The following is a 57,671-nucleotide window of genomic DNA, read 5'->3' on the forward strand; positions in this document are numbered from 1 at the left end:
ATCTTGTCTATGGAAACTTTCTATGGATTATCTCTTGCCTTGGGCGATCGCCCCGATTATGATTCATGCATCAGTTGAATATTAACGCCTTGAGAAAGTGTTAGCGCACTCTCCCAAGACTTCCCCAACTGTAGACCAAGTACAATTGGAGCAAAATTATAATGGCACAGGTTTTAGTGCAGGTGTTTATCCCGGTGCAAGGCTATGATGAGACTCAGTTCTACACCTACGTTGATGAGTCTAACTTCCCAGGAATGAATCTCTTTAACGTCGGGGATAAAGTTCGGATTAAGGGGGAATTGTTCACCGAGGAACACCTCCATACGGTTGAGTCGGTAAACTTTGATTTGCCTTCTAGACAATGGGAGTATTACATTAAGTTTGACTCTTGTTTTTAACATCCTAATCCAAGAGTTCAGGCGTGGCTTGAAGATATGAGCGATGACCCTCATTACCGTGTAGAATGATTGTTTCAAGACTGGCTTACTGAAGCCTTTGATACCAATGTACACTCGTATAATGTTGCGACAGAAAAGAGTCTTAGTCGTTCAATAAATATGCCAGTCCCCATTAAGTAAAATAGACTTGATGGGGATTTTAAATTGAGCTTATTCTCAGCAAATATTTATTTATAATAAGTGTTGCAATGTATATTTATTTGTAAAGTAAATACGAGGTGGTAAGGATGGTTTGGATAGAAGAGTACAATTCAGATTGAAGAGGTGATTGACGTATACCGCTATCACTCGGTGAGGGATAAAGTAAATTATTCTATTTATTATTTAATCGCTGTTAGCGATTACTGTGACGAGCATAAATCTAAAGAGGATGAAATTGCTGAAATCAAGAAGGAAATGGCCCACTACAAAGAGAGGTCAATGGATGCTGGAGAGTAAACCTTTTTTGGTTGATTAAATTTTCAGCGGCAGCGCTATAGGAAAGGGAGCCGCTAAGATTTCGGTCACCCTCAAAGCATTACCAGAAGGGGATTTCAAGAATAAAACTTGATTATCTCGGTCACCCTCTAATGCTGATTCTTTCGTAAGCGCCGCCTATTCAGTTTGTTCGCTGGGTATGTCGATAACTCTGTGAGTACAGCTAGGTGAGAACTTGGTCAAAGCCTTGGAATGTATAGATTTCAGGCGACAAATCTTAAAAGTGAGAACAAACACCTGGGTTAGTTGAAGCCTTGTAGTGACTGAGTTTCAGGAAAATTTTTCAAAAAGTGCTGGGTGAGTACATTAATTGATTAAGGATTCAACAAAGGGGTGAGATCTATAGTATATACTTTAGTATATACTATAGATCTCACACTTTATGATTCTCTACTTATCCATAAATAATGCTTATGTGATGGTCATGTGATTCTTATGTGATGGTCATGTGATTAATATATTAATGAAAATCTATGGCAATGCTTCTATGGATAGATTTTATCTATTTCTATGACCTATTTACCTCATACCCCAAAATGGGGTGTTAGGTTGGTTTTGTGTGAGATATTTGTGAGCGCTCCCCTTGGGACTAGGGTGTTGCAGGTTCAAAGTCTAGAAACCAAAGAATATTGATGAATCGGGATGACAGGATTTGAACCTGCGACATCCTGCTCCCAAAGCAGGCGCGCTACCAAGCTGCGCTACATCCCGGATAAACACAATTGCATTATAACCCATAAAAGTGAGGTTTGGCTAGAGTCAGTGCAATGGGAAGATTTATTTTCCAGACCGCATTCATTCAGTCTAAGTTGAAAACCGGGTGTTCTTGCATTGTCTATTGCTATAGTGCCTATGGCCTCCCCTTCTTAGTTTGGATACCAAAACATCCCTTTAATGCCTTCTGGATCTTGGAGAAAACCCAGGCTGCGGTAAAATTCAACCACATGAGGATCAGCAAACAAGGTAATGTTACTAATATCTTCACTGCGGAGTTTCTTAATCGTATGTTTCATCAAGGCTTTGCCCAGACCTTTACCTTGGAAGGTTGGATGAACGACGACATCCCAGAGAGTCGCATTAAAGGCATGATCCGAGGTTGCTCTAGCAAAGCCAATCAAGCGACGATGGTTGCCTCGTAAGTCCCACATCGAAATGACCAGAAAGCTGTGTTCGATCGCTTTTTTGACTTTCCGCAAAGGACGGCGAGACCAACCCACCGCATCACATAGCTCTTCGAGTTCATATAGGTCGATGTTCCGATTTGTGCTAAACACAATACGGGAGATTTTGCCCGAATCGCTCTTAATATCCAGCGTAGCAAAATCTTCCAGTGCTTTCACTGGACTGGTTGTTATCGGAGTATCCGAGCTGCTAAACAAGCTTTTCCAAAAACCCATGCAGGTGTGATTGAAGTAGTCAAAGTTAAATAAACAATATTAGCTTAGTATATCTCCCATAATCTTTTCCTTCTATTATGGCTCAGGGTTTAAAATCCTCTACCTTAGAACTGCTCAAACGCTTTAACCGGGCGTTCCCCCAATTTTATGAACAGTTTGTCAGTTCTGACATCCAACTGCAAAACCTGAAGCTGGCCTATCAACTCTACAAAACCCAGAAAGCTGTGATTGAAGTACGGTCTGAGAATGCCAAAAGCGCTCTCCACTTTGCTTATCGTAATCAGTCCTTCCTCTTGAGTGACATTTTTGGGGTTCTGGCCGCTTATGGATTAACGATTCATAGCCTCAGTCTCTATGGTCAAATTCATGCCCCGATGCTGGTGTTCATCAAGTTGGTGGTCTCTAGAGGAGGAAAGGCACTGCTGGAGAAAACGGCGGAAAATGTCTGTCGAGCCATTCAGGAGGCCTTAGCGGGCCATTTTGAAGTGGAGGAAATGTTGGCAGTCGAGTTTAACCTAGATGCGGGATTAGAACAGGTGGATACGGAGTTTTATGTCGATCCGGTGTTCCATCTACCTGCCTTACTGATTGAAGCGGATAATCAGCCAGGATTGTTTTACAAGGTTATGTATGGTATCTGGCAAGAGGATTTATTGGTGGTTAATGCCAATCTTTTGGTTTGGAGGGGACGCACTCGCCTAATTCTCTACTTGCTTGGGCCCAATGAAAGCTTGATTCCGGAATATCTGGGTCAGAAGATTGCTGAAAGTGTGAAGCAGCGGTTATTGGGCGATCTGAATTAGCTTAGAACCTTAACTAACCAACACCTATTGCCTTTTGCCTCACAAGGACACGGTTCAAGATAGGATAGGAATATGGCAAAAATCGATATCCTTGGCGTTTCCCATACTTATGAATTAACTGCACCTAAACCGGCAAAGCCAACGTTGGTGTTTGTTCATGGCTGGTTGTTGAGTCGGGCCTATTGGCGGCCTTTGGTTGATCAACTGCGATCGCACTATCAATGTTTGGCCTATGATTTGCGTGGCTTTGGTGAATCAGATACTAGACCTCGTTCACCGATATATGAGGGTGAACTAATTTTGGGATATACTCCCAGCGATTATGCAAAGGATTTGGGTATTCTTCTGGATCAATTGGAGATTGAGAAGGCTTGGCTGATGGGCCATTCCCTGGGGGGTACGGTGTGCCTATGGGCGGCTTCTCAGTTGGGCGATCGCATTGAAGGGGTGATTTGCCTCAATTCTGGGGGCGGTATTTACTTAAAAGAGGAGTTTGAGCGATTCCGCTCTGCTGGGGCCCAATTGGTAAAAAGGCGGCCTCGGTGGTTGGCGGATATGCCTTTGCTCGATTGGCTCTTTACTCGCTCTCAGGTATCTCAACCTCTATCGAGAGGTTGGGGAAAACAACGGTTAGTTGATTTTGTCAGCGCCCAATATGAAGCTGCATTAGGCGCTTTGTTAGACTCGACTACAGAGGAGCAAGTTCACCGTTTACCCCAGTTGGTGGTTCATCTGCAACAGCCCGTTTATTTTATTGCCGGAGCTGAGGATAAGGTGATGGAACCTCGCTATGTGAGACATTTAGCCAGTTTTCATCAATTGTTTCGCTCTGGATCTGACAATGTGGTGGAAATTCCCAATTGTGGGCATTTTTCAATGCTGGAAGCAACCGATCAGGTCGTGGAGCAGATTGATCGCTTGATTCAGACTGAGGAAGTTGGCGATCGCATGGCGAGTTAAGGTTGAGGAAGATGGCCTATTTCCCATTCCCTACCGAGTAGCGGTATAGAGGGTTTGGAGTTTAGATAAATCCATCCGCGACTGTACCCCTAAAGTTAAGGGAGAGTGATCGCCGACTTCCCAATGGGCAGCCGCTGCACATGCAATCATTGCCGCATTATCAGTACAATATTTCATCGGTGGAAATAGCACCTCTAGATTATGCTCCTCTCCAGCACTCTTGAGGAGTTGGCGTAATCCCCGATTTGCCGCCACTCCTCCACCAATGGCGATCGTCGATAAATTATAGTCAAGAGCAGCTTTAACTGCCCGTTTCGTCAGTGCTTTAGCGACTGTTTCTTGGAAACTCGCCGCTAGGTCAGCAATGGGTAAATTAGGATCGGAAGCCTTGAGTTGATTCACCAGGCGCATCACCGCCGTTTTTAACCCACTGAAGCTACAGTCATAGGGATGATATCCTCCTTTGGGTAAGGAAATTCTGCCTTCTGGTAGGGAAAAAGCTTGCGGATTACCTGTTTTAGCCAATTGGTCAATAATGGGGCCTCCAGGATAGCCGAGTCCCAACAAACGGGCGACTTTATCAAAGGCTTCTCCAGCCGCATCATCGCGGGTTCTTCCCAGGGTCGTATACTGGCCGCATTCGTGAACCTGGATCACGCTGGTGTGACCTCCAGAAACGAGCAGACAGAGGAAAGGGGGTTTTAAGTCGGGGTTGGTGAGATAGGAGGCGTAGATATGGCCTTCGAGGTGGTGAACGCCAATAAAGGGTTTGTTGTGCAGAAGGGCTAGGGTTTTAGCTGCCGTAAGGCCTACTAATAAGGCTCCGACTAAACCTGGGGCACAAGTGGCGGCGATCGCATCAATTTCTGACCAAGACAGTTCAGCCTCTTCTAGGGCTGCGGCGATCGCCTCATTCACCGTTTCTAGATGACAGCGAGAGGCCACTTCTGGCACAACTCCCCCATACTGGCCATGCTCGGCCATCTGTGAAGCGACAAAATTACTCAGAACGTTACAATTTTTTACAATTGCTACAGAAGTTTCGTCACAACTTGTTTCAATAGCTAGAATCGTTGCCATTGCCTGCTACCTTGTTCTCAGGGAAAAAGCTATTTTGAACCCTCCATAGGAATTTAGGGTTCAGAATAGCCAATTTTAGAGACTTTTTGAAGCTTAATCTTTACTGAGTCTCTCAAGTCCAGTATGATTGGCTTTCATAGAGCCTTTGGTTTCTTTGTAACATAATTTTTGCACTTCGTAACAAAAGGAAACACTTCCATGCGACGATTGCTTGTTCTAGTTTTAATGTGTTGTTTGTGGCTGGGCTTTGTTCCCCCCGCTTCTGCGGATTTAGCAAACTTGGTTCCCTGTAGTGAATCTCCCGCTTTTCTGCAACGGGCTAAAGCAGCTAGAGCCACCACCGATGATCCCCAATCTGGGGCCAAACGATTTGAGCGCTATTCTGAAGCCCTCTGTGGTGACGATGGCCTTCCCCACCTGGTGGTTGATGGTCGTCTCGACCATGCTGGAGACTTCATTATCCCCAGCTTACTCTTTCTTTATATTGCCGGTTGGATTGGTTGGGTAGGTCGTGCTTACCTAATAACTATCCGTGGCGAGAAAAATGCTGAAGAGAAAGAAGTGGTTATCGATGTTCCTCTAGCGATTAAATTAATGATCTCTGGCTTTGCTTGGCCTCTGGTCGCAGCCAAAGACATGATGAGCGGAGAAATGTTCGCCAACGATAACGAAATTACGGTTTCACCCCGTTAAGAATCGAGTTCTAAGTCTGTGTTTTGTTTTGGAGTCTTCACATGGAAGGTTTACTTAAGTATCTGTCCACAGCTCCAGTTTTGATTATGTTATTGCTAACAGTCACGGCTGGAATTTTAATCGAATTTAACCGTTTTTACCCCGACTTACTTTTTCATCCGATGTAAGACAGAGGGCATACTCACCTAGCAATTTGCTGTGTTGGGAAGGAAAAATTGAATTAAATGGTTACGCCTTTGGCATTACTCCAAAGGCGTTTTTTGATTAGCGATAATAGATAGGCAAAAGTCTATGTTTTGTACAAGGTATTGAGTATTCCACACTTATATAGCAGCAAAGGAGATAGAAAACTGCCTCCTGATGGTAAATTCATAATCGACCCAACCCAAGAAAATAGAAGTTTTTAAAGATAGCCAAAATAGCTCACTTGCTAGATTGAGTTTTTTTGTTTACTCTCCCCATTCCCCCACCCAGAGTGCTTTGTGCTGTATTAATTCAGGCAAAGAGGAAAGAAATGACCCACCGGGCCAGTTCCCTGACCGATATCTAAACTCCATTTCAGGGCTGCGGTAACGTAGTTTTTCGCTTGACGGACAGCATCTGAGACCGAATGCCCTGTGGCTAGATTAGCAGCGATCGCCGCCGAAAGGGTACATCCCGTTCCATGGGTATTAGAGGTATCGATACATTCGGTTTCCAGCACTGTGATTTCCCGATCGTCAAGTAGCACATCTACCCCCCGTAATTCTCCAGTCATTCCACCTCCTTTAATCAAAACTGCCTGCACTCCAGACTGCCACTTCAGGGTTTCGGCTGCTTCCTTCATGTTCTCTATAGAGTTGATTTCTACACCGGTTAGCAACTCGGCTTCATAGCGGTTTGGAGTGACCACAGTCGCTTGGGGGATCAGTTCCTGTTGCAAAGTTTCCACAGCTTGATGATCGATCAGCCGGTCCCCACTACGGGAAACCATAACCGGATCGACCACGAGGGGACGTAGATCTAGCGATCGCAGGCTATTGCTCACTACCTGCATAATTTCAGCATTCAGTAACATCCCCGTCTTCACTGCCTGAACCCCAATATCCCCAACCACTGCCTCCAGTTGAGCAACCACTGCTTCTGGAGGCAAAGCATCCACCCGGTTAACTGCTAAGGTATTTTGGGCTGTGACACAGGTGAGAGCTGACGCACCATGGACACAGTGAAACGCCAAAGTGCGTAAATCAGCCTGAATACCTGCACCTCCTCCACTATCCGATCCGGCGATCGTTAGTACAACCGGGATGTTAGAGTTCATCAACTTTCCCTTTTAGTTTCTCGGTGGACGGCGACGTTGGAGGAAATCAGGAATATCCAACCCTTTCGGTTGAGCTTGGGGATTCACAGGAGAGGAATCCGGAGGAGGAGCAGCAGCAGGGGCAGGAGTAGAGGTAAACGAGGATTGATAGACATTGGGATTGGGGCGCTGCTGTTGTACCGTGTTAGACGGCTGGGATTCTCCCGTAAAGCCAGTTGCAATCACCGTAATTCGGATTTCCCCTTGCAGTCTCTCATCAATTACCGCTCCAAAAATAATATTGGCATTGGGATCAACTGCTTCGTAAATCACTTCAGCCGCCGCATTCACCTCAAATAAGGTCAGGTCACTACCGCCCGTAATATTGAGCACCACACCTTTCGCGCCATCAATGGAAGACTCAAGTAAAGGAGAGGAGATAGCGGAGATCGCCGCCTCTCTCGCTCTCGACTTCCCAGAGCCGCCACCAATACCCATCAGCGCCGATCCTGCATCCGCCATCACCGCTCTGACATCCGCAAAATCCACATTCACCAGCCCCGGAACTGTAATAATATCTGCAATTCCTTGTACCCCTTGACGCAGAATATCATCGGCTACCGTAAACGCTTCCTGCATCGGCATTTGTTCCGAAACCACCGACAACAACTTATCATTCGGGATAATAATCAAAGTATCCACCCGACTCTTGAGGGCTTCAATCCCCTGCTCCGCTTGACTCATGCGTCGCCGACCTTCAAACATAAAGGGGCGAGTCACCACACCCACAGTTAGTGCCCCGACCTCTTTGGCTACTTCTGCCACCACAGCCGAAGCACCTGTACCCGTACCGCCTCCCATGCCAGACGTAATAAACACCAAATCCGAGCCTTCTAGAGCCGTCGCCAGTTCATCACGGGATTCTTCCGCGGCCTTTTGTCCGATCGCCGGATTTCCTCCTGCACCCAATCCACGGGTTAACTTTTGACCAATTTGCAGTCGATTCAGGGCGGCTGAACTGACCAACGCTTGAGCATCTGTATTAATTGACCAAAACTCAACCCCTGACACTTCATTAATGACCATGCGGTTGACCGCATTACCGCCGCCCCCCCCGACACCAATCACTTTTATTTTGGCCACACTACTGGGGATAATATTTTGGTGTTGATCCTCATCACTTACCATCTGTTGATGCCCTTTAAAATTAGAAGACGAGACTCCAGCATTCTTAAACGGATTCCCTGAATCGACTGCCGTCGAAGCATTAGATTGACTATCGCGGTTAGAGTTGAGGGGGACATTCCCCAGCATCTGATTGGGAGGTGTCATGGGCAGTTGCTTTACACAATAAATATCAATAAATGTATAGTATCAAGAGGGTTAAGGAATCACATCGCCACTTGGGTAGACATAAACTGCACCCAAGAACTCTGTCCCTCACCCATAACATTTTGCTGATGGGGGTTGTATCCCTTTCGTTGAACCTCAAGCCAGGGTCTTGGCTCATTCAGCATACCATGCGATCATAGCTTGTCATCATTGGTTCAGACGCTCACATTCATGAACTGACCCGGGAAAGGGGGAATCGCTACCAGAAGTTTATCAGAATTCTCCAGAAAAAACGTTAAGTCTTCACCTAAAATTTAGGGTTAAATGGAGTTGATGAAGATTTCATCTCAATTGAGGGAGCGTCTGGATTTCTCAGATCGATATAGTTCATTTGCCGAGGATCGAGCTGTTGAGGGAGCTGTCGCATTTGATCGAGAACTTGCAATTGCTTAGAGAATTGGGGCGTATAGACTCCCAGATGCACTTGTCCTAGTTCCGTGGTGAGGATTAGGTTTTTGGGATCTTCCCAGTTCAGCTCGGTAATTTGAACGGGAGATTCCTTGAGTGCAGTATAAGCTTGGGGCCAGTAGGACTGATAATGGACGAGCGGGCCAATGATTTTTAGGGTAGGAAGGGGAAACGACGTTAACTCGGTGTAGTTCTCCATCGGCATCCAGATTCCTTGTTCATCAATTAAGCCTACAGTTTGGCTTTGTCGAGACTCGATCGCGATCGCCACGGGAAACCGTTCACTGACTTCAATGGTTAATCTGAGGGGAAACAACTGCCGAGTCACTCGTGCTTGAGCAACAGGTCCTTTTGCTTTCAAGGTCTGGGCAATTTTATCCGGTTGGAGTCGAAAGACCAATTGGGGATACTGAATCGGTAAAATCTCTCGTAAGGCTTCCGTGGTTACCAATTCATTGCCCGTAATCACCACTTGTTCCGGCTCGCGGATCGCCCAATTGGGCTGAGTCAGTAACCATCCTCCTCCATAGGCGATCGCCCCAACAGCCACCGTTTGCCAAAGGGTTTGCAGCACCTTCAACCGTTGTCTCTGGCGGAGTTGTTTGCGTCTTTCGATTAATTCCTGTTTAGAAATCGGTTGAATAATGGTCATTGCTTTAATCGGCAATAGGCACGAATGGCAATAGGCAGTATGGACTTAGGGCTTCAGAGATAGTTTATAAACTTCTGGGCCATGGGGATAAGGGGCTGTTCCCCTCGATTGAGAGAACGCTTAAACCTCTTTTGACTGCAACCACTCCTGATTTAAATAATTCCTCCATTCCTTGGCCAATTGTGCATCTGTGAAGGGAATTTTCACAGGTTCTGTGTTCCCTTTAACTTGTAAGGCTAAAAAAACAGTTTTTCCTTGGGGGGGTTCATCCCTAGACGCGACTTCACCATTAACCCAAAGTTGAAGGTCTTGTAGGTCATTCAGAGCTAAAGTTTGGCAGTTGATTAGCCCGGAGGCTGTCGGTTGACCCCAAGTTAATTGGTCTCCTTTTTGTCCCAAGGCTGCATAAATATCATATTTAGAGCGTTCAAATCCTTTAGCCCAGTCTTCATAAACTTGTAATTTTTGATATTCTCGCCACCCAGCCCAGGTTAATCCAATAAATACAGTCAATAAAGGTAACCAGAGTAAACCTCGTTCCATAATCTTTCTCGTTCATCATTGGTTTCAGTTCAAAGGATTTTTGGGCGATTCCTCCGGAAAGCTTCGCTTTCCTGTTGGCGAGAGCCGAAATGCCCACAGGAAAAGAATCATTAAAGATCCGGTAAGATGGGCCCCAAATCCCCAAGGGGATAAGTTATGGTTGTAAGAGCGCTCACCTAACTTCTACTGCTGGAGCTGTTAAGTACCACCCAATTATTGATGGTGTCAGCCATGAAAAAATTTCTACTCCTCTGCTTATTTATTTTTACATTAGGGTTTGCCCTATTCAAGGCTGAAGGATTGGCCACTCAAGGAAACTATCAATCTATTATCCTTGATTTTCGCGAAGAGCGAGCTAACCAAATCCCAGAATGGGTGCAAACCCTCACTCAAGACTATGGTACGGTTCCTCGGCTCAATAGTGAATTTTCTCTCCAGGATCATGTTTATGTGCTGGAGGGCGATCGCCTGTTGTTAGAGCAACTGCAAGAAAGCAATCTTAAGGACTATACCGAAAGTATTGAACCCAACTATATTTATCAAGCGACTGAAATCCCCAACGATCCGGATTATGCTAAACAGTGGAATCTGCGAAGCATCAATATGGAATCCGCTTGGGATGATACGAAAGGCCATGGGATAACGGTGGCCGTGATTGATACCGGAATTACGAAAGTGCCGGATCTCAAGGATACAAAATTTACTCAAGGCTATGATTTTGTAAACGATCGCATCGAAGCCAATGATGATGCCGGTCATGGAACCCATGTAGCGGGAACGATTGCCCAATCGACGAATAATGGATATGGAGTGGCTGGAATCGCCTATGAAGCCAAGTTAATGCCCCTGAAAGTATTAAGTGCCAGTGGTGGTGGGACGGTAGCTGATATTGCCGAAGCGATTAAGTTTGCAGCCGATCATGAGGCGGATGTGATTAACCTCAGTTTGGGGGGAGCAGGTGAAAGTAATTTGCTCAAAGAAGCGATCGATTATGCCTATGACAAAGGTGTAGTTGTCGTCGCAGCGGCCGGAAATTCTAATCAAAATGCCGCCAGTTATCCGGCTCGCTATCCCCATGCGATCGGGGTTTCTGCCCTCGATCCCTCTGGAGTCAAAGCTCCCTATTCTAACTTTGGGGCTGGGGTAGACCTGTCGGCTCCCGGAGGTTCGGAAGCGGGTAAGATTCTGCAAAATACCATCGATCCCCAAACTGGAAAACCGGTTTTTGAAGGTTATCAAGGAACTAGCATGGCTGCGCCCCATGTGGCCGGAGTTGCGGCTTTAATTAAGTCGGTAGGTGTAGAAGACCCCGAAGATGTGCTAAAAATCCTCAAAGAATCCTCTCGCAGTGTAGAAGAAGACCCCCTCAATCATTTTGGTGCAGGTCAATTGGATGCAGGTGCAGCGGTTAAACTAGCTGTAAAAGGTCAAATTACGTTCAAAGACTTCTTCCGTTGGCTGCGCGATAATGGCTATCTGAATCCTCGCTTCTGGATCGATGGTGGTGCGATCGCCTTAATGCCGAAAATTGCCATGGTACTGGGTTCCTATCTCCTTGCTTGGCTCTTACGGAACTATTTCCCCTTTGCTTGGAGTGGTTCGTTAAGCATGGGTTTAGTTGCTGGAAGTACGGGCGTATTTTTCCTCAGAGGATTGTATCTCTTTGATATTCCCCAATGGCCGTTCCGGATGATGGGCAGTTCGATCGCTGAATGGGGCAATGTGATTAGCGGGAGTCCCTTACTTAACCCTATTTTCGCTAGTGTTTTGATTCCCCTAATCTTGGTGATTGGGCTGTTGGGACATCCCTCTGGAAAATGGCTGGCGATCGGGATAAGCTTAGGATTTGCCAGTTTCCTCGCCATCAGCGCCATTACTGACCCGGCAATGCTTTGGCTCGGATCGGGTTGGGTGGCTCAACTGTTCCTAGGGGTAAACGCACTGTTGTGTTTTGCCCTTGCTCGTTTAGCCATGACTGGAGAAGGAAAAACCGCATGAGTTTAACTGTCAATGGGGTGATTGAACATAAACCCATGGGCCCAGGAACTTGGGCCTTAGTCACGGATGGGACGACCTATGAACTCAAGGATGCTCCCGATGAAATCAAACAATCTGGACTTCAGGTTAAGGTTGAAGGCTCAATTCGTGAGGATGTTATGACCTTGGCGATGATTGGGCCGGTGTTAGAAGTTCATTCCTTTGAACTGTTGTAACCGTTGTCCTCCTGTCGGTAAAGATGTCTATTGGCGATCGCCCAAAATGGCGATCTCTTCATACAAAATGATCAAAAGACGCTTCTTTCTCCAACTCATGGCAACCCTATCTGGTTCTATTGCCCTGGGAAAAAATATGACCGGTTGTTCGGCAGTCAGTTCTCCAGTTTCCCCTACTCCTACCCCTTCTATGAGTTCCAATTCTTCTTTTTTCATGCCCGATGAAGGCGAACCTCATTTATGTACTTGGATGGCGTTTAGTGCCAGCCCAGATATCTGGGGACGGGAAGATTTTCGCTATGTCCAGGACGATCTAGCCAGAATTGCCAAAGCGATCGCCCAATACGAGCCGGTGAAAATGTTAGTTCGAGAAGAAGATTATGAGATTGCTTTGGCTAAATGTGGCTCGGATGTGGAGTTAATTATTACTGAATTGGACGACCTCTGGATGAGAGATACGGGACCGGTTTTTGTCGTCGATCAAAAGGGTCAAAAAGCAGGGATTGATTTTAATTTTAATGGTTGGGGCAATAAACAATACCACGATCGCGATGCGCAAGTTGCAGAATTTGTTGCTCAACAAGCCGGAGTTCCCATCATCAACACAGAACTGGTGTTTGAAGGTGGAGGAATTGAAGTTGATGGTCAGGGCAATGCAATCATCACCGAAAGTTGTATTATTAACGATAATCGCAATCCAGGCTGGAGCAAAGAGGATTGCGAAATGGAATTAAAAGCCTTATTGGGACTGCGTAAAATTATATGGCTTCCCGGTATTCGAGGGGCGGATATTACGGATGGGCATACGGATTTTTATGCTCGTTTTGCTCGTCCCGGAGTCGTGATTGCCGGTTACGATCCCAACCCAGACTCTCCCGACCATGAGGTAACCGAACGGCATTTAGAAATCCTGGAATCAGAAACAGATGCGGATGGAAATGAGCTAGAAGTGGTGGTTCTGGAAGCGCCAACAAAAATTAGAGAGGGATACGATTGGGATGACTTTGCGGCCGGATATATTAACTTTTACGTGGTCAATGGTGCGGTGATTATCCCTGAATTTGGCGATCGCCAAGCAGATCGCAAGGCGAAGGAAACGTTGGAAGAGTTGTTCGGCGATCGGGATATCGTACAACTCAACATCGATAATATTGCCGCTGGAGGCGGGGGAATTCACTGCACGACTCAGCAAGAACCTTTGGTTGAAAAAAGCTAATCAAGCCTCGTAAATCAATCGTCCATGAGTTTTAACATAGGTTAAGGATATCTTTGGATTATTGAGGTCTTTTCCACCTGAATCATGCCAGAGGATTAGCATTGATTAGCCAAGAGACTAATTTTCCTATAGACCTTGAAAGCCTTGACTCTTGTCGAGTCTATCGGACAAACAAGGGTGCAGCCTTCTGTGGTGATTCTTTAGAACTTCTGAAGAAGCTACCTGATGAGAGTGTTAATTTGGTAATGACGAGTCCGCCTTTTGCACTTCAAAGAAAGAAAGAATACGGAAATAAAAATCAGAGTGAATATATTGATTGGTTAGCTGATTTTGCGCGATTAGTCTATCAAAAATTGAAAAGCGATGGTAGTTTTGTTCTCGATTTAGGGGGTGCTTATGAAAAGGGGAAGCCAGTTAGGAGCCTCTACAATTTCAGAATCCCTATTTATTTTTGTGATGAGATAGACTTTCTTTTGGCTGAAGATTTTTACTGGTTTAATCCGTCAAAGCTTCCCAGTCCGATTGAGTGGGTTAACAAAAGAAAAATCAGAGCAAAAGATTCAGTGAATACGGTTTGGTGGTTCAGTAAATCGGAATTTCCTAAGTCAGATGTGACCAAAGTTTTGACAGAATATAGTCCAAGAATGAAAAAGCTCTTAGAAGACCCGGAAAAGTTTTACGATCCTAAAAAGCGCCCCTCCGGTCATGATATCAGTACGAGCTTTGGCAAAAATAACGGAGGAGCCATCCCTTCTAATTTGCTGCAAATTCCCAACTCTGAGTCAAACAGTCAGTATCTTAGAGGATGCAAAGCTCTTGGTTTAAAACCTCACCCAGCCAGGTTTCCAGGAAAACTCCCAGAGTTTTTTATTCGTCTGTTAACCGAACCTGGGGATCTGGTGGTTGATATCTTTGCTGGATCGAATACTACCGGATTTGTTGCCGAACAAGAAAATCGTTATTGGATTGCTTTTGAACAAGAGATTGAGTACTTAGCTACATCGTGTTTCAGGTTTATGCAAGAGGATATGGATGAAGGGACATTGAAGGCTTGGCATCAAGACATCGTGCGTGGTCATTGTGTTGACTTTTCATTTGGGAGGCTTTGTGAGACGAATTCTGTAAAGACTCAATGATGGCACTAACAATCGCCTCAAAGCTTGTTCTTTCAATTCTTGCCCTAACATAACCTGAGTTTTGGATAAGAACCGGAAAAAGTCAGTATGAAGCGAGAAACCCGATTTCTAAGATCCACCCACTTCACGGCTGCTGGCTTATCCAAAACTGACATTACAATAGATCCATCATGATTGGATTAAGATTGATCCAATCTGCTATAAATTTAAAATTCGTCAATAATAGGCTGTAGAGCAATTAGGAGATTGGGAATATCACTCTCAGCCGTTCTCCAAACTTCTTCAATATCAATATTATCATATTCATGGATTAAATTATCTCGCATCCCTGCCATCAATGACCAAGGAATTTGTGGATATTTTTGGCGTAGAGATATCGATAACCGTTTAGTTGCTTCACCGATAATTAGCAGTTGAAAAACGATGGCGGATTGAGTCCTATCATCTGCCAAAAAACTTTGTCGATTGAAGCCTTGTTTAAATTGATTAATTTTTGCCGCCGCTCGTTGAATATCGAAAAGCGTTTCTCGGTCTCTATCTGCCATAGCTCTCCTGAGAGTAGACCACTTGGGCAGTGGATAAAATTTCTTGGCGGCGGATGGGGTTGTGGCTGCGTAAAACAGCGCGTTTACTAATTAAATCAACTTTACGATTAAATAGGGCCTCTAATTCTTGTTGCATTTGAATATGGTCAAATAGACTCCAGTCGGCATCAGCAGAAAAGGCAATCAGCAGATCAATGTCGCTATCTCGATGGAAGTCCTCTTCTCGAAGGATAGACCCAAAGAGAGATAGTTCAGTAACAGACCATTGCTGGCAAAAGGTTTGAATTTGCTCTTCTGGCCAATGGACATGTTTACAGATTGGACTGGAGATGGGGTTCATAAGCCACTACAGATGATTGACAGGGAGAATGATGTGTAGCATGGTTTTTGGATTTGATATAAAGATCCCTCGGCGATAGGGTCAAAGCTTGTTCTTTCAATTCTTGCGATAACATAGACCCACTCCTAGGATTTAGCGAATCCAACTTGCACCTTAATCTAACGTCAGTTTTGGTTAAGCAGGCGATCGGGGCGGCGATCACGCCCGCAATGGATCGGGAGGAGCAAAGGGAGTAGGCTAAAAGTGCCAACCAGAAACCCCCTCCATTGCTCCATGCTTAGTCTAGAAGAACTTTTTTGTCATGTCGATGACTTCTGCCAAATGTTTGAACCTCTGTGGAATACCCACCTCCTAAAATCAGGTGTCAGAACCAGAAATCGCCTGTCCGGTCTAGGCTTGAGCGAACGAATGACAATTCTTGTCGCTTTTCATCAAATGGGCTATCGAACCTTCAAAGACTTTTACCAAAAATTGGTTCAACCTTATTGGAAGCCCTATTTTCCTGGGCTGGTGAGCTATTCCCGCGCCAGTACAATTACTCCCTTCATCCCTGTTCCCTTTGTGTGCTTACCTGAAATACTGCTTTGGCTCTCCTACTGGTATCAGTTTTATCGATTCGACTAAGCTGAAAGTCTGTCATAATCGACGGATTTCTCAACATCGTACATTTTTAGAGCAAGCTGCACGAATAAAGCACATCTGTAGACTGGTTCTTTGGCTTCAAGCTACATTTGGTAGTTAACGATCGCGGTGAATTACTCAATATTACCCTGACACCGGGAAATATTGATGACCGAAAACCGGTTCTGCAACTGGTTCAGAACTTGACCGGTAAGATCTTTGGTGACAAAGGCTATATTTCTCAGAAATTGACTCAACAACTTTGGCAAGCCACTGGTTTACAACTGATTACTCCCTTGAAGAGAAAGATGAAGAATCGGCTTGTGCCCTTATGGGATAAGGTTTGGCTCCGTCACAGAAGTATCATTGAGACGATCATCGATCAACTCAAAAATATTTCTCAGATCGAACATACCCGTCATCGCAGTCCTGTTAGCTTTCTCATTAATCTCTTGGCTGGATTAATTGCCTATTGCCATCAACCCAAAAAGCCTTCCCTCAACTTAGAGTCCCTCAAGTCAACGATCGCTTAACCAAAACTGACGTTATTTTACAGCAACTTTCGCACATCGGAGACTTGGCCGGAGATCGCCGCAGCAACAACCATCGCGGGACTCATCAGTAAGGTGCGACCAGACGAAGACCCCTGACGACCTTTAAAGTTGCGGTTTGAGGAAGAGGCGCTCATTTGATCCCCTTGTAGTTTATCGGGGTTCATGGCTAAACACATGGAACATCCGGCGTTGCGCCATTCAAACCCAGCTTCGGTAAAGATTTTATCTAAGCCTTCTGCTTCCGCTTGTTGCTTGACGACTTCCGATCCCGGAACTACAAAGGCTTTGACTTGAGAGGCGACTTGATGACCTTGGGCAAATTTAGCGGCTTCTCGCAGGTCAGTGAGGCGACCATTGGTACAACTACCGATAAAGCAGACATCGATAGGGGTTCCGGCGATCGCCTTTCCGGGTTCGAGTTGCATATATTGATAGGCTTCTTCGGCCAAAGGGCGATCACTATCAGGTAGACTTTCTGGAGTCGGAACCACTTCATCCACACCAATACCTTGACCGGGTGTAATCCCCCAAGTCACCGTAGGGGGAATTTCTTCAGCGTTGAACACCACCACATCATCATACTCAGCATCGGCATCCGAGCGGATACTTTGCCACCATTGCACCGCTTTATCCCAGTTTTCTCCTTGGGGGGCAAACTCCCGTCCTTGCAGATAGTCAAACGTCACTCGATCGGGGTTTACATAGCCACATCGTGCCCCCCCTTCAATCGACATATTGCAGATCGTCATCCGCTCTTCCATCGACATCTGTTCTAGGGTCGTTCCGGCATACTCATAGGCATAGCCTACGCCCCCTTTCACGCCCAATTTGCGGATAATGTGAAGGATCGCATCTTTGGCATAAACCCCCGGACGTAGGCTTCCATTGACTTCAATGCGGCGCACTTTGAGCTTCTCCAGAGCCAAGGTTTGGGAGGCTAGCACATCTCGCACTTGGCTGGTTCCAATCCCAAAGGAGATCGCCCCAAATGCTCCATGAGTTGAGGTATGGCTATCTCCACAGGCGATCGTCATTCCCGGTTGCGTCATCCCTTGTTCGGGGGCGATCACATGCACAATTCCCTGATTACCTGAACCCACATTATAGAAGCGAATCCCATGCTCTTGGACACTGGTTTCTAACGCTTGCATCATCTCTTCTGCCAAAGTATCCGCGAAGGGTCGAGCCTGGTTATCTGTGGGCACGATATGATCGACCGTGGCAACCGTGCGATCAGGAAATAGTACTTGTAAATTTCTCTCCCGCAGCATAGCAAACGCTTGGGGACTGGTCACTTCATGGATCAGATGCAGCCCAATAAACAGTTGAGTTTGTCCAGAAGGAAGTGTACGAACCTTGTGGTTGTTCCAGACTTTATCAAATAGCGTGCCCTTGCTCATAGTCCATCGTAGCGCTAGGCGCTGGTAATTGGTAATGGGTAATGGGTAAACTGTTTTTTACCTTAGTTCACTGGCAGTTTATCATTTGATCCAGGGACTTGTATAGTCATTCACCTTAAGAAAAAGTAACAGCATCTCACTATTATGCGGATCATGTTAAAGTCTAAAATTCATCGGGCGACAGTCACTGAAGCCAATCTTAACTATATCGGCAGTATTACTATCGATCGCACTCTGATGGAGAAAGCCGATTTGCTGCCTGGAGAAAAGGTTTTAGTGGTCGATAATACTAATGGTAATCGTTTAGAAACCTATGTGATTGAAGGAGAAGCAGACTCCGGTGCGATCTGCATCAATGGCGCTGCTGCACATTTGGTTAACCCTGGAGATATGATTACTTTGTTAGCCTTTGAAGTTACCGATGAAATTAAGTCACCGGTTAAAATTTTAGTCGATCAAAATAATAAGTTGGTGGAATTTCTATAGCACTACTGGGGTAATGGGTAATCGGTAATCGGTAATTAGCCATCCCCTATTTTCTAAGAGGATTTGCGAATATTTTGATCGGGATACTCTTGGGGGGGAGTCTTGCGAACCGCTTTCGGGGCTGATCCCTGTGGAATGTCTGGGGTGAGTTTGGGAAAGTTGGGCACTTGTAAAGAGGAATGCTGGAAGGATTTGGCCGTAGGATTTACGTCAAAGGTAACGGGTTTTTGGGGTGGGTTTGGAAGTGAAGTGAGTTCTGAGATAACTTCCGGTGGGTTTTGAGGCTCAAGAGAGGCTGTTTGGGGTGTAAATTGGTCTGGACTAAAGGAAGTGATAGGTTGGCGCTGAGAAACTTGGACTCGCAAGGGTTTGGGTTTTTCTAATAAGAGTGGGGTTCCACGACGTTGGCGACGGTTGAGAGATGCTCGTTTATGGGCGTTGGGATTTTGCAGGCTTTTCCAGAGGACAAAGAGACCTCCCGATCCCAAGGCGATCGCTCCTAACCAGGGCCAGGGTATAGTAGAGTTAACTCCTGGTTCCTCGATCGCTTCTATAGATTCTGCTTCTTCTGTGACTTCTGCGATCGCCTCTTCGGGTTCGATGTCCCCAGGATTAAGTAGAATACTCAAAGCTTCATAACCGATACCAATTACCAGCACGGCTAAAATGCTCCACACCAATAGGGTATGGTTTTGAATCGGTTTCAGAATAAACTGGAGTCGGTTTGACCGTTGCTTTCCAGTAGAGCGATGAATGGATTTACGTGGATGAACCATAAATAGCTTCCCTGACTATACGTTGACCAGACCGACTCGCTTCGTGTCCGAAACTCATCTTACCCAATTTTGCGCAAATAGATCTGATGGGATAGGGAGATGGGTGGGACACGGAGAATCGGGGACACGGGGATAGGGAGACGCGGAGAGACAGGGATAACGTCCTATTGCCTATTCCCCATTGCCTATTCCCTATTTACCTCTCTAGAGCAAATTCAATCAACTGATGCACCAACTCTGAGAAGGGAGTGCCCGTATTAGCCCAGAGTTGGGGGTACATGCTGGTGGAGGTAAATCCAGGCAGGGTGTTGATTTCGTTGATTAGCACTTCTTGGGTAGACTCGATATAGAAAAAGTCTACTCTAGATAATCCGGAGGCATCTACGGCTTGGAAGGCTTGGATAGCCATATTTTGGATGCGATCTCTCACTTCGGAGGGTAAGTCAGCGGGAATGAGCAAATCGGCTTTTCCGGCGGTATATTTGGTTTCGTAGTCGTAGAAGTCGCTCTCAAAGGTGATTTCGCCAATGACGGAGGCTTTAGGATAGTCGTTACCCAGTACGGCACATTCGACTTCTCTAGCGGTAACTCCTGCTTCAATGATAATCCGGCGATCGTAACTAGCAGCGTTATCTAAGGCGGTTTCGAGTTCTTGGCGCGATCGCACTTTGGCAATACCCACCGAAGACCCCAAATTTGCCGGTTTGACAAAACAGGGATACCCAATTTCCGCTTCTATCTCATCGCAGAGTTTCGGAAACACACAAGGATTTGACCAAACTTGAGCGCGAGTCACTGCCTTATATTTAACTTGGGCTAAACCCGCTTGGGCAAACACCATTTTCATAGCAATTTTATCCATACTCACCGCCGATCCGACGATGCCAGAACCCACATAGGGCAATTTCATCAGTTGCAGCAAGCCTTGAATTGAACCATCTTCTCCGTTCGGGCCGTGTAAAATGGGAAACCAAACGTCAATTTCGTTGACTTGCTTGGGAAATTCCCACAAACTTCTTCCTGGCGGGGTATCCGTGGATAAGGGCGTACCAGAGTCTAGGACTTGAGTCGCGGTTTCTTGGGCATACCAATAACCATCTTTACGGATATAGAAGGGAATGACTTGGTAGCGATCTCTATTTTCTCCGGTTTGCAGCGCTGTGGCGATCGCCTTTGCCGAAACAATCGAAACTTCATGCTCCCCGGAACATCCCCCAAACAATAGTCCTATCCGTTTCTGGCTCATATGGTTGCCTCTCCATATCAACAGCGAAGAGTTTATTATATCCCAGAAGCGTTTAACGGCATCAAAGGCATGGCAAAGGTCACATTGCTCTTAATTCAGAAGCTGACAACTGAGTTAATCGTAACTCCTTTATTTCCAAGAGAAATCATCTTTAAAGTCACCTGTGACCCAGCCAATTCTTTCTAAGTCGTGCCACAACCACCTGTAAACCATCCCAGTTACTGGATACCATCCTAACCAACTTTTGGTAAATTTTTCTTTTTTCATTACCCAAATATAAGGATAAATCGGCTCACTGCAATCTCTTAAATGTAAGCTGTTTTTTACTTCTTTCCCAGACAAATAAGGCAAGCGGTAATCTTTCCTTGATAATTCTTGATCGCCCAATTCAAAATCTACACTATTTTTAGAACCTTTAGGCAAAGAAACCCAAGACCAACTAATACTCACTGAACCTCGCTTATGTTTAGAGGGTATAACCACACCTACAATTTGAGCAGGTAGGATTGATGCAAGTTGTAACTCCGGTGCAAGGTAACTGAACCAAGTATCAAGTAACTGTTGATAACTATCAATTGCTTGTCGATAAACATCTCTCACATATTCAAGCAGAATATCAGGAGAGACTATATCAGCTTCAAAGAAAGATCTGAATGTGGATGGGAGATTTAAATGATTTTCATCTTGTGAACGACTTTTGTTTAATTTATCTTCTAATTGACTGATGCAAAATTTAATCATTGGTGAAGCTTTAGAAATTTCTAGTTTATCTAAGCTAGATTCAAGATCATCTATCCGAATTGGTTCAAAATTAGGGTAATGTCTTCCTGTAACATATAAGGCTCTATGCCAAGCTGCCTCGAATGAAAGATAGCTTCCTAAAACAGGAATAGATCTATGCTTGATCACTTGAGAGAGTTTTTCAGTAATAGTTTTAAAACTCCTCTTCCAAACCCAAGAAGGTTTTGCTTCATATGGCATACAGTGAAAAATATTCCATCCTTGATCTAAAAGAGTGCTGATTTCTGAGGAATAACGAGAATCTCTGGTTGCAAAATATTGACTTGCTTCTGGAGGTAGAACAACAACCTTATCACCCATTTGGTCGCCGAAGTAGTAGGCAATTATCATAGAAGTTAGAGTGATGTCATCCGTCCATTTTGCATCAATAATAGCAGTACCTATCCTAGGTACATTACCATCTTTAGTGAAGCTAATTACTAATTGACTGAGAGAACCAATTCCTCTTGACCAACTCTGCATTGCAACTCGAAATAGTTTTCCAACTCTCAGCGCAGAAAGTTCTGGATTTTGTATCCCAAAATCCCAATCTAACATTTTTTGATGCAGTATTTGAGATGCACAAAATGGATTGTGTTCAACAATTTTTGCAAACTCATGAGTTATACTCTCTGGTAACTCAGTATCACGTAGTTCGACAAGTTTCAGTTGAAAAAAATCTCGACTTAACGTATGCACTCCGTAGGTCTCTTCATACTCTCGCTTGAGTAAGCTTAATGTTAGTAACTCTCTTCTATCCTTCTTGAGTTCTTTTTTTCTTCGCTCTTGAGCTGCACCTTCCACCAAAGACCAAGGAATTGGACTAAGAGCGAATAAACCAAGTAAACATGCTAGGGCTTGGGCATGTTCAGATAACTGCTTCCAACTTATTTCAAACGCTGCTTTTACTCCCCGTTCTGCTGTCATTACAGCTTCAACTTCTGCAAGTGACTCATCCTCTAAACTGGCTTCAGTCAACTGCTCTAGCATTTGACTCAGGGATAAATCTTCCTCAACTTCTAAATATCGCCCTACCAATTCCAATCCTAAAGGTAAGTAACCCAACCAACAACATAGATTTTGAGCTATCTGTGGCTCCCTCTGCAAACGTTCGTGCCCTATGAATGACTCCAATAATTGTATTGCCGCTCTGGGCTTTAATAGGTCTAAATCAAAGGGCACAATAGGAGAGCCAAACCGTCGCTGAGTAGTAATCAACACATTGAAAGGCTCTTCGACTGGTGGCGGCAATACCTTCTTAATCGTCTCGTACTCCTGCACATCATCGAAAACCACCAGTACCTTACTGTCCTGTTTACCCTCTTCCTTTGATTCCCATTGCACCAGATCCTCACCACGCCCATTCAACCAGTAGACTCCACCCGGATAAGCACCCTCTTTTAAATAGCGGTATGCATACTGTAATACCAACTCCGTCTTCCCAATTCCCCCCATCCCTGTCACGGAAATAATCTTCATACCCTGTGTTCTCTGGAGCTGCTTGTGTAACTCCTCTATCACCTCATCCCGTCCCACAAACACCTTAGCCCCCGTCCATGGGAGCTTCCGCAGATTCGCTACCGGTAGCGGCTGCGGTTGAGGATAATTATGGATTTCTTGCTTAACATCCTTAATAATAATATCCCTTCCAGCCCTAGCGCCCTCTAATATGCTTTGCTCTGCTTTCTTCTCTTTTTCATCCATGAGTCTAAATAAAAGAGTGACAACCTAAGCCTTTTGACTAGAGTTAGTGAACGTTACATCCTCTTGAGCTTCGATACCCATTCCCATCTGCTGGGACACTTCAGTCGCACTTGAATCAGCTTCCTGTTTCAGTCCTTCAGCCTTGACATTCTTACCCTGAACTCCTTTGAACATTACCTGCTTCACCAGCTTCTGCTGAAACTCAGCAGGCAATTGGGGACGCACTTCTGCATCAAGGACTTGAATCAATTCAGCAATTTCACTATATCCCTTCGCTAAATCTTCCACCTGTTCAGTTAGCACCGGTAACCCAAATACATCTGGATTACTTTCAATCAAGAGTGGTGCATTTTCAGCCGCCTCTAACACTGCTGCCGTTTCCGGAGATTTACCCTTTAAGAGTGCCTTTAGCTCACTCACCTGCTCCCAAATCTTACTCCCCAGTTCTGGAGCCTTTTCACCCAAAGTCTCACCTAGCTTTTCAACCATTTTGGTTACGAGCAGAGTCGCAATAGCTGCCGCAGTTAATGTTTCCATAGCTCAGAGAATTTTATATTCACTTGATTATCCCAGTTTCAGTGTAACTACCCCTAACCCCATCTGCCCACTGTCCAGGTATCCATCGCCCGATCAAAACTTGCTGCTGGGCGAATACGCTAGATCTGCTCAATAGATTATTCGTGCTGTAGTTAGAATATTCACAATCCCATTGTGGGAACTATTGTGGAACAATACGAACCCCAAGTTTTTGAGGTTGAGTTTAGCGATAATGAAGGAAAAGCTTGTGCCATTGAAACTCTCAAGAAACATGAACTCATGGTTCTTTAAAAGTATCTGATAAATCCGGAGAAAATAGCTGTTTGAATAATTACCGATTACCCATTACCCATTCCCAGCGCTATGCGCTAAAAAATAGGGTGAGACGCGCTCACCCTATACCATACAGCATCAATAGGAAAAGAGAAGGAAAACCGTGAATTATTCTTTAGCCGCCATGGATAAGATTAAATCTACCATCCGGTTAGAATAACCCCATTCATTGTCATACCAGGAAACAATCTTGAAGAAGTTAGCATTTAATTCGATACCTGCACCAGCATCAAAAATGCTCGAATGGGGATCGGAGGTGAAGTCTGTCGAAACGACTGGATCGTCTGTGTATTTCAAAACACCTTTCATTTCACCTTCGGCAGCTTTCTTCATCGCTTCGCAAATTTCGGCGTAGCTGGTGGCTTTTTCGGTCTTGAAGGTTAAGTCTACGACTGAAACATCGGGAGTCGGAACCCGAAATGCCATCCCAGTGAGCTTACCTTTGAGTTCGGGTAACACTAGGGTAACCGCTTTAGCCGCTCCAGTAGAAGCGGGGATAATATTTTGGGTGGCACTGCGTCCGCCGCGTAAATCTTTACGACTGGGGCCGTCAACGGTGGGTTGGGTCGCAGTCATAGCGTGAACGGTAGTCATTAGGCCCTCTGCCAAGCCAAAGTTATCATTAATGACTTTAGCAACGGGAGCTAGACAGTTGGTGGTACAACTGGCGTTAGAAACGACTGTATGTTTGGAGGGGTCGTAAGTCTGATGATTTACGCCTACTAATAGGGTGGGGACTTTGTCGGGGTCTTTTTCCTTAGTCGGTGCAGAAATAACCACTCGTTTCGCGCCTGCTTGCAGGTGGGCAGAAGCTTTTTCATAATCGGTAAATAATCCAGTAGCCTCAACCACAAACTGCACACCGATATCGCCCCAAGGCAGTTCAGCCGGGTTTCTGACCGAATAACAAGGGATCTCTTTCCCATTGACCACGATCGCCCCTTCTTTGGCTTCGACTGTTCCCTTAAATGGCCCATGGGTGGAATCGTATTTGAGTAAGTAGGCAATACTTTCTGGAGGAACCAGGTCATTAATGCCACACACTTCAATTTCTGGATGGGCAACTGCCACCCGAAATACTAGCCGCCCAATACGACCAAATCCATTAATACCAACTTTCACTGTCATATTGAGATGACTCCTGTAATCGAAATCGATAGGAAAACAACATTCCGCGATCTACTTTGGCACTTCCTCTTCTGAACCTGGGCTATGGCAAGAATGTTTTAAGCATTGATTAGGGAATAGGGAATAGGCAAGAGGCCATCTTCCCCATCTCCCTATCCCAATCAGATCCTAGATTCTAATCAAGGTTCGGCCCGGCTGCGATAATTTCGGGTTCAGCAGTCTTAAAGCGTTTGAAGTTCTCAATAAACTTCTTGGCTAACTGGGTTGCTTGGCGATCGTAAGCGTCTGGATCGCTCCAGGTATTTTTGGGATTCAGAATCTTCGGATCGACATTGGGAACGCTTTCTGGAACCAAGATCTTAAAGATTGGGTGAGGATTGAACTTCACATCCTTAAGATTCCCATTCAACGCAGCCCAAACCATATAGCGAGTGTCTTGAATATCAAATCGTTGACCTACGCCATAGGGGCCACCCGTCCATCCAGTATTGATCAAATACACTGAGGTGGTCTCTTTATGTTCTTCTAAACGTTTGGCCAGCATTTCCCCATAAACCGTAGCCGACAGGGGTAGGAATGGCTTACCAAAACAAGCGGAGAAGGTGGCTTCGGGTTCGGTAATGCCCCGTTCAGTTCCTGCCAGTTTGCTCGTATAGCCAGACATAAAATGATAAATGGCTTGCTCAGTCGTCAGCTTGGAAATGGGAGGCAATACGCCAAATGCATCCGCAGTTAAAAAGATGACGGCTATAGGATGGCCGCCAATACCGGGAATTACACAGTTGGGAATATAGTTGATGGGGTAAGCACCACGGGTATTTTGGGTTAAGCGCCCATCGTCATAGTCTGGAATACGAGTTTCTTCATCGAGGATAACGTTTTCTAGGAGTGAACCATAGCGCATGGCATCCCAAATTTCTGGTTCTTTTTCTCGTGATAGGCGAATGGTTTTGGCATAGCATCCTCCCTCGAAGTTGAAAATGCCATCAGAAGACCATCCATGTTCATCATCTCCGATCAGGCGACGGCTGGTGTCGGCTGAAAGGGTGGTTTTTCCAGTCCCGGAAAGACCAAAGAAGAGAGCCGTGTTTCCTTCATCATCCATGTTGGCACTACAGTGCATCGGCAGCACATCGCGCTTGGTCATGTAGTAGTTCATGAAGGAGAAGGCGGATTTTTTCATTTCGCCAGAGTAAAACGAACCTCCTACAAGGATTAGTTTTTTCGCGAAACTAACAACGATAAAAGCTTCACTATTAATACCGTCAATACCTGGATCGCCTTGTAAACCAGGAACAGCAATAATCGTGAAGTCGGCGTGATGAGTTTCTAGTTCTTGAGCGGTGGGCCGGATGAACATCTGATGCACGAACATATTTTGATAGGCTAGTTCGTTGATGATTCTCACGCTCATCCGGTAATTGGGATCTGAGCCAATATAACCGTCGAAGATGTAGAGGTCTTTGCCTTGAATGTAAGCGAGAACCCGTCTGTGGAGAAGGTCAAATTTTTCGGGGGATAAACCAACATTGACCTTGTTCCAGTGAACTTCATCGTGAATGAAGGGTTCATCGACGATAAAGCGGTCATTGGGCGATCGCCCCGTATACTTGCCTGTTTCTACACAGAATGCACCGTTGGCAGCCAAAACCCCTTCTTTCCGGGCTAGGGCATGTTCCAATAGTTTGGGAACTGCTAGATTTCGATACACCTGTTGGATATTGCGAAAACCGAGTTCGTCGAGTCCGTAGTAAGGAGGACGTAGATGGGGCGCTCTGCTATTGCTTTCGGATGGGGTAATGGCGATCGGTTTAATCGGAGTTTGAACCATAATCTAATCTCCTTAAATTCATCTGACGTTACTTCTTTGTAAATCTTTGTGAATCCTTGTTTGATTCCTTCGATTTAGAAGATTCGACCTTTACTCTACCGTCAATCCCCAAGAATGTTGCATCAGCTTCCAATAAAAAATATGTCGAAAATTCACTATTTTTATAGTTTTTTGAACTCATACTAAGAAAGCAGCTTCTTAAGTCATAAAAGCCTAACAAAAACTTCTTCAGGGTTTGCTATTTTTAATTTCCTGTAACCTATAGTACAGGGTGCTGTAATCTCGATAATAACAAAATTTTACTTCGATTCCCTTACTGAAAGTCCTGTAACCCATGATCCCCCCGATCCAAATCCATAAGACCACTTCAGCCTCTTCGTTAATTCTAAATCTTAAGAAAAACAAAAGCCCAGAACCACCCAAAAAACAACTCAAACTTACTTAATCAAACGCAACAAGCATTTATCCCTTAAACCATCAATATTTTATTATCTACTCTCTATCATCCATTAGATCAATTAAAAATTAAAAGTTAGAAACTGAAAATTAGGGTAATCGTCTATCCCCGCATCCCCTCATTCACCCACTTCCCTATCCACCTCTTCCTCTTCCTCCCATTCCCCCCACCCCCAAGCTATGATCGAAACAAACTCATGGGATTGACAAGAAAGATCAAAATAATGGGTAAGCTTTGCTATAGTTGGTTCTGTATAAGAGGTATGGGGTGAGGACAACATGGGAATTAATAGTCAACTGCCATCAAACATTCCACAAACAGCACAAGACGACGTACTCCTAGCTTCACAAGCGCTTAACGCGCCCGTTTCTCCCGAAGCTAGGGCAGAGTTCACCAGTCAACGGCCCCTAAGCTTCATCCAGAATGATGGACAAGTGGATGACTCCGTATCCTTCCATGTCCGGGATGGAGACGTGGGCGAAGTTTTCTTTACTCAAGAAGAAATCGTTGTTGCTAATGGTGATGATGTCATTCGAGCTAACTTTGTTGGCTCCAACCCCCATGCCGAGATTAGGGGATGGGAGCAACTCCCTGGTATTGCCAACTTCTTTATCGGCAACGACCCCTCGAAATGGCGCACCAACATCGCAACCTTCGAGGGGGTATGGTACGAAGAAGTCTATGCAGGTGTTGACGTTAAATATTCTGGTGAAAGCGGACAAGTTAAACGGGATATCTACGTTGCCCCCGGTGTAAGCGTTGACACGGTTGTAATCGAATACGAGAACGTCAATGATATTGAAATTCGCGAAGATGGCTCCCTTGCTCTGATTACTGACACCGGAGAGCTAACCGAGAAATCCCCCATCGCCTATCAAATTATTGACGGTCAGCAAATCGATGTCGATGTTGCCTACAAACTTCTCGGCAATAATCAAGTTGGCTTTGAAGTCGGCAGCTATGACTCCAACCATGAATTAGTCCTTGACCCCATCCTGGAATACTCCAACTACTTGGGTGGAAGTTCAGTCGTTTCACTAGATGTCCAACCCTTTAATGATTTCCGGTTAGAAACCCGAACAACAACCCAGACTATTCCAGGGGTTCCCCCCAATCCTCCCACTACCATTACCAACACACAAATCGCTACAGTAACCTTCCAAAATGGAACATTTGTTGCAAATGCAACAAATGTTACCGCTCCTGTCCCTGCGGAAGATGCGGGTTATGCCATTACCGTAGACCAGTTTGGAGCGGCTTACGTTACCGGGGAAACCTTCTCTGTTAACTTTCCTAGAAAGCCATCTGAAGATACTCTTGCCCCCTTTACTCGTCCCCTACCCGACCCTAGGCCTGGAAATGATGTTCGAGAAGCCTTTATCTCCAAAATTAATAGTGATGGCAGCTTAGTTTACTCTACCTATATCGGAGGAGCAGACAAAGACCGGGCAAATGATATTGCTGTAGACCAGGCAGGGAATGCCTATATTGTTGGTGAAACGGAATCTTCAGACTTTCCAGTACAACAAGGGCGTACTACAACACCCTTTCAAGCCTTCGCTGGCGGTTCCCAAGACGCTTTTGTTCTCAAACTCAATCCTACTGGCACCCAGATTGACTATGCTTCTTATCTCGGCGGTAGTGGTTTTGAGCGAGGATCTAGCATTGTTGTAGATCCTAATGGAGCAGCCTATGTTACCGGACAAACTACATCAACTGGCCTGGGAACTGCTGGCGTGTTCCAGCAAAATACTAATGCCACTAATGGTAGTGATGCCTTTATTGCTAAAGTGAACGCGACAGGGAATCAGTTGGTTTACTTTACCTATGTAGGGGGGCCTGGATTTGAAGAAGGCATTGGCATTGATATTGACAGTACAGGTAATGCCTATATTTCGGGAACTACCCAATCTTCAGGTTTAGCAACTTCTGGAGCCTATCAAACCAACCTGGTTGGCTCTAGTGATGTCTTTGTCTCTAAGATTAATGCCGATGCCACCCAACAAGTTTATTTCTCCTACCTTGGTGGTGGCGGCGGAGATGTTGCTGGCGGTATTGTGGTTGACGATGCAGGAGCAGCCTATCTGACAGGTATTACTCCCTCCCCTGACTTCCCTACGGGTCGCAATCTGGAGTCGGGACAAATTCGCAACTTTGCCCAACCCACGTTCCAATCGAACTATCAAGGAGGGCAGTTTGATTCCTTTGTCACCAAGTTTAATGGCGATGGCAGTTCCTTAGACTACTCTACATTCTTAGGCGGCAGTGGTAATGAAGGGGTTGCTTTCTTACCGCTAACTGCGTCGAGTATTGGTATAGACCAGGCAGGACAAGCTTATGTTGTAGGTACAACCACGTCCACAGAAAATAGTGCCAATCCTTTCCCTCTTAGAAATGCAGAACAGCCAAATTTTGCTGGTGGTCGAACAGATGCTTTCTTAACCAAACTCAATCGGGATGGTTCTGGGTTAATTTACTCCTCATTTTATGGAGGAGATGGAGATGATTATGGCTATGGAATTGCAGTAGATTCAGCAGGTGCTGCTTATACCACTGGACAAACGGTTTCTAGTAATCTCAATGCTAACCGTAATCCCCAGTTGCCCCCTCCCGGAACATTTGAAGTCTTAACTCCTGGATATCAAACTGGCGATCCTAGTCCAGCACGGAGTATTGACTTCTTTGCCAATAATGTACCTGGGTCGAGAACTCGAATTGGCACTCTAAATGTGGCTAATGAACCCGATGCGTTTGTTACAAAATTCTCCTTTGAAGGGGTAATTGTTACTGAGTTTGGAGGCAGTATAGACCTGGTAGAAGGTGGAGTAACTGATTTCATTGGCCTAGAACTAGCAACTCCTCCCACTGCTCCTGTTACAATTCTTCTGACTCCTGATAACGAATCTACCATTGCCCCCAATACCGTCACGTTCACGCCACAAAACTGGAATCGTCCCCAAGCGGTACAAGTAATTGCTGTTAATGATGGGGATGTAGAAGGAGCGCACCAGAGTACCATTAGTTTCCAAACCTTTAGTGGTGACCCCAACTATAACAATATCTTCGTTCCCTCAGTGACAGCCAATGTTACCGATAACGACACCCGAGTGTTTGTCGAGGAAAACCAGCAACCGGATAGTACAAGGGGTTTACTCGTGTCTGAAAATGGAGATACTAATACCTACACTATCCGATTAGCTCAACAACCAGCTCCGAATACGACAGTGGAAGTGGTTTCCTCGCCAGATTCCCAACTCACTGTTGGTGCAAATGGCAATGCTTTAGGAAATACCCCCTTTACTCTGACCTTCAGTCCTAGCGATCCCCGAAATCTCTGGAGTAATCCTCAAACCGTGACCGTGGGGGCAGTTGATGACCTGATTCAAGAAGGGAACCACACGGGACAATTGCAACTCTCGGTGACTAGCCCAGATGGACAGTTTAACAACACTAACGCCATCCTGGTGAACGATACCCCCCTCACCCAACAGGGAAATCAGCGCAGTACCCTCACTGCCAATATCTTAGATAACGATCAACCCGATATCTTTGTAACGGTTCCCAGTGGAGAACTAACGACTAGTGAAAATGGTACAGGGTTTAATCTCTCTGCCCGATTAGGCAGTATTCCTACTAGCAATGTGGTTGTCCCGATTACAATTAGTGATGCCACAGAAGGGAGGGCAGTTCCTGCCAGCCTGACATTTACGCCACAAAATGCCACTCAACTGCAAACCGTACAAATTCTTGGGGTTCCTGATGCAATCATTGACGGAAATCAACCCTATGTGGTGACTGTTGCTCCAGCCCAAAGTAGTGACCCTAACTATAGCGGACGGCAACCCACAACCAATGAATTTAATGTTCTTAACCTGGATATTGACACTTTTGGGGTGAATGTTACTCCTGTTACGGGTCTGAGGACATCTGAAGAGGCAACAACGGCGACTTTTGATGTAGTACTCTCTAGTAGTGAAGCACCTCGGGCCAATGTACAGATTGACTTTAGTACCTCTGATACAGGAGAAGGCTTGATTTCTACGGATGGGCAAACCTTTACTGAAAATGCTTCTCTGGTCTTCAATGCCCAAAACTTTAATGTTCGCCAAACCGTAACTATTCGAGGGGTTTCTGATGGGGTGGTTGATGGTAATCAAGCCTATACCATTATCAGCACTCCCACCACTAGCACGGATGAACGCTTTAATAATGTCCCGGTGCAGAATGTGGCGGTGATTAATGAAGATATCGATCGCATTGGCTTGAACTTTAATCCCAGCAGTGGTTCAACTACAATTAGTGAAGATGGCACATCGATTCAATATACTGCTTCTTTACAAAGTCGGCCGAGTGCCAATGTGGTGATTAGCGTTCAACCGGATGTACAAAGCTTGGTAACCCCTCAAGTGCTGACGTTTACGCCAAATAACTTTAATCAGGCGCAAACGGTTAGCATTACTGGCTTTGACGATCGCATTGTGGAAGGAAACCACAGCAGCACAATTAACTTCTCCGTTGAGTCTACCGATGCTGATTATGGTAATTTAACCCTTGACCCAGTGACACTGACCGTTCTGGATAACGATACCAATCGCCCTGGTTTGACTCCTTCTCCAACTCCTGCACCTTCTCCCTCTCCGGGTTTCCCCAGTTTCCCAAATTTCCCCAGTTTCCCAACTTTCCCAGGGTTCCCGACACCCTCTCCTGCTCCAACTCCTCAACCAGCTCCGAGTCCTGCACCTTCTCCTTCACCGGGAACAGGAAGGGCAACTCCCGGTAATGACAATATTGACATGGGCGCGTTAAATATCCGCAGTATTTCTGCCCTGCAAGGCAATGATATTGTGATTGGTAGTCCTGGCAATGATTTCATTAACGGTAATCAGGGTAATGATTCTCTTTTGGGTTCAGCCGGGAATGATTTCCTCTTTGGTGGTCAAGATAATGACACCCTGCGGGGTAGTACCGGTAATGATAACCTGAATGGAGATTTTGGAAATGACTACCTGGAAGGAGGAACAGGTAGAGACTTCCTAAGTGGTGGTGCTGGCAATGATGTGTTTGTTTTATTGACCAGTGGCGCAGTAACTACAGTCTTCCAAGCTGACCGAGTTCGTGACTTCGGTAATGGATTTGACCGGATTGGATTAACCGATGGGCTGAATCAAGGAAATATCCAGTTGTTGCAGACGGGATCGGATACGGCAATTCTGTTTAATGGGTTATATCTGGGTGTTGTGGAACGCACGACTCCGGGGCAGTTAAACAATCGGTTTATTCCGGTTTCGTTGTAAGGGTTAAGTCTCCCTCTCCGCAAACCCCTCTTCCTAGGGAGAGGGGTTGTTTTATTTTCGCCTTGAAAAATAGCAAGGTGAGGGGATGGGAAGGCTCAGACTTTGTTCCCTTGTCCGTTAGACAACTAGCTTACAGCCTTAACGGGTGACCCTTACTTAATTATCCCTGAATCCGGTGAATCTTGATAAAATTAGTCCCACGAATTTTCTGTACGGGAGAGCCACCTAAGACCAAGATTTTATCTCCTGGAGCGGCTAAATCTTTGGCCAATAGTTGCTCATTAATTTGCACAATTAACTCCTCCAAAGAATCTTCTGGATTCTCTAACAACATGGGTTTCACTCCCCAGACTAAGTTTAAGCGATGATAAACGCGATCGCGGGGAGTAAAGGCGACTACAGGCGCTTTAGGACGTTCCGCTGCCGCTAGAGTTGCGGTATAACCGCTCGTCGTAAAACAGGCAATACAGCGCAGATCCAGGATCTTATCAATCGTATTCAGAGCCTCACTTAAGGCATGGGTTTCATCAATTTCTGCTGGTGGATAATTAACAAATTCAGCTTCCTTTTCGGTATCCCGAGCAATTCTGACCAACATTTCCACGGCTTTCACCGGATATGCACCCACCGCAGATTCTCCTGAGAGCATTACCGCATCCGTACCATCCATAATCGCATTGGCTACATCCGAGGCTTCCGCACGAGTCGGCCGAGGATTGCGAATCATGCTATCTAACATTTGGGTGGCGGTAATCACTGGAACTCCCTGTTGATTACACGATTGGATAATCCGCTTTTGCAACTTGGGGACACGCTCTGGACTCATCTCTACACCTAAATCTCCCCGTGCCACCATCAAACCATCACATTGCTGCATAATGGCTTCTAAATTTTCAACGGCTTGGGGTTTTTCAATTTTAGCCATCACCTGAACATGGTCAGCTTCATGTTCATGCAGAAATTCTCTGAGCGTGATAATATCCTCAGCACTACGAACAAAACTCAGGGAAACCCAATCAATTCCTTGATCTAACCCAAAGGTTAAATCCTGTTTATCTTTCTCCGTCATGGAAGGCAAACGCAGACTTAAAGAGGGCAAATTCACCCCTTTGCGATTTTTCAGGATACCCCCTTCCATAACCTTACATTCTACTTGGTTGCCCTGGATGGACATAATCTTGAGTTCTAATAAACCATCATCAAGCAAGACTTGTGCCCCCGATTGAGCTTCTTCGGCTAAAAAGGGATAATCAATGGGGATGGTTTGTTCTTGGCCGTTATATTCAGTTTCGGGAACCAAGGTAACTGATGCTCCTGGAATTAGCTCTAGTTCACCTTCGGGAAATCGTCCCACCCGAATTTTGGGCCCTTGCAAATCTTGCAATAAGGTAACTGGAATATCTAATTCTTCGGAAACTTGTCGCAGTCGCGAGACGACTTTAGCATGATCGTCATAACTTCCATGGGAGAAATTAAGACGAGCAACTCTCATTCCTGCTTGGACTAATTCTCGCAGCACTTCTAGCTTATTGCTGGCAGGGCCGATGGTAGCAACGACTTTGGTTCGAGAGAGACTTGAGTTCATAGAATATTGCTGGCTAAGACCGTCTATTCTCACCTAGGGTAACAGCTTAAGATTAATCTCTCTTCAAGGAAGGTTAAGAGGACAAGAGGCAATAGGCAAGGGGCTAGACACTGTGTTTGACCTAGAATCTGCGATCAAACCGCCAAATGCGTCTCTCTATAGGGGATAGAGAGATCTCCATCTCCAAAAATAACCGAAGAGGGAAATCCTCTCATTCTCCGTGTCCCCACGCCCACCCCGTCCTCGTGTCAGTCTATGGGGGCAAGTATACAGCCTTGGCGAGGGGGGAGTTGGAGCCGGAGATCGCCATTGTCTGACCATTCGATTTCTGCTTGTCCATAAACCAGGGTTTTGGGGATGTGATTTAAGTTTCTGGGAAAGCAGCGTACGGTAATCGCTTCTTCTCCCGCATTGAGGGCGATAATCAGGGTTTGATCGGTTTCTTGACGGGCGAAGATATAAACAAGTCCTTCAGCAAAAATAACGTGATAGGTTCCGATTCGTAGGGCGCGATACTGGTGTCTGAGGGCGATGAGTTTATGATGGTAGCTTAGGATACTTTTATCACGCTCTTCTGGAGAGGGAAAACTGCGCCGACAGTCCGGATCGATCGCTCCTTCTAATCCGATTTCGTCGCCATAATAGATGCTAGGCGCTCCAGGGAAGGTCATGAGCAGGAGAGTGGCTAATTCAACGCTGGGGCGATCGCCTTGAGCGATGGTGACTAAGCGGGCGGTATCATGGGAATCGAGCAGATTGAGTTGCGCTAGTTGAATTTCCCAGTCATAGAGATGCAGTAGGGATTCGATTTTACTGGCATAACTGGCAGCATCAAGGGCAGGATAGGGTTCATAGGCAGAATTACGGACCAGATCGAGATTGACGCGATCGCCAGCAGTAAAGGCGATCGTTGGAGCAGTAAATAAATAGTTCATGACTCCATCAAACTGGGTTCCATCCAGCCATTGCAGGGCATTTGTCCAAATTTCGCCGACAATATAGGCTTCTGGGTTAATGGCTTTGACTCGTTGCCTAAATTCTTGCCAAAAGCCTTCCACGTTAATACAAAAGGGTACATCTAATCGCCAACCATCGACTCCTAAGCGAATCCAATATTCGGCAATTTGCATAATATATTCTCGCACGTCTGGATTCTGGTGATTAAATTCAGGTAAGGCACGATTATTTGCCCAACCGATATAGTTCGCCGGTTTACTGCCATCATAGGCGGATAGGGGCCAATCTTGGATTTTAAACCAGTCTACCCAAGGGGAATGGGGGCCATTTTCTAGGATGTCATTGAAGTGGAAAAAGCCGCGACTGGCATGATTAAAGACTCCATCTAAGACAATTTTAATCTGGCGTTGATGGGCAGCTTCGAGAAGGGCAAAAAAGGCTAGATTTCCCCCTAGCATGGGATCGACTTGATAATAGTCATGGGTATGGTAGCGGTGATTACAAGCGGATTGAAAGATGGGGGTAAAGTAAATGGCTGTAATGCCCAAATCTTGTAAATAATCCAGGGTTTCAATCACACCCCAAAGGTTTCCCCCCTTATAACCTTGCACGGTTGGGGGAGAGTCCCAGGGTTCGAGGGGGAGATGGGGATAAGTTGTGCCTGGGGGTGGGTTGCCTTTGGCGAGGCGATCGGGAAAAATTTGATAGAAAACAGCATGTTTTACCCAGTCTGGTGTCTGAATGTTCATCTGTGCCACAATCTCCCTGACTCATTGTTCGTTATTCATTGTTCATTATTTATTGCCCTAGTGGGGTAGGGAGATAGATTCAGAGTCTGTGTGTAATCCTTGGATTAAGGAATGAGTATCTAGGTTGGTGTCTAGATGTTGCCGAGCTTCTAGCTGCCAAAGGTCAAGTTCTGGCGATCGCCAGGGAGCATGGATAGAACGGGTTTGATGGGAGTCACAGTCTCGGCATTTTTGCCAATACTCGCTGGCTTCAAGGGGTTTGTCTTGGGCTTCGAGGACTTGAGCCAGGAGACAGTGGGGAGCGGCGCGATCGCTATTTAATTCTATAGCTTTGCGTAACCAAGTTTCGGCCTGAGAAAGGTCTTTGTCTTTTTTCAGGAAGTAAGCCCATCCTAGGTTTTTATAGAGCGTAGATAGAACAGCTTGGTTTTTCACTTGGTCAAGGATGGGGATAATGCGTTCAATGGCAGTATCCGGATTATGGCTCAAAATGTCTAGGCGGGAGAGGTTGCTGATGGCAGCATGGGCAGCATGAGTTTGGGCTTGAGCTGCTCGATTATAGTGATGGTAGGCGTTGGGAAAGTCGCTGAGTTTTTCGTAGGCTGAAGCCAGGTTGTAGTGGACTGCGGGAGAGTCGATCTCGAATTTGAGCGCCCATTGCAGGTAGAATACGGTTCCTGGGAAGTCGCCTTGCATATAGGTGTCGTATCCGGTATTTTTGAGGCGATCGCCGATTTGTTTCTTTTGGCTGATGTCACGACTGTCTTGCCAAAGTTGCAGTTTCAGTTCTAGATTCTCGTGAATCGCCTCAATAGGCTGGATCTCTTGCAATACCTCTAGGATACTGTCGTCATTCTCCTGTTGGCTAGGCAATCGAGTTTTCAGCAGTTCGGGCTTATATCGAGCCACCAGGGAAACTAGATCGGAGCGCTTGGAGCGGCGCTGTCCGTTCTGTGACTCAGAATTGGCTAAACCGAATTGATCGACAATGCGCTCGACATGCTTGCGGATAGCAGGTTCGCCAATGCCGAGAGCCTCGGCGATTTGCGCGTCTGCCTCACCGGAGAGAATACCATTGAGGACTTGTTGACGGCGATGGGTTAATTGATTGTAGACTTGTTCAAATTCTTCTTGATTCATTGGGTTCGGGTTAATCAGCGAAGTCACATTCAGTGACGATCCTGGCTAGTCAGGGAAAAGATAGAATCTAGCTTTATTTCCTTTTTACCTTATCCTGTGTTTTGGTCGATCGCCTGTTCCTAACCCACTGCAAAACCTGTATGAAGTCGCACGTCTGGGGGATGAAACCCCAACACAATCTTCTCTTTGGGAATACCGGAGCGCAGTAAATCATCTGCTATGCCATCTTCCAACCCGTCCCGATAAATCCAGATCTTATCAGCGATCGCCTCTAAATGCCAGCATATCTCAATTTAGGGGATCGTCTGCTAACCCATCATATCCAAGCTGAAGTCCTCCTTTAAGAGTTACGCTGTTTTAGTTTTTCTTGAATATCGTGATTAATCAACTTTGCTTTTTCAAAGTCAAATATCATACCCAGGTAATCAAAATTGGTCATTGCCTTGACAATATAGCTTTCTGCTTTCTTGAAATCACCTTTTGCTTTTTCTAATAGAGCAAAAGATGTTTCATAATAAGCAATACGGCGCTTGTCATCATGAGCCTTAACTTCTTCAAATCCCGTCTTTAAAAGACATTCAGCTTCTTCTAAGTGGTTTTCACGAATATAAATATCTGCCAATATCTTATTCGCATAATTTTCATTTCGCCTATGTTTTATTGCTTTAGATAGTGTAATTACAGAATCGCACATCTGTTTAGCCTTGTCATGATTTTGCTGACAAAAATATACTTCCGCCCTTTCACGATCGATATAAATTTTATACATACAGTAATCATCATATTTTGAAAGTTTTGCCTTGTGTTGATCGAATAACTTTTGTTCTTCATCTAACCAGCGATGTGCTTCTTGATATCGCTCTAATCGGGTATATAAACCTGCTAGATGATTAGTTAAGTAATCAAGTGTAGCGTAGTCAGCATAATGGCGTTGCTCCCATGCATCAAGGAGAATCGTTTCAGCTTCAATAAAATTATCACCACCCATCAGTAGCAAAGTTCTTGCTAGATGGGTCATAGCTCGTATTTTAACCGGATGTTCTCCTCTTTCTCTGGATTTGTTAATAATCCATTTTAACCAATACACACGATCTTTCCAATGACCTCGTAGATTTGCATAGTTTTCTAAATAAAACCAGAGTTCTTTAATATATTCATATCGATCAGTATCTTGTGTTTTGTCTTCTTTGCAAAAACGCAGTACATGCAAAAGGTTATCCCATTCCTCTGCTAACTGTCTATAGCCATGGCTAAATCTTTCATCTTTAGATTTACATGAATCAATCCTTGCTGCAAAATTAAGATAAAATCGCATCCATCTACAAATTAATTGCTTTTTAAAATATATATTCTTTTCTAGTTCTGCATAAGCATACTCGCGGGTTAAGGGTAACATAAAAAATCTTCCTTCGAGATCATATATCAGAGAAAAATTGATTAAACTTTCAATGCTTTTTTCTATTTGTGGACGAGGCTTTTCTGTTAATCCTGTAACTTTAATTAAAGCGTTAAAACTTGGAGATTTATAAAAAATAGAAATGGACATAAAAAGTTTATATGCGTCAAGATTTTGGACGCGATCAATTTCTTTAATATCATCGATTGACTTAGAGAAACAAAAATGAGACAAATGATTATTAGCATCTTTTAGTTGCTTCAAAATTGTCTCTATAGAGCAATAGCTGGAGAATCGACCTATACTATAGATGATCGCTAAGGGAATTCCACTAGTCACTTCATATAACTTTTCTTTTTGCTGATGATTTAAACCTTTTTTCCGTAGCTCTAGTTGCTGATTAATTAATTTAAGACTATCCTCTCTAGATAATGATTTTAAGGAGATAGGCTGAAACATATCAGACGCTTTTTCGCGAGTTGTATAGATTGTTTTAGCATTTGGCAATTCATATATAAACGATAAAACCCTTTTCCTATCTTGGATAGTTTCTAGATTATCCACAATCAACAAAGTTCTACCAACTTCTCTAAATTTGTTATATATTTTTTCTATATGGCGACGGTTATCTGAATCATGCAGAATAGCTGGCTCTTCTAAAGTAGTCACTATTTTTCTATAAATTGCCTGAAGATTTCTTTGTGGGGATAATCGGTCTTGAATAGTATCCAGTAAAAATTCTTGTTTTGCGGAAGTAAAAATAATAGCTTCAAACCTAGGAATTTCACATTGTAGTCTTTGGGATAAAGGATGATAAGCCGTTTTTCCACGCTCCCTATATTCCAGACATAAATAAGCAGCTTCTAAGACAAGAGCTGTTTTGCCAACACCTGCAATACCATTCACTTCAATAATTGGAGCAGGATAGTTGGGAGAAAGATATTTCATTAACTCACATAATTGTTCTTCTCTACCAACAAATTGGTTATGCTGAGGAGGAAGATTTTGCATTCTGCATCCACTGAGTTCTGATCGCAGCGTGATACGATTTGAATAATCAGAATTGGATAGTATTGGTGGATCATCATAGGTAATGTCATCATCACTTAGAGTTAATCCAAATGGCTGAAATAAAGTAACAATACTTGTACGATCAGTTTTTCTTTTGCGGTTTATAATCTTGGAAATAGTGTCTGCTGAAAGAGGTCTTCCTCCATGTTGCTCATTGCTGTCAGCACCAATGAAAGCTGATAGCTCTTGTAAAGTAGGCTTTTGTTCAAATTCTTCTAGAATAACTTTCCAAATTTTTTTATATCCTTGCTCCGTTAAACAGCACGTATCTCTGCGTCGTTGTCCTGTCATCAGTCTTATCCTCCAATTGAGTTAACTTGCTTGCTGCCTAAAATAGGAGAATTTAAGCGAAGATAAGGTTGATATCCCCAAGTTAAGAGCGTTTAGAGATTCTCTTCCCTCAATGATTATTACACCTCAACCCCTTTTTGGCTTTAGTAGATACATTTTTTTACAAAAAAATCTTAAATTCTTGCTTAACTTCCGTAATTTCACTGCAAGCACTATTACTGTCTACCTATATATGGAGTTGAACCCTTCGGATAAGGATAGAATGATGAAACGCTCCATTTTACTCAGTGCCAGTCTTGCTGTCTTGGCAACTATCGCGTCTCCCCCAGATTACTCAGTCTTCAACGTGGGCAGTGCTTCTGGAGACCATTTACAGATTATTCCACAAGGAAATGGTGAGGATAAGACAGTGCCCACTAACGTCAAACGGGATTCAGTGTAATCGGTCTTGAGATTATAGCACATTGTTACAGATTGTGACACTGGCGCTTGATCTCTATATAGAATTATCAATTTATCCCTTGCTAGAGGCGAGAAGATCATCCTCCCGCCTCTAGCTCTTCTATGAATTTGTAACGCTTTATGTAAATCGACAGGAAAACCCCTTGACAAGTCGGGAGAATTTCAGTAAAAATAGTTTTATCACAAAAGTGACGAATGATAGAAGAATGAGTTCACATTGGAGACAACTCCATGAATCTGCACAGAACATCTCCTCCTAAGGTCAACCGGTGGCAATGGTTTCTCGGTTGCTTTGCCCCATCATCGCCTAAAGTTGCCACTCCTCCGTTACCCTGGACAACTTTTGATCCCGTAGTTTTTCTTGAAGGGGAAGGAGTGGTTGACCAGCCCATCCCTCCCTATGGACGGGGCCGAGTATATTACCGAGGTTCTTGGTGGCCGGCCACCTGCATGGAGGAAACAACGTTGCTGACTGGTCAGGAGGTAAGGGTCATTCAACGACAGAATATCACGTTATTAGTCACACCTGTAGTCTCTCGCTTAACTCAAGGGTGAAGACTAGCTCAAATTTTTGGGTTTCGCTTTGTATTACAATTCGGAGGAACTAAGTTTATGGCAACGTTTAACTTAAAAGAATCAGTTATTTATTCCTTACTTCTAAGCAGCACAACTGTTGTAAATCTTGCACTTCCATCCAATGCTGCTGTATTTCACAATGATTGGTCTTACTCAATTGACTCCTTTAATGATGGTATGACCGGCAATATTGTTGGTGGAACCAAGTATGAAATTTATGGAACTGCCATCAAGCAAACCCGCGATCGTATTTTTGTCGCCATCAATGCCAATACTCCTCTAGAAGGAGTACATAGTGATTATGCTGATGATAATCATGTGGGTTGGGGAGACCTGTTCTTCAATTTCTCAGGACAAGATCTAAATACAGCCAGTGCTAATGGGAAGTTATTTGGTATTCGCTTTTCCAGTAATAATGCATCTGCTGCTCCAAGCTTGGGTCTTTTTGGCAATGTTACAGCAACAGATGTAGCGAATCAAAATGGTCTTCTTCTTGACAATTTAGCAGAATATAATGACTGGATTACCACTCATGGAGGAACACCTTCCATCGGAGATTTTTCTGCAACTGATCCCTACTTTGATCAAACTCGTCATGTACAAAATGTGATCGCTTCTGGCACAAAGCTAGGTGATATTGACCTGGTCAGTGATGTAAATACCCTCGGACTAGATTTCGCTCATTTTAGTGCCACTGGTTCTCATACCATTGCCTTCAGTTTTGATTCTTCTCTACTTCCTACTGGAAACTTTTTATATCATCTAGGTCTAGAATGCGATAATGATATAACAGGAGGAACTGGAGAATTTAAAGATGTCCCTGAACCTTCAAGTCTGATGAGCTTAGTAACACTAGGTTTGGTATTTACTGGCTTAAGATTACGCAAGTCTGTAGTCTAAACTCATCACTGGAAATCTCATCCGCAATCGATAATATCCGAGGGGCTTGTCAACCTCTCGGATATGCAATATTGACTTTAATCAAAATTTGGGTTCTCTACAACCAGATCACTGAGCAGAAGGAGATAACATCATGAATCGTGTTACTCATCTTGATACCCATCATCATTATGGAAACGTTACTGAAGTATTGGCTATTGAAGAAGTAGAAAGACAACTAAAAGATGTTTCCGTAGATCTTTCTCAAACTATCAATAAAACTGATGCTGTTGCTTATGCTTTAAATCGCCTTCCCTCAATGTATGCCACAACAGAAGAAGGTTATGAGTGGCAAAAACAACAAGCTAAAAAAAGGTTATCTCCTTTAATTACCCAGGCTGCAAAATGGGGAATTAATGCAGCTCAACGCAATAAAAAGCGTTTTGCAACTCCCTTGTTTAACCAAAACCAAGCTGAAGTAACGTTGCGAAAATTAAGAGTTTTACTGGGCCGTGAAGACTTGAATTGGGAGAATTTAGTTTCTGCTATTGAAGAGTATCTAAATCTAGCATTGTCTACAAAAATAGACTAATTTTTGTTTTCTAATTCTCAAACTTTGCCTGATATATCTAATTAGTTTAGCTGGAGAGTTCCGATGAGTTCTTTAACTACCTTATCTTGCTTCACCCCTCACCCTTCAGTTCATTCTCCACTTAAACGCTTGATTGATATTCTGGGTGCTTTGGTCGGCTTACTACTACTAAGTATAATATTTATACCCGTTAGCATTGCAATCAAGCTCGACAGTCCAGGACCAATTTTATTTACACAAAAACGATATGGACTTTCTGGCAAACCGTTTACACTCTATAAGTTTCGATCTATGGTCTGTAATGCAGAAGATTTAAAGAAAATTGTCTCTAACCAAGCAAGGGGGATGCTTTTTAAAAATCTTCAAGACCCTCGAATCACTAGAGTCGGTCATTTTTTACGCAAAACCAGCCTTGATGAATTTCCTCAATTTTGGAACGTCTTAAAAGGAGAAATGAGTTTAGTGGGAACTCGTCCTCCTATTGAACAAGAAGTCATCCAATACAATGCTTACCAATGGCAGAGACTCAATGTTAAACCTGGACTTACGGGAGAATGGCAAGTTAATGGTCGTTCCCAAGTCAAAGATTTTGAGACTGTAGTTGCTCTAGATTTACGCTATCAAGAACGCTGGAATACAACCTATGACTTCATTATTTTAGTCAAAACGATTTGGGTTGTTTTCCATCAATATGGATCGGCTTAAAACTAGAATACTTTATTTCTCTCTAGATTGATTAAACGTGCATAAATTCGCTAAAACACAATTCGCACAATCCGGTTTTTTCGCCTGACAAATGGCGCGACCATGGTAAATTAACCGGATTGACCAATTTTCCCAATCGGGTTGGGGTAGAAGGCGCATTAAGTCTCGCTCTATGCGAATGGGGTCTTTGTGTTCGGTTAAGCCTAGGCGATCGCTTAAACGCTTGACATGAGTATCAACAGTTACGCCCATATTAATGCCGAAACCGTGGGCAAGGACAACATTAGCCGTTTTCCGAGCAACGCCAGGAAGTTTGAGCAATTCTTCCATTCTTTGAGGCACTTTGCCCCCAAAATCTTGCACAATCATGTGACAAGCGCCTTTAATATTTTTGGCTTTATTGCGATAGAATCCAGTCGATCGCACCAAAGCCTCCAATTCCTCTAACGGTGCATCTGCTAACTCAGGGGCATCCGGATAGCGTCGGAATAATTCTGGAGTCACTTGATTCACGCGCTCATCCGTGCATTGGGCGGATAAAATGGTCGCCACCAGCAACTGTACCGGCGTTTCATAAGTTAACGTACAGGTGGCATCGGGATACAAACGCTTCAGCCGGATCAGGATTTCTCTAGCTTTTTGCTGTTTGGCTGACCATTTGCGGGTGATATTCATCGATACTGGGATAACATCAATTGTTCAATTGTTATATTACTCATTCTTGATTGAGTCTTGACGCTCGTGACTCCTATTCGTGTCTTCTCCATCCTCCTGCTGATCGCCGTTGGCTTAGGCTTAACCTTAGCTCTGTCCCTCTCATTTGGTGCTGTTTCCCTGACTCAAACCGAACTCTGGGAAGCCCTCTGGCATCAGGGAGATACAGTGAATCAAACCATTATTTGGCAGTTGCGACTGCCCAGAGTCGTCGCTGCTGTTTGTGTGGGATCGGCTTTGGGAACCTCTGGCGCTTTATTGCAAGGCATGTTACGCAATCCCTTAGCTACCCCTTTTTTACTCGGTATTTCTGCCGGTGCGGGTTTAGTCTCCGTTGCCATGGTGACGTTGGGAGTTGCCCAAAGTTGGATACCCTTGGGGGCTTGGTTGGGTGCGGTTTTAACCACAACCCTCGTTTATGGGTTGGCTCGCAGTGTGAATGGCATCTCCGTAGAGCGCTTAATTTTAGGGGGTGTGGCGGTCTCTTCCCTCTTTGGGGCAGTACAGACCACATTGCTGTTATTATCCGCAGATAGCCGCATTCAGCAAGCGCTCAATTGGTTGGTAGGCAGCTTGAATGGTCGGGGATGGGCAGAGGTACAAGTGGCGGCTCCCTATTTAATTTTGGCGTTGATAGGCGCTATTCTCTTAGCCCGATCGCTCAATGTCCTGAATTTAGGCGATGATTTAGCGGTAGGATTAGGCGTATCCTTGGGGCGATCGCGTCTCCTCATCGGCTCTATTGCCACCCTGCTGGCTGCTGGAGCCGTCAGTATTGCCGGGTTAATCGGTTTTGTCGGTCTCATTGTCCCCCATGGTATTCGCTTACTGATCGGTGGTAATGATTACCGTTTGATTATTCCCCTCTCTGCCCTGGGAGGCGCTTGGGTGCTAACCTTCGCGGACTTACTCTCCCGGCTAGGCGCTGTAGAATTACCGGTTGGTGCAGTCACGGCTCTTCTGGGTTCCCCTCTGTTTGTCTGGTTACTCTATCGGCGATCGATGTAATACTTAAAAACGTTGCCGAAATCCCCCTTGAATGGCATCATGAATCATCCATAATTAAGTATTGCTTTCTTATCCAACATTCTGGTGATTCCCCACCCTCTTACTTCCCATCTGCTGGCAGCGGCTGAAAGTGGCCCTTTGCTGGGCTCCATCTGGCTAGATGCAACAGTCTTAATGGTCATGTTAGTCCTCTCAGCCTGCTTCTCTGGCTCAGAAACAGCCATTACTGCCCTCGATAATTTCAAACTCCGCGCCCTAATTAAGGAGCAGGGAGACCCCCAAGGGATTTTTCGCCTGGTTCTAGAGCAACGGACAAGGTTCATTACCACTCTCCTCGTTGGCAATAACCTGATTAACAATTTTTCCGCTGTCCTCACCAGTAACCTGTTTGCCCTCTGGCTAGGCAATGCCGGGTTAGGGGTGGCAACCGCAGTCATTACCTTTCTGGTGCTAATTTTTGGCGAAATCACGCCGAAGTCCCTGGCGATCAATAATGTGTTGGCCTTTTTTAAGGCAGTGGTGCGACCCATTTATTGGCTATCTCGCGCCTTATCGGCGATCGGCATTATTGATTTTCTGGAATGGATCGCCCAAAGTGCAATTCGCTTTTTCCAGGGTAATACCACCCAGGATGACGCTTCCCTGCAAGATTTGCAACTGATGATTGAGATTTTGGGCGGCAAAGGAAAACTGGATTTCTATAAGCATGAGTTGCTCAATAAAGCCTTGATGCTCGATGAATTGACCGCGAAAGATGTGGTTAAACCCCGCATTGATATGCGTACCATTTCCCATGAAGCCACGTTGCAAGAGTTGGTGAATCTCTGTTTAGAAACCGGGTTTTCCCGAATTCCCGTTCAGGAAGAGTCAAAAGATCAAATCCTCGGCGTAGTTCACCTCAAACGCGCCCTCCAAACCCTGAAAAATCTCCCCCCAGGAGAGCGTAATTTAGCCCCAGTGACCGCCGGAATGGATTCGCCTGTCTATGTGCCGGAGGTGAAAGGGGTGAGCGATCTGTTGAAGGAAATGCTCCAAAGTCGGATTCATTTGGCGATCGTTGTGGATGAGTATGGGGGAACTGTAGGACTTGTCACTCTCGAAGATGTCTTAGAAGAGTTAGTGGGTGAAATTTATGATGAAAGTGACTTTCCCCATCGTCCCTCCCGTCCCGGACGCACGGCAAAACCCCCCAAAGATCGCCGATGGATTCCAGGCTTACCGGGAAGGGCGCGATCGCCCCGCTCACCAGCATCTCATGAGAATTTCCCGGATCGATAAACCTCCATCTCAAAAAAAACTTCCCAGGGGGTTGTGTTTTGATTAAACCTTATGCTAAATTAGGAAGTCAGTGAGCAAAAGGGTCGATGCCCGAGTGGTTAATGGGGGCGGACTGTAAATCCGCTGGCACTGCCTACGCTGGTTCAAATCCAGCTCGGCCCATCACCGCCTCTTCTAACGTGCAGTTAGAACTAAAAGTTTAGTCAATGAACTGCCCGTGTAGCTCAGTGGTAGAGCACACCCTTGGTAAGGGTGAGGTCACGAGTTCAATCCTCGTCACGGGCTTTCTTTTTACTCCCTCTCTCACACCTTACCAATGGCATCCTCTGCCACTTGAGCTACAACGTACCGGCGTATCATCCCATCATTGTACCTTAAGTGGTCTATTAATGGTCTAGGCGGCTAAGTACCCCTAGAGCCACCTTGAGTTCAAAAACGGGTAATCCTCCACGTCCTGCTCGTCAGCCAAGCCAAGGTAAGTTGCCATTACCTGCCCTCTAGCGTTAGTGAAGCACTTAAAGGGGTCTACCCTTCTCCACCAGAAGCCCTTGCTATCCTGCTTGTAGGTACGTTCGTGAAAAGCCCTAATCATTCGCTCGGTGAAGTGCCCCGTCTCCCTGAGTTGTTGCTTAGTCAGGTATTTTCCCAGGTAGGGGTTTAATCCCTTTGGCGACTCTGGCAGTGTCGGCTTCTTCGGTTCGTCACCCCTAGATCGGAGAGGAGTGGGATCGCATTTCACTCCGTTAAGCAGGGGAATGTATCCGTCGTCAAAACTTCCTCTGATGAGTCCTTGGGACTGCGCTTCCCTGAGAACGGCACACGCTAATCGGACTCCCCTGGATAGGTTCCCTTCTCCTATCTTCCTCAGCAAGCGCTTATCTTCATCCGATAATCCAGTGATTGGGGTAATTCTTCTTTGGTGGGTGGTGGTGGTCATAGTGTGTCGGCTGTGGGTGTCCCTTAGTATATACAGCAGCGTCACCCCTCTCGTAGGGTAACGTCCAAAGTATATACATTATCTGTCTACCCTAATCGTCATACTGCGAATTTTAGGGTAAATTTTAGGGTAAACTCAAGGCAGAATAGAGACGTAGAAAGGAATGCCGCTAACCCTTCTTCGGCTTATAGGGATTGTCTCTCCCTGTTTTCTCACAATAATCGCTAATAGCCATTGCCATGAAATCTAGTGTTTCCTTAGTGTCAGCGAGTAATTCATATCCAATCCCCTCCTCCTTCTGGCTATTTTTCTTTAATTCCTTTCTGGTCTCTTGTACGGCATTGGTTAGCCTCCGATTTATTCGTTTAACTTTTCTCCTAATATTTTAGCAGAGGGTATATGTGTGGGTGTATCACTAATATTTACCTTAAAATTAAAGGTAAAATTAAAGGTGAATAACGGTAGGAGAGATAATAAGAGAAAGGATGATTCTTTCTTACAGCTCTTGTTGCACTTTGTAAGAGTATTATCCAAGCTAAAGTCATATAGGGAATGGATTTCGGGCGATCGCCTGAAAAGGTAGTAACCCAGTCAGGTAGTCCACTGAAGATGTCCATCCTATCAATATTTACCCATCAACTTTTACCCTAAATATTTAGGGTAAATATCACGCGGGGGGGGGGGTAATAGGCGAAACAACGGATCTATCTTCCTGATTCATCCCCTTTAGATTCAATGATTGCCTTTCATTGCCAATCTGCATAAATTCAAAAAACATTCTTCTCTGAATTCTTCTGGTTCAATAGCCTTAGAAGACATGCGCCCACCGCCTTCATCACTAAAGTCTCTATACTGAATGGCTATAGTTCCACTTGCGTAAAGTTCCAATTCTCCATGGTTACCACCTTCAAGGAACCCCCTGTATAAAGGTCAGTTGAAACGTGCAAAGAATGACGATAATCACCTGCGTCAGAATCACGATAGAGTAGTGAGCTTCCGTGCTCTAAAGTATTCCACCGAATGATAATTTCAATTAAATCACTACCTATATACTCTTTTAATCTATTCAGGAAAAGTAAACGCAATTCCTCGTCTTCTTTTCGCATCCCTGCTATTTGTCTCTTGTTGACTTCTTCAGCTAAATCGTGGTGTAGGTCGTCAAATGAATTCATCTTTTTTCTCCAAATTTAAGAACCTCATCAAGTCTATCTTACCTGATGAGGATTGGCACATTTATTGGGGGAATAACAAATAGTTATGTAGCAGCGTAATACGAGCGTGCAGTGGTATTGCATTGCACGGCGACAAGGAAATATTCAAGGAAAAAGTGAAAGCCTTCCTTATTTTCAATCCACGCTTGAACCATTGGGTCAGGATGTGAGAAATTAGGGTCAAATACAACCCAATACTTCCATTGATTAACGTCCAAATCAAGCTCCACCCCGTCAACCCTATGAATATAGGGACTGTCGTCAAATTCCTCATAATTGAGTTTAACTTTATCCCCAACGTTAAACCGATTCGCTCCTGGGTAATCTGATTCGTTGATGTAAGTGTAATACTGCCGCTCGTCGTCATTCGCTTGCCAAGCGGAAATTGGCACGAGAACTTGTACCATATTAGATGCTCCTGATTGTGAGAGAACCACGATTGGGAGAAGTCTTGGGAGTGGTATTAGTAGTACCCTCTCAAGGCGTTAAATTTTCCCTCGCTGATAAGAAAAGAATTTAAAGGGAACCCCCACTTAGCGCAAGGGGTAAACGTACACAAATCCTTCACTATTTCTAATGTAAACGATCGATAAATCTCTATTGCACAGTAGTAGCCCCACGATAACTCTTCTGGAAGTTGTACTACTTCACCCATACCCATAGCGGCTGACATTTGCCCTCTAAGGCGGGTTACCCCCTTAAATGGGCAATCGTACTTAAGGGGTGCTCTTTCGTGAAAACCCTTATCCCGTAAGGATTTCAGCCGTTAGATAATACATTTCATGTTACACGAAAGTTCACTTTATTGCATATTACTACCGTACAGCGGTATTACACCCCTCCGCTTGTGCAGATAGCTTGCGTCATAGATTCATTGCACATTACCGGAAAATAGATGTTCAGGAAAAAAAGCTGTCCTATCAGACTCCTATAGGGTTGTGATAGGACAGTTAGCCAATAATCAGTACATTCAGGAAAGGATGTTGATTCGCTATTAAGGATATCAATTTATTGCACATTACTATTGTTCAGTAGTGCTACCGGTTATTCAATCAAAAGCCCATCTTGTGACCACTGGGAAGAGCCGCCACAAGATGATTTAGGTTATGCGATTGTCAGGGGACAATGACTATAAAAAGCGATTAGAGGCACTCTCGATATTTACCTCACACCCCTCTTAACGAGGCTCTAAATCATGAGAGAAGTAAGTGTAAGTCCCATTCCAATCCTCCTCCATTGCCCCTATCTTCACCTTCAGACCCCATTTTCCTTTTTCGTCTTGGGGATGAGTGATAATTGCCTCTAGTTTCCCTCCATCAGGGGTGATTGCCCAAACTTTATCGCCCACAGCATAGTCTTCAGCATCACGAGCCTTCAACGTGTCTAGGCTAAAAAAGGACTCTTTCCACTCTCCTTTTAGGGATATATATTTACACTTCCATTCCCCGTGTTCATTAGTAGGGGTAGTGATTACTCCTGGACGTTTCCCAATCCAAACTTTATCGCCAACAGAGAAGGGCAGATTTTTCTCATTTTCTTGCGCGTGCGAACATGTAGGGGTTTGACCGTCATGACCGTCATATCCTTGATATATGGTCGATTTGACCGTCATGGTTATGGGAATATGACGATGATGACGATGAAACTACTGTTGAACTTTTTTCGTCAGAAAGAAGGGTTTCGCTGGGTAGTGGTACGTTTACATGGCTACAATCGCCCCTGTAGTCAATCCCAAAGAACGTCTTACCAGACATTTTCTTCACCGATTTAACTTCCCACCCTAAGAATTCACACATCTCTGTTAATTTGTTACCAAATCGATTGGTAGCCATTGGCTTGAGTCCATTCTCCTCGCAATAGATGACGTATTTGTGGTACAGCTCCCCTTGTTTGATTACTCCATCCCCAGGAACCGGCACTACTTTGTCCTCTACAAATGCCGCTACAGAACTCTCCTCGCAAAGGAGTTCCCATTCTTTCGCTTTGAAATCAGCAATAGCAAATTGCCCTACACCTTTGATGAGGTCGTCAACTCTCTGAGGGGGCATAGAGAGGACGCAATAGGTTAGCTGGGATATCTCTCTCATCATCAGCTCTTCGGCTAGGGGGGTCCGATTAACGATTGGTGAATCAAACTCCACTAGACATAATCGCCTCTCTAAAGCCTTCTGTGGCTTCTTGAATAGCGCTCCATTGGAGATTACGAGCAATGTCCCATGAAAAGGGCTAGAAGCAACTTCACCGTAAATTTGGCGGTATGAGACAGTATCCCCACCAGTGAGACTCTTTAGATTAGCCATAGCGCTGTCGCAGTGGGTAGCTTCCTCGTCGGGCAAAACAACTAGCTGGCTATCCATGAAGTGCGCCAACTGATAATCCTCTCCCAATTTGCCAAGCTTAGAGGCTTTGGTATTTTCCTCCCCAATCAATGCGGATAATATTCGGGAAAATGTCCCTTTTCCGGTTCCAGGTCTACCCGTTAAATGAATGAATTTGTGAAGCTTGGACAATCGCCAAGTTATAACACCATTACATACAGCCATCAGCTTAAGGATTTTCCTTTCATCCCCTACCATGGCGTAATTCCACGCCTCGTAAATATTTGGGCAATAGGTTTTCAGCGCTTCAATTGGGTCGGCGATCACTTCTCCTTCTGGTTGCCACCAGTCCCGGTCAATCATGCTGGTGTTATAATTTTCCGGGTCATGGGGCTTGATTGTCATCTCCCGAAGATTCACTACTCCGTTGCGAAATGCTGTTGCCTCAAGGGTTTGGCGTTGCCATTCCCACTCTCGGAGGTTTCGCGTTAAGGATTTCTGGCACATGGTGACATACCTGTCGGTGCTAATCCACGATTCAGATAAAAAGTGAATAGCATCCCCAACTTTTTCTTCTGGGATAATCTGCCAGTATTTCCCGCTCCATTCCAGCCAGACTTTCCATTCATTGTGAAATCGCCATTTATTACGATATTCCTCTGCTAATTGACGAGCAAATTCTACTGGTGTAGGGTCACCATTCCCCTCCTCTTCAGATTTGCCCTTCTTGGCAGGGGACTCTTTCTTTTGTTCTGGTTCTGGGAATTGTTTTTCCCATTCAGCAATGGTTAAAGCCAACCTAATTACCTCGTCAAAGTTGCCGCCATTGACAATAAAATCATCCATACCTTTAGTTTTTTTCGTGTACTTCCACACGCATATCTTGACATCACAGCCACGTTCATCTAATGCCTTGGCAAGCCTCCTAATTGATTCCTTTACGTCTGGGTTTATCTGGAAGTCTGAATCCAGCGCGATGTAGACAGGTCTCCCCTCAGAGCAAAAATCGGCAAGAGAAGTAACAAGCTCCAGGGTTTGTGGTTTGTGCCACATTTCCCGACCGGGGATAGAAATAGTCAAATACCCGTTTTCAAGTCCACACGCGGCTTTCTTGCCTCCTTCTGTGATGACGATGGGTAAATGGTCTTGCGAGTTCACCACCTTCCACAAGTCCTTGGTCAGGCAGTTGTTCCACTGTTCCTCAGAAGCAAAAAGTGGCTTCAACTTTCCTGCTAGGGAGATGAAATCCTTCAGTCTTCCACGGAGCAGTAGTGCATCGTAAATACAACCCGTCTCGCCTTCTTTCCTTCTGCGGGTCTTGTACTTTGCCCCATCTTTCCCAACCTCGCGTAGTCGTAACTGCCATGAGTTACTGTTAGTCTTTCCTGTGATGTCAACCCCAGTAACGGTAAACCCTGCTTTATGGGGTTTGAACTGCTTTACCAGAACCGGATTGGTGATTCCAGATTCCGACAGTTGCTGCGCTAGCCATTTCTCATTAGTCGCCTGAGAATCTGCTACAATGGGGGAATCAGAAATTGAGGGCGTTGCGAGACTACCCTTAGAAGCGTTATTATTTGACATAGTATTTTCATATTTTGTGAGCCGGACGGGGATGACCCTCCGGTTATTTTTTTTGTGTGGTCATCCCACACTTGCAATTCTACACCACTTTTCAGTAATTTAGAGCAACTCTATCACCTCCAGAGCTTCGCGTATCTTCTCCTTAATCTTTGTGCCAGCGTTAGCCTTTAGAGACAGCGCTTCATTTAGGATGTTTTTGACGAGTGAAACGTCTGGAGATTCAGTGAGTTGTCCTGAGTCAGACTCCTCTGCGTCAAGCTTTCTTGCGTAATCCAGGATATCTTCTGCTAAATCTTCTGGTACTCTAATGGCTTTTGTTTTGTTGGTAGACTTCCACTTAGAGCGGATTGGTCTTAGTCCTTCTGTGTTTCGTTCATGTGTCATTGTTATTACTGTACAGTTGCTTTGCATGGACTGAGCTATTGATTCGCTCTTATCTGTATCCCCCTTATTTACAGATTAATCCTCACCGAAAAGATGGCGGTATTCCCATTAAGGATTTACAGTAAACGTTCGCTCTAAATCTTCAGAGATTGTCGATACGTTTACCCTAAAATTTAGCGCCGGCATGTAAGGTGGTATAGGGTGGGAAGTAGTGGGCTAAAGTATTAATAAATTAGACCCTCTAAATTATGGCTAATCAACGGGGCATTCTCGCGAATAAACCGTATTGGACATAATCTGTTTTCTCCTATTTAGGTGTGAGTATTTTTTTGTCCCCAATGGACTTCATTCACGTCTACACTACTACTGTACACTAAAACTACACTAAAACCGCATTGGTTGCAGGACTCATCTATTTGTTTTCTCTATGATTTCATTGAATACCATTCATGCTAATCTATCTTTGGCATGAATCAAACCAACAGTACAGAGCGAGATTTACTGTAAATATTTACTCTAAATCTCTGGTAACTCAATATCGTCATCTGGAGCAAAGTAATGTTTGTCGAGCATTTCTCCTGATGTCTCGAATAACTTTGCAATCGTAGCTCTATCTACTCCATTCCTTAGATAAAAAGATGCAGAAGTATTTCTCAAGTTGTAAGTGGGGAGTTTGTACCTTACAACCCTTATCTCCCATAGGCAATTGATTACATAGTTAAATATTTTCGTCGTGAAGTTTTGGAGGTTGATATAGCCTCCTTTTGGTGATGGGAAGACCAGGTTAAAGCTGTTGTTGCTTACGGGATTCCTATATTGCCTTGCAATACATTCTTTCAATCCCTTACTGAGTGGGAAGTGTCGCGTTTTTCCATTTTTCGTAGACTTTAATTCACCCAAAGAATAAGATTTATTGAATCTGATTTTATCGTCATCAATGTCATCCCAAGTTAGTGCAATCGCTTCACCAGGACGGCATCCTGTCAATATCAGGAACTCCACAAAGGGATAATAGTGACTGTGGTCAAAAGCTGACTTTTCAGAGCAGAATCTATCAGACTCAAATGCTTCTAGTATTGCCTTGATTTCTCGTACTGTGTAGGCTTTGTTCGTGCGTTTGGACTCATCTTTACCTACCTTCTTTGGTAGTTGTTTCTTGATATCTTTCCAATGATTTTTAGGAATATGACCGCAATTAAAAGCGAGATTGCTGGCGGCTACCAAAGAAGCCAAGACTCGTTGTAGGGTGTGGTAAGTGTAATATTCTAGTAATTTTGGAGTTATTTGATATGCATTATCAGGTAACGTTTCCTCATTAGATATTTTTGCTAATGCATTATCTACTGATTTCCAGTGATTCTTTTGAGTCGTTGCTGGTGTTGATTCTGTGTTGTAATCTTTGTAAAAATTCCAAACATCAACGAGTGACCATTGTACAGCCTCTTGTTTTTTGCATCTTTCTTGATGCTTGTTAATTGCTTTTTGATTTTGTACGTGATGAGATTGATAGTTCTCCAATGACGGGTCAAACGTGCCCAATCGGATATCACGTTTTATTTCCTCTGCCCTGACATTGGCAACTGACTGTGCTAAAGAATCGCTCCAGTCTCCGAAGCCCGATAAGCAATATCGCTTACCTTGATACGTCCACCGAAGTCGGATGGACCCCCCATTATTTCCTTTGCTTATCTTAGGTATTCTTACTCTTTTCATAGCCGTTTTGGTCTGTATGTGGGCTATGGTATGCCGGTATCGCCTAGAGTCCTTGCCTGACAAGAGATTTAGCGACCCTTGGTAAGGGTGAGGTCACGAGTTCAATCCTCGTCACGGGCTTTCTTTTTACTCCCTATACTTAGGGCTAAACGACGCAAATACGTCGTTTTTTCTCTTTCCCCGAATTATACCTGTACCTGTCCTATTCGCCAATGGCCGCAGCATACTAACGATTGGATCGCATTTGGATCGCATCCTCGTTCTCCGTGCTTTGCTAATCAGGCACTCACGCTATCTGTTAACTTGGGTTTTGCAAATTCGCAACCAGGTCGGCCGTTTCTTGGAAGGTCTTGGTTCCAGATTTGCAAAGAGTTTCCCAGATGGTATTGAATTCGATGAAACAGGGCCGCCAGCGCGAGACCTCCTCAACAACATTGTCCGAAAGCTCAAATCCTTCAATAAAATCAAGCATGGTTGAGTATTGTCCTGTAAACAGTTGCAATGCATCTCGCATTGCCAAAAAACTGCGGGTGTTGGGAGCGCTGATAAATTCCCTAATCAGCATCCGGGTTTGCTCTTCATAATTTCGGGGGTGCGGCTCCATATCTTGTGTTACCTCTACTCTGTGAATAAACTTAGCTTCATCCATGATAATTTTTAATATACTACCTTATGCATACTTAACTTAAGAGGGGATGAAAAATAGAATTAACTTTAAACCGTGCGAATTTGTGCGAAATAGGCTGAACCGCTATCTGTGCCTTGATTTTAGCCGTGCGAATTTTGTGCGAAATTCGCACACCCCCTTGTATTACGGTGACGTTGGTAAATGCCGTAATATATGGCATTTAGCGTAGTACGTCAGGGAAACATGTATTATATTGTCCGAAAAAACGACATTTAAACTGTAATGTGCAAAGGCGTTGCAGTTAAGGTATAATTTAAAAAAAACGCTTCACGTTGATGGCATGAAATTAAGCTTATACCAGAAGAAAATATTAGAGTGGGTGAAAACCGGACGGGGAAATGCTTGCTGTAATGCTGTAGCCGGTTCGGGAAAATCAACCACATTGAAATATGCGGCCCTGGCGCTGCGCGAAAATGGGGTTCGCCCTTCGCAGATAAAAATTTGCGTGTTTGGCAAGGCGAACGCCAATGATTTGATTGAGAAGTTTGGCCTGGAATGGAAATCATCAATTTCCACCTTGCACAGCACTGGGTTTTTCCTTGTGAAGCGATATCTGGGGATTTGGAAGCCAACAGTTGATAAGAATAAGTACCGGAAAATAGCCCAGGGATTTGACTTGATTGGGCGACGCGGATATCCGATAGGAAATTTGCGGAAGCAAAAGGCTTTAGATAATGATGCGGATTTCTTGGAATTGCTCGACCTGGTACGGCTGACGAACAAACAGCCAACTCCAGGAACGATCGCCCAAATCTGTCAGCATTTTGAGTTGCCCGATGTGCGGGATTTCACTTTGGTTTCCAGGGCGATCGCCAAGGTATTGGCTGCGGGAAAAAATCAAGCGAGTGATGAGTCTATTTTTGATTATACCGACATGCTTTGGTTGCCGGTGCATTGGCGGGTTGATGAGAGTCGCGGTTTTCGCCCATGGCAGTTTGTTCTCGTTGACGAAGCGCAGGATTTAAATGCTACCCAATTGGAATTAGCCTGTATGATGGTGGGCGATCGCGGCCGCATGTTATTCGTGGGCGACCCCCGCCAGGCGATAATGGGTTTTGCTGGCGCTGACTGCGATAGCTACCAGAATATTGTCCGTCACGTCAGAGGCACGGAATTACCCCTAAGCCTCTGCTATCGCTGCCCTACAAAGCACATTGAATTGGTGCGGGGAGTTTTCCCCAAAATCCCCATAGAGGCTTTCCCGGAAAATGAAGAAGGGGTAATTACCACCATTTCTGAAAAGACCCTCTTTGGTGAGGAACACGGGGCGCTGCGCGAACAAGACCTAGTGCTGTGCCGCAAAACTGCCCCATTGGTGAGCCTCTGTATTAAGTTGATTGGCGCGGGGATGTCCGCGACGGTGAAAGGGCGGGCGATCGGGGACACCTTGAAGAAGGTGATAGAGGAGATTGAGAGGTTGGAGCTGCCGTTTGCTGAGTTTAGTGAGGCGATTTCCTTGTACCGCAAAGCCAAAGCTGAACGCTACAAGGGGATGGACAATGAGGAGGAGCTGCTGGAGCAACTGACCGATAAAGTTGATGCCATTCGGGCTATCTACGAATCCCATCCAGAGGCAAAATCAACTGAGGACTTGGGGGAGGCGATCGACCAGTTGTTCTCTGATGAGCATAGCCCGATTACTCTTTGCACCGTTCACCGGGCAAAGGGGTTGGAAGCCGATCGCGTCTTCATTATTGAGCCTGGGGATATGCCCATGCGGTGGCGTAACCAAATGAAATGGCAGAAGGAGCAAGAGGACAATATTCTCTATGTGGCGCTAACCCGAAGTAAACGGGAGTTGTTCATTGTTGGCGATCAGGACTGGGGGACTGAGAAAGGAGAGAATCAAAGAAGGGGTTGGCCTGAGTTATTTGGGGTCGATGAGCCAGAGCCATCGATTAGCGATTATGCTATAGAGTACAGGGGCTTTACACCGTTGGAGACCTCGCAGTGCGAATCAATTTCAGCCTCTGGGGAAGAGAAGGAATCGGAGCGCAGCGAGGTGGAGTGCGAGGTGCTTGCACCATTGCCAGTTAAGGAAATGACGCAGATAAGAATGGCGATCGCCGACCTGCCTTTGATTGAAAAAAACCGGTTACTCCTGGAGCTGCAAGAACAGGTCAATGGCGAAAAGGAAAATCGGGTGCGATCGCACATCCTCAGTAATCCGGGGTTGAGTAATCGGGCGATCGCGCGCGAATTGGGGTTCGTCAGCGATGTCACCGTTGGTCGAATCCGCAAAGTGATGGAGGAACAATGAAGAATCTCTGCCACCCTTTTAATATTTATTTATGGCCTGATGATAATTGGTGCTTTAATGAAGATTTTAAGTTGGTTGATAGCACTTTAGGCTCCCATCCCCTATTTGAATATTCTCAAATTAAATCAATCTACTTTGGTACTGATGACTGGACTTATTTTTTTATGTCTAGATATGACCAATACCAACTTTTGGAATAATTCGCAAGGCAATGGAGGGGCAGGATGGAGATTAACGATATTAGCGATCGCCTTGTCGTCGCCCTATTGGGATTTGGCTATAGGGAGGACGGATCGGATATTCTCGTTTTTATTGAGACAGAAGATTCAGAACCCACAACTGACCACCAATGGCGGGTCGATATCGGGGAACCATTTCTGCAAATTGATCGGATTCAGGAGGGCAAAATCGTTCAAACCTGGAAAGCCTGGAGC

General features: G+C 44.8%; 50 protein-coding genes, 3 tRNA genes and 2 pseudogenes (1 of these 55 running past the window's edge). 24 read left to right on the forward strand and 31 right to left on the reverse strand.

Features of this window, described 5'->3' with window-relative positions; translation table 11 throughout:
* Positions 1-161: 161 nt before the first annotated feature.
* The gene (locus PN466_RS01850; RefSeq protein WP_271936488.1) at positions 162-398 is read left to right on the forward strand and encodes a hypothetical protein; all 237 of its coding nucleotides are present in this window, start codon (positions 162-164) and stop codon (positions 396-398) included.
* Positions 399-1,572: 1,174 nt separating this feature from the next.
* Here PN466_RS01850 and PN466_RS01855 read toward each other — a convergent pair.
* Positions 1,573-1,646 (reverse strand) — tRNA-Pro (locus tag PN466_RS01855).
* A 155-nt stretch (positions 1,647-1,801) separates the two neighbouring features.
* Entirely contained in the window at positions 1,802-2,332 is a 531-nt protein-coding gene (locus PN466_RS01860) for a GNAT family N-acetyltransferase (protein WP_271936490.1), read from the reverse strand.
* Positions 2,333-2,409: 77 nt separating this feature from the next.
* On the opposite strand from PN466_RS01860, the gene PN466_RS01865 reads away from it, so the two are divergent.
* Together PN466_RS01865 and PN466_RS01870 are read left to right on the forward strand one after the other, a co-directional pair.
* The gene (locus PN466_RS01865; protein ID WP_271936493.1) at positions 2,410-3,135 is read left to right on the forward strand and encodes a hypothetical protein; all 726 of its coding nucleotides are present in this window, start codon (positions 2,410-2,412) and stop codon (positions 3,133-3,135) included.
* A 72-nt stretch (positions 3,136-3,207) separates the two neighbouring features.
* Complete coding sequence (locus tag PN466_RS01870) at positions 3,208-4,095, forward strand: alpha/beta fold hydrolase (RefSeq protein ID WP_271936495.1); 888 nt, start codon at positions 3,208-3,210, stop codon at positions 4,093-4,095.
* A gap of 30 nt (positions 4,096-4,125) precedes the next feature.
* On the opposite strand, the gene tsaD is transcribed toward PN466_RS01870, so the two are convergent.
* Positions 4,126-5,175, reverse strand: a complete 1,050-nt coding sequence (gene tsaD, locus PN466_RS01875; protein WP_271936496.1) for a tRNA (adenosine(37)-N6)-threonylcarbamoyltransferase complex transferase subunit TsaD — start codon at positions 5,173-5,175, stop codon at positions 4,126-4,128.
* A 198-nt stretch (positions 5,176-5,373) separates the two neighbouring features.
* On the opposite strand from tsaD, the gene PN466_RS01880 reads away from it, so the two are divergent.
* The gene (locus PN466_RS01880; protein WP_271936497.1) at positions 5,374-5,868 is read left to right on the forward strand and encodes a Photosystem I reaction center subunit III; all 495 of its coding nucleotides are present in this window, start codon (positions 5,374-5,376) and stop codon (positions 5,866-5,868) included.
* A 41-nt stretch (positions 5,869-5,909) separates the two neighbouring features.
* On the forward strand, positions 5,910-6,035 hold the full coding sequence (gene psaJ / locus PN466_RS01885; protein WP_271936499.1) for a photosystem I reaction center subunit IX: 126 nt from the start codon (positions 5,910-5,912) through the stop codon (positions 6,033-6,035).
* 323 nt (positions 6,036-6,358) lie between these two features.
* Here the strand turns inward: psaJ and thiD are convergent, their stop codons facing one another.
* From thiD to PN466_RS01905, 4 genes are all read right to left on the reverse strand, one after another.
* On the reverse strand, positions 6,359-7,168 hold the full coding sequence (gene thiD / locus PN466_RS01890; protein ID WP_271936501.1) for a bifunctional hydroxymethylpyrimidine kinase/phosphomethylpyrimidine kinase: 810 nt from the start codon (positions 7,166-7,168) through the stop codon (positions 6,359-6,361).
* 12 nt (positions 7,169-7,180) lie between these two features.
* Positions 7,181-8,479 carry a cell division protein FtsZ gene (ftsZ, locus tag PN466_RS01895; protein ID WP_271936503.1) on the reverse strand — a complete coding sequence of 433 codons (1,299 nt, stop codon included), beginning with the start codon at positions 8,477-8,479 and terminating at the stop codon, positions 7,181-7,183.
* Between the two features lie 307 nt (positions 8,480-8,786).
* Positions 8,787-9,599, reverse strand: a complete 813-nt coding sequence (locus tag PN466_RS01900) for a cell division protein FtsQ/DivIB (RefSeq protein WP_271936505.1) — start codon at positions 9,597-9,599, stop codon at positions 8,787-8,789.
* 120 nt (positions 9,600-9,719) lie between these two features.
* A complete protein-coding gene (locus tag PN466_RS01905) occupies positions 9,720-10,142 on the reverse strand; it encodes a hypothetical protein (protein ID WP_271936506.1) in 423 nt (140 codons plus the stop codon).
* A 231-nt stretch (positions 10,143-10,373) separates the two neighbouring features.
* Between PN466_RS01905 and PN466_RS01910 the strand changes: the two genes are divergently transcribed.
* The 3 genes from PN466_RS01910 (at position 10,374) to PN466_RS01920 (ending at position 13,571) form a co-directional block, all read left to right on the forward strand.
* Positions 10,374-12,140 (forward strand): S8 family peptidase, encoded by a 1,767-nt coding sequence (locus tag PN466_RS01910; protein ID WP_271936508.1) that lies wholly within the window; start codon positions 10,374-10,376, stop codon positions 12,138-12,140.
* On the forward strand, positions 12,137-12,355 hold the full coding sequence (locus PN466_RS01915) for a hypothetical protein (protein ID WP_271936510.1): 219 nt from the start codon (positions 12,137-12,139) through the stop codon (positions 12,353-12,355). Before PN466_RS01910 ends, PN466_RS01915 begins: the two co-directional genes overlap by 4 nt.
* 70 nt (positions 12,356-12,425) lie before the next feature.
* Entirely contained in the window at positions 12,426-13,571 is a 1,146-nt protein-coding gene (locus PN466_RS01920) for an agmatine deiminase family protein (RefSeq protein WP_390889958.1), read from the forward strand.
* Here PN466_RS01920 and PN466_RS26150 read toward each other — a convergent pair whose 3' ends face one another.
* A complete protein-coding gene (locus PN466_RS26150) occupies positions 13,572-13,673 on the reverse strand; it encodes a hypothetical protein (protein ID WP_278002959.1) in 102 nt (33 codons plus the stop codon). It abuts the gene before it with no gap.
* Here PN466_RS26150 and PN466_RS01925 point away from each other — a divergent pair.
* Complete coding sequence (locus PN466_RS01925) at positions 13,673-14,707, forward strand: DNA-methyltransferase (protein WP_271936515.1); 1,035 nt, start codon at positions 13,673-13,675, stop codon at positions 14,705-14,707. The genes PN466_RS26150 and PN466_RS01925 overlap by 1 nt on opposite strands.
* Before the next feature lie 206 nt (positions 14,708-14,913).
* On the opposite strand, the gene PN466_RS01930 is transcribed toward PN466_RS01925, so the two are convergent.
* Positions 14,914-15,252: a HepT-like ribonuclease domain-containing protein gene (locus tag PN466_RS01930; RefSeq protein WP_271936518.1), complete on the reverse strand. Its 339-nt coding sequence runs from the start codon at positions 15,250-15,252 to the stop codon at positions 14,914-14,916.
* The gene (locus tag PN466_RS01935; RefSeq protein ID WP_271936520.1) at positions 15,242-15,592 is read right to left on the reverse strand and encodes a nucleotidyltransferase family protein; all 351 of its coding nucleotides are present in this window, start codon (positions 15,590-15,592) and stop codon (positions 15,242-15,244) included. Before PN466_RS01935 ends, PN466_RS01930 begins: the two co-directional genes overlap by 11 nt.
* 273 nt (positions 15,593-15,865) lie before the next feature.
* On the opposite strand from PN466_RS01935, the pseudogene PN466_RS01940 reads away from it, so the two are divergent.
* Positions 15,866-16,746 (forward strand): annotated as a pseudogene (locus tag PN466_RS01940) (IS982 family transposase).
* 17 nt (positions 16,747-16,763) lie between these two features.
* Here PN466_RS01940 and leuC read toward each other — a convergent pair.
* Complete coding sequence (leuC, locus tag PN466_RS01945) at positions 16,764-18,167, reverse strand: 3-isopropylmalate dehydratase large subunit (protein ID WP_271936522.1); 1,404 nt, start codon at positions 18,165-18,167, stop codon at positions 16,764-16,766.
* A gap of 153 nt (positions 18,168-18,320) precedes the next feature.
* Here leuC and panD point away from each other — a divergent pair, with 153 nt between their 5' ends.
* Positions 18,321-18,653, forward strand: a complete 333-nt coding sequence (gene panD, locus PN466_RS01950; protein ID WP_271936524.1) for an aspartate 1-decarboxylase — start codon at positions 18,321-18,323, stop codon at positions 18,651-18,653.
* A 53-nt stretch (positions 18,654-18,706) separates the two neighbouring features.
* Here panD and PN466_RS01955 read toward each other — a convergent pair whose 3' ends face one another.
* The 4 genes from PN466_RS01955 to PN466_RS01970 all read right to left on the reverse strand — a co-directional run bounded on the left by PN466_RS01955 (position 18,707) and on the right by PN466_RS01970 (position 23,696).
* The gene (locus PN466_RS01955; protein ID WP_271936525.1) at positions 18,707-19,429 is read right to left on the reverse strand and encodes a hypothetical protein; all 723 of its coding nucleotides are present in this window, start codon (positions 19,427-19,429) and stop codon (positions 18,707-18,709) included.
* A 196-nt stretch (positions 19,430-19,625) separates the two neighbouring features.
* Positions 19,626-20,675, reverse strand: a complete 1,050-nt coding sequence (locus PN466_RS01960) for a D-alanine--D-alanine ligase family protein (protein WP_271936527.1) — start codon at positions 20,673-20,675, stop codon at positions 19,626-19,628.
* A 129-nt stretch (positions 20,676-20,804) separates the two neighbouring features.
* Positions 20,805-23,159: a hypothetical protein gene (locus PN466_RS01965; RefSeq protein ID WP_271936529.1), complete on the reverse strand. Its 2,355-nt coding sequence runs from the start codon at positions 23,157-23,159 to the stop codon at positions 20,805-20,807.
* 24 nt (positions 23,160-23,183) lie between these two features.
* Positions 23,184-23,696, reverse strand: a complete 513-nt coding sequence (locus tag PN466_RS01970; protein WP_271936532.1) for a hypothetical protein — start codon at positions 23,694-23,696, stop codon at positions 23,184-23,186.
* Positions 23,697-23,882: 186 nt separating this feature from the next.
* Between PN466_RS01970 and PN466_RS01975 the strand changes: the two genes are divergently transcribed.
* The gene (locus PN466_RS01975) at positions 23,883-23,987 is read left to right on the forward strand and encodes a DUF4926 domain-containing protein (protein ID WP_271936534.1); all 105 of its coding nucleotides are present in this window, start codon (positions 23,883-23,885) and stop codon (positions 23,985-23,987) included.
* Between the two features lie 150 nt (positions 23,988-24,137).
* Here PN466_RS01975 and gap read toward each other — a convergent pair whose 3' ends face one another.
* Together gap and pckA are read right to left on the reverse strand one after the other, a co-directional pair.
* On the reverse strand, positions 24,138-25,157 hold the full coding sequence (gene gap / locus PN466_RS01980) for a type I glyceraldehyde-3-phosphate dehydrogenase (RefSeq protein ID WP_271936537.1): 1,020 nt from the start codon (positions 25,155-25,157) through the stop codon (positions 24,138-24,140).
* Between the two features lie 175 nt (positions 25,158-25,332).
* Positions 25,333-26,988: a phosphoenolpyruvate carboxykinase (ATP) gene (pckA, locus tag PN466_RS01985; protein WP_271936540.1), complete on the reverse strand. Its 1,656-nt coding sequence runs from the start codon at positions 26,986-26,988 to the stop codon at positions 25,333-25,335.
* Positions 26,989-27,723: 735 nt separating this feature from the next.
* On the opposite strand from pckA, the gene PN466_RS01990 reads away from it, so the two are divergent.
* Positions 27,724-32,739 carry a DUF7948 domain-containing protein gene (locus PN466_RS01990; protein WP_271936542.1) on the forward strand — a complete coding sequence of 1,672 codons (5,016 nt, stop codon included), beginning with the start codon at positions 27,724-27,726 and terminating at the stop codon, positions 32,737-32,739.
* A 160-nt stretch (positions 32,740-32,899) separates the two neighbouring features.
* On the opposite strand, the gene pyk is transcribed toward PN466_RS01990, so the two are convergent.
* The 5 genes and pseudogenes from pyk to PN466_RS02015 all read right to left on the reverse strand — a co-directional run bounded on the left by pyk (position 32,900) and on the right by PN466_RS02015 (position 39,928).
* Positions 32,900-34,324 (reverse strand): pyruvate kinase, encoded by a 1,425-nt coding sequence (pyk, locus tag PN466_RS01995; RefSeq protein ID WP_271936544.1) that lies wholly within the window; start codon positions 34,322-34,324, stop codon positions 32,900-32,902.
* Positions 34,325-34,572: 248 nt separating this feature from the next.
* Positions 34,573-36,030 (reverse strand): glycoside hydrolase family 13 protein, encoded by a 1,458-nt coding sequence (locus tag PN466_RS02000; protein WP_271936545.1) that lies wholly within the window; start codon positions 36,028-36,030, stop codon positions 34,573-34,575.
* Between the two features lie 57 nt (positions 36,031-36,087).
* On the reverse strand, positions 36,088-37,170 hold the full coding sequence (locus tag PN466_RS02005; protein WP_271936546.1) for a LuxR C-terminal-related transcriptional regulator: 1,083 nt from the start codon (positions 37,168-37,170) through the stop codon (positions 36,088-36,090).
* A gap of 119 nt (positions 37,171-37,289) precedes the next feature.
* Positions 37,290-37,448 (reverse strand): annotated as a pseudogene (locus PN466_RS02010) (element excision factor XisI family protein); the annotation flags it as partial.
* 62 nt (positions 37,449-37,510) lie between these two features.
* A complete protein-coding gene (locus tag PN466_RS02015) occupies positions 37,511-39,928 on the reverse strand; it encodes an ATP-binding protein (protein WP_271936547.1) in 2,418 nt (805 codons plus the stop codon).
* Positions 39,929-40,190: 262 nt separating this feature from the next.
* On the opposite strand from PN466_RS02015, the gene PN466_RS02020 reads away from it, so the two are divergent.
* The 5 genes from PN466_RS02020 (at position 40,191) to PN466_RS02040 (ending at position 43,142) form a co-directional block, all read left to right on the forward strand.
* The gene (locus PN466_RS02020; RefSeq protein WP_271936548.1) at positions 40,191-40,370 is read left to right on the forward strand and encodes a hypothetical protein; all 180 of its coding nucleotides are present in this window, start codon (positions 40,191-40,193) and stop codon (positions 40,368-40,370) included.
* 251 nt (positions 40,371-40,621) lie between these two features.
* Positions 40,622-40,945, forward strand: coding sequence for an NfeD family protein (locus PN466_RS02025; protein ID WP_271936549.1), 324 nt, complete (start codon positions 40,622-40,624; stop codon positions 40,943-40,945).
* Between the two features lie 57 nt (positions 40,946-41,002).
* Positions 41,003-41,866: a PEP-CTERM sorting domain-containing protein gene (locus PN466_RS02030; protein ID WP_271936550.1), complete on the forward strand. Its 864-nt coding sequence runs from the start codon at positions 41,003-41,005 to the stop codon at positions 41,864-41,866.
* Between the two features lie 133 nt (positions 41,867-41,999).
* A complete protein-coding gene (locus PN466_RS02035; protein ID WP_271936552.1) occupies positions 42,000-42,437 on the forward strand; it encodes a late competence development ComFB family protein in 438 nt (145 codons plus the stop codon).
* Between the two features lie 63 nt (positions 42,438-42,500).
* Positions 42,501-43,142 (forward strand): sugar transferase, encoded by a 642-nt coding sequence (locus tag PN466_RS02040; RefSeq protein WP_271936554.1) that lies wholly within the window; start codon positions 42,501-42,503, stop codon positions 43,140-43,142.
* A 12-nt stretch (positions 43,143-43,154) separates the two neighbouring features.
* Here the strand turns inward: PN466_RS02040 and nth are convergent, their stop codons facing one another.
* Entirely contained in the window at positions 43,155-43,817 is a 663-nt protein-coding gene (gene nth, locus PN466_RS02045) for an endonuclease III (protein ID WP_271936556.1), read from the reverse strand.
* A 66-nt stretch (positions 43,818-43,883) separates the two neighbouring features.
* On the opposite strand from nth, the gene PN466_RS02050 reads away from it, so the two are divergent.
* From PN466_RS02050 to PN466_RS02065, 4 genes are all read left to right on the forward strand, one after another.
* Positions 43,884-44,864 (forward strand): FecCD family ABC transporter permease, encoded by a 981-nt coding sequence (locus PN466_RS02050; protein ID WP_271936557.1) that lies wholly within the window; start codon positions 43,884-43,886, stop codon positions 44,862-44,864.
* Between the two features lie 174 nt (positions 44,865-45,038).
* A complete protein-coding gene (locus tag PN466_RS02055; protein ID WP_271936559.1) occupies positions 45,039-46,142 on the forward strand; it encodes a hemolysin family protein in 1,104 nt (367 codons plus the stop codon).
* Positions 46,143-46,222: 80 nt separating this feature from the next.
* A tRNA-Tyr gene (locus PN466_RS02060) sits at positions 46,223-46,304 on the forward strand.
* Positions 46,305-46,355: 51 nt separating this feature from the next.
* A tRNA-Thr gene (locus tag PN466_RS02065) sits at positions 46,356-46,427 on the forward strand.
* 127 nt (positions 46,428-46,554) lie between these two features.
* Here PN466_RS02065 and PN466_RS02070 read toward each other — a convergent pair.
* The 8 genes from PN466_RS02070 to PN466_RS02105 all read right to left on the reverse strand — a co-directional run bounded on the left by PN466_RS02070 (position 46,555) and on the right by PN466_RS02105 (position 54,938).
* Positions 46,555-47,079: a hypothetical protein gene (locus PN466_RS02070; protein ID WP_271936560.1), complete on the reverse strand. Its 525-nt coding sequence runs from the start codon at positions 47,077-47,079 to the stop codon at positions 46,555-46,557.
* An 860-nt stretch (positions 47,080-47,939) separates the two neighbouring features.
* Complete coding sequence (locus PN466_RS02075; RefSeq protein WP_271936562.1) at positions 47,940-48,251, reverse strand: hypothetical protein; 312 nt, start codon at positions 48,249-48,251, stop codon at positions 47,940-47,942.
* Positions 48,252-48,334: 83 nt separating this feature from the next.
* On the reverse strand, positions 48,335-48,697 hold the full coding sequence (locus tag PN466_RS02080) for a hypothetical protein (protein ID WP_271936564.1): 363 nt from the start codon (positions 48,695-48,697) through the stop codon (positions 48,335-48,337).
* 770 nt (positions 48,698-49,467) lie between these two features.
* Positions 49,468-49,902: a hypothetical protein gene (locus tag PN466_RS02085; RefSeq protein WP_271936565.1), complete on the reverse strand. Its 435-nt coding sequence runs from the start codon at positions 49,900-49,902 to the stop codon at positions 49,468-49,470.
* Complete coding sequence (locus PN466_RS02090) at positions 49,868-52,192, reverse strand: DUF3854 domain-containing protein (RefSeq protein WP_271936567.1); 2,325 nt, start codon at positions 52,190-52,192, stop codon at positions 49,868-49,870. The genes PN466_RS02085 and PN466_RS02090 overlap by 35 nt, the downstream gene beginning before the upstream one ends.
* A gap of 99 nt (positions 52,193-52,291) precedes the next feature.
* The gene (locus PN466_RS02095; RefSeq protein ID WP_271936569.1) at positions 52,292-52,576 is read right to left on the reverse strand and encodes a hypothetical protein; all 285 of its coding nucleotides are present in this window, start codon (positions 52,574-52,576) and stop codon (positions 52,292-52,294) included.
* Positions 52,577-53,092: 516 nt separating this feature from the next.
* The gene (locus PN466_RS02100; RefSeq protein ID WP_271936571.1) at positions 53,093-54,289 is read right to left on the reverse strand and encodes a tyrosine-type recombinase/integrase; all 1,197 of its coding nucleotides are present in this window, start codon (positions 54,287-54,289) and stop codon (positions 53,093-53,095) included.
* A 298-nt stretch (positions 54,290-54,587) separates the two neighbouring features.
* A complete protein-coding gene (locus tag PN466_RS02105) occupies positions 54,588-54,938 on the reverse strand; it encodes a hypothetical protein (RefSeq protein ID WP_271936573.1) in 351 nt (116 codons plus the stop codon).
* Positions 54,939-55,257: 319 nt separating this feature from the next.
* Here PN466_RS02105 and PN466_RS02110 point away from each other — a divergent pair, with 319 nt between their 5' ends.
* Positions 55,258-57,237, forward strand: a complete 1,980-nt coding sequence (locus PN466_RS02110) for a UvrD-helicase domain-containing protein (protein ID WP_271936574.1) — start codon at positions 55,258-55,260, stop codon at positions 57,235-57,237.
* Positions 57,238-57,461: 224 nt separating this feature from the next.
* On the forward strand, positions 57,462-57,671 hold the 5' portion of the coding sequence (locus PN466_RS02115; RefSeq protein WP_271936576.1) for a hypothetical protein. Its footprint extends 81 nt past the window's final position; the window shows 210 of its 291 coding nt (coding positions 1-210); its start codon is at positions 57,462-57,464; its stop codon lies off the right edge, out of view.

The organism is Roseofilum reptotaenium CS-1145 (genome assembly GCF_028330985.1).
Lineage (GTDB): Bacteria > Cyanobacteriota > Cyanobacteriia > Cyanobacteriales > Desertifilaceae > Roseofilum > Roseofilum reptotaenium.

Coding starts and splice junctions, on each gene's coding strand:
- PN466_RS01850 (WP_271936488.1), top strand. CDS start 162: ATGGCACAGGTTTTAGTGCAGGTGTTTATCCCGGTGCAAGGCTATGAT.
- PN466_RS01860 (WP_271936490.1), bottom strand. CDS start 2,332: ATGGGTTTTTGGAAAAGCTTGTTTAGCAGCTCGGATACTCCGATAACA.
- PN466_RS01865 (WP_271936493.1), top strand. CDS start 2,410: ATGGCTCAGGGTTTAAAATCCTCTACCTTAGAACTGCTCAAACGCTTT.
- PN466_RS01870 (WP_271936495.1), top strand. CDS start 3,208: ATGGCAAAAATCGATATCCTTGGCGTTTCCCATACTTATGAATTAACT.
- tsaD (WP_271936496.1), bottom strand. CDS start 5,175: ATGGCAACGATTCTAGCTATTGAAACAAGTTGTGACGAAACTTCTGTA.
- PN466_RS01880 (WP_271936497.1), top strand. CDS start 5,374: ATGCGACGATTGCTTGTTCTAGTTTTAATGTGTTGTTTGTGGCTGGGC.
- psaJ (WP_271936499.1), top strand. CDS start 5,910: ATGGAAGGTTTACTTAAGTATCTGTCCACAGCTCCAGTTTTGATTATG.
- thiD (WP_271936501.1), bottom strand. CDS start 7,168: ATGAACTCTAACATCCCGGTTGTACTAACGATCGCCGGATCGGATAGT.
- ftsZ (WP_271936503.1), bottom strand. CDS start 8,479: ATGACACCTCCCAATCAGATGCTGGGGAATGTCCCCCTCAACTCTAAC.
- PN466_RS01900 (WP_271936505.1), bottom strand. CDS start 9,599: ATGACCATTATTCAACCGATTTCTAAACAGGAATTAATCGAAAGACGC.
- PN466_RS01905 (WP_271936506.1), bottom strand. CDS start 10,142: ATGGAACGAGGTTTACTCTGGTTACCTTTATTGACTGTATTTATTGGA.
- PN466_RS01910 (WP_271936508.1), top strand. CDS start 10,374: ATGAAAAAATTTCTACTCCTCTGCTTATTTATTTTTACATTAGGGTTT.
- PN466_RS01915 (WP_271936510.1), top strand. CDS start 12,137: ATGAGTTTAACTGTCAATGGGGTGATTGAACATAAACCCATGGGCCCA.
- PN466_RS26150 (WP_278002959.1), bottom strand. CDS start 13,673: ATGCTAATCCTCTGGCATGATTCAGGTGGAAAAGACCTCAATAATCCA.
- PN466_RS01930 (WP_271936518.1), bottom strand. CDS start 15,252: ATGGCAGATAGAGACCGAGAAACGCTTTTCGATATTCAACGAGCGGCG.
- PN466_RS01935 (WP_271936520.1), bottom strand. CDS start 15,592: ATGAACCCCATCTCCAGTCCAATCTGTAAACATGTCCATTGGCCAGAA.
- leuC (WP_271936522.1), bottom strand. CDS start 18,167: ATGAGCAAGGGCACGCTATTTGATAAAGTCTGGAACAACCACAAGGTT.
- panD (WP_271936524.1), top strand. CDS start 18,321: ATGTTAAAGTCTAAAATTCATCGGGCGACAGTCACTGAAGCCAATCTT.
- PN466_RS01955 (WP_271936525.1), bottom strand. CDS start 19,429: ATGGTTCATCCACGTAAATCCATTCATCGCTCTACTGGAAAGCAACGG.
- PN466_RS01960 (WP_271936527.1), bottom strand. CDS start 20,675: ATGAGCCAGAAACGGATAGGACTATTGTTTGGGGGATGTTCCGGGGAG.
- PN466_RS01965 (WP_271936529.1), bottom strand. CDS start 23,159: ATGGATGAAAAAGAGAAGAAAGCAGAGCAAAGCATATTAGAGGGCGCT.
- PN466_RS01970 (WP_271936532.1), bottom strand. CDS start 23,696: ATGGAAACATTAACTGCGGCAGCTATTGCGACTCTGCTCGTAACCAAA.
- gap (WP_271936537.1), bottom strand. CDS start 25,157: ATGACAGTGAAAGTTGGTATTAATGGATTTGGTCGTATTGGGCGGCTA.
- pckA (WP_271936540.1), bottom strand. CDS start 26,988: ATGGTTCAAACTCCGATTAAACCGATCGCCATTACCCCATCCGAAAGC.
- PN466_RS01990 (WP_271936542.1), top strand. CDS start 27,724: ATGGGAATTAATAGTCAACTGCCATCAAACATTCCACAAACAGCACAA.
- pyk (WP_271936544.1), bottom strand. CDS start 34,324: ATGAACTCAAGTCTCTCTCGAACCAAAGTCGTTGCTACCATCGGCCCT.
- PN466_RS02000 (WP_271936545.1), bottom strand. CDS start 36,030: ATGAACATTCAGACACCAGACTGGGTAAAACATGCTGTTTTCTATCAA.
- PN466_RS02005 (WP_271936546.1), bottom strand. CDS start 37,170: ATGAATCAAGAAGAATTTGAACAAGTCTACAATCAATTAACCCATCGC.
- PN466_RS02015 (WP_271936547.1), bottom strand. CDS start 39,928: ATGACAGGACAACGACGCAGAGATACGTGCTGTTTAACGGAGCAAGGA.
- PN466_RS02020 (WP_271936548.1), top strand. CDS start 40,191: ATGATGAAACGCTCCATTTTACTCAGTGCCAGTCTTGCTGTCTTGGCA.
- PN466_RS02025 (WP_271936549.1), top strand. CDS start 40,622: ATGAATCTGCACAGAACATCTCCTCCTAAGGTCAACCGGTGGCAATGG.
- PN466_RS02030 (WP_271936550.1), top strand. CDS start 41,003: ATGGCAACGTTTAACTTAAAAGAATCAGTTATTTATTCCTTACTTCTA.
- PN466_RS02035 (WP_271936552.1), top strand. CDS start 42,000: ATGAATCGTGTTACTCATCTTGATACCCATCATCATTATGGAAACGTT.
- PN466_RS02040 (WP_271936554.1), top strand. CDS start 42,501: ATGAGTTCTTTAACTACCTTATCTTGCTTCACCCCTCACCCTTCAGTT.
- nth (WP_271936556.1), bottom strand. CDS start 43,817: ATGAATATCACCCGCAAATGGTCAGCCAAACAGCAAAAAGCTAGAGAA.
- PN466_RS02055 (WP_271936559.1), top strand. CDS start 45,039: ATGGTCATGTTAGTCCTCTCAGCCTGCTTCTCTGGCTCAGAAACAGCC.
- PN466_RS02070 (WP_271936560.1), bottom strand. CDS start 47,079: ATGACCACCACCACCCACCAAAGAAGAATTACCCCAATCACTGGATTA.
- PN466_RS02075 (WP_271936562.1), bottom strand. CDS start 48,251: ATGAATTCATTTGACGACCTACACCACGATTTAGCTGAAGAAGTCAAC.
- PN466_RS02080 (WP_271936564.1), bottom strand. CDS start 48,697: ATGGTACAAGTTCTCGTGCCAATTTCCGCTTGGCAAGCGAATGACGAC.
- PN466_RS02085 (WP_271936565.1), bottom strand. CDS start 49,902: ATGACGGTCAAATCGACCATATATCAAGGATATGACGGTCATGACGGT.
- PN466_RS02090 (WP_271936567.1), bottom strand. CDS start 52,192: ATGTCAAATAATAACGCTTCTAAGGGTAGTCTCGCAACGCCCTCAATT.
- PN466_RS02095 (WP_271936569.1), bottom strand. CDS start 52,576: ATGACACATGAACGAAACACAGAAGGACTAAGACCAATCCGCTCTAAG.
- PN466_RS02100 (WP_271936571.1), bottom strand. CDS start 54,289: ATGAAAAGAGTAAGAATACCTAAGATAAGCAAAGGAAATAATGGGGGG.
- PN466_RS02105 (WP_271936573.1), bottom strand. CDS start 54,938: ATGGATGAAGCTAAGTTTATTCACAGAGTAGAGGTAACACAAGATATG.
- PN466_RS02110 (WP_271936574.1), top strand. CDS start 55,258: ATGAAATTAAGCTTATACCAGAAGAAAATATTAGAGTGGGTGAAAACC.